The 57,197-nt window shown below is 61.3% G+C and carries 49 protein-coding genes and 1 pseudogene (2 of these 50 cut by a window edge); 24 read left to right on the forward strand and 26 right to left on the reverse strand.

Translation table 11 applies throughout. From position 1 onward, the window contains the following. Positions 1-1,708, reverse strand: partial view of a PVC-type heme-binding CxxCH protein gene (locus ACILSE_RS04055; protein ID WP_395716073.1) — the start only. It extends 1,901 nt beyond the left edge of the window; only the first 1,708 of its 3,609 coding nucleotides appear in the window; the start codon lies at positions 1,706-1,708; the stop codon falls past the left edge of the window. A 102-nt stretch (positions 1,709-1,810) separates the two neighbouring features. Between ACILSE_RS04055 and ACILSE_RS04060 the strand changes: the two genes are divergently transcribed. Next, positions 1,811-4,708 (forward strand): M28 family peptidase, encoded by a 2,898-nt coding sequence (locus tag ACILSE_RS04060; RefSeq protein WP_395716074.1) that lies wholly within the window; start codon positions 1,811-1,813, stop codon positions 4,706-4,708. Between the two features lie 33 nt (positions 4,709-4,741). Here ACILSE_RS04060 and ACILSE_RS04065 read toward each other — a convergent pair whose 3' ends face one another. Continuing rightward, entirely contained in the window at positions 4,742-6,283 is a 1,542-nt protein-coding gene (locus ACILSE_RS04065) for a DUF1549 domain-containing protein (RefSeq protein WP_395716075.1), read from the reverse strand. A 138-nt stretch (positions 6,284-6,421) separates the two neighbouring features. Here ACILSE_RS04065 and purD point away from each other — a divergent pair, with 138 nt between their 5' ends. Then, on the forward strand, positions 6,422-7,672 hold the full coding sequence (gene purD, locus ACILSE_RS04070) for a phosphoribosylamine--glycine ligase (protein WP_395716076.1): 1,251 nt from the start codon (positions 6,422-6,424) through the stop codon (positions 7,670-7,672). A 262-nt stretch (positions 7,673-7,934) separates the two neighbouring features. Here purD and ACILSE_RS04075 read toward each other — a convergent pair whose 3' ends face one another. Continuing rightward, the gene (locus tag ACILSE_RS04075; RefSeq protein WP_395716077.1) at positions 7,935-9,347 is read right to left on the reverse strand and encodes a DUF362 domain-containing protein; all 1,413 of its coding nucleotides are present in this window, start codon (positions 9,345-9,347) and stop codon (positions 7,935-7,937) included. 68 nt (positions 9,348-9,415) lie between these two features. On the opposite strand from ACILSE_RS04075, the gene ACILSE_RS04080 reads away from it, so the two are divergent. The 3 genes and pseudogenes from ACILSE_RS04080 (at position 9,416) to ACILSE_RS04090 (ending at position 12,546) form a co-directional block, all read left to right on the forward strand. Next, positions 9,416-10,114, forward strand: coding sequence for a M23 family metallopeptidase (locus tag ACILSE_RS04080; RefSeq protein WP_395716078.1), 699 nt, complete (start codon positions 9,416-9,418; stop codon positions 10,112-10,114). A 52-nt stretch (positions 10,115-10,166) separates the two neighbouring features. Further along, a complete protein-coding gene (locus tag ACILSE_RS04085; protein WP_395716079.1) occupies positions 10,167-10,688 on the forward strand; it encodes a hypothetical protein in 522 nt (173 codons plus the stop codon). Positions 10,689-10,811: 123 nt separating this feature from the next. After that, positions 10,812-12,546, forward strand: a pseudogene (locus tag ACILSE_RS04090) (MBL fold metallo-hydrolase). On the opposite strand, the gene ACILSE_RS04095 reads toward ACILSE_RS04090, so the two are convergent. Together ACILSE_RS04095 and ACILSE_RS04100 are read right to left on the reverse strand one after the other, a co-directional pair. After that, positions 12,547-14,058 (reverse strand): hypothetical protein, encoded by a 1,512-nt coding sequence (locus ACILSE_RS04095; RefSeq protein ID WP_395716080.1) that lies wholly within the window; start codon positions 14,056-14,058, stop codon positions 12,547-12,549. Positions 14,059-14,078: 20 nt separating this feature from the next. After that, the gene (locus tag ACILSE_RS04100; protein WP_395716081.1) at positions 14,079-15,638 is read right to left on the reverse strand and encodes a PA14 domain-containing protein; all 1,560 of its coding nucleotides are present in this window, start codon (positions 15,636-15,638) and stop codon (positions 14,079-14,081) included. A gap of 116 nt (positions 15,639-15,754) precedes the next feature. Here ACILSE_RS04100 and ACILSE_RS04105 point away from each other — a divergent pair, with 116 nt between their 5' ends. Continuing rightward, positions 15,755-16,306 (forward strand): hypothetical protein, encoded by a 552-nt coding sequence (locus tag ACILSE_RS04105; RefSeq protein ID WP_395716082.1) that lies wholly within the window; start codon positions 15,755-15,757, stop codon positions 16,304-16,306. Between the two features lie 15 nt (positions 16,307-16,321). Here ACILSE_RS04105 and ACILSE_RS04110 read toward each other — a convergent pair whose 3' ends face one another. Continuing rightward, positions 16,322-16,579, reverse strand: a complete 258-nt coding sequence (locus tag ACILSE_RS04110; protein WP_395716083.1) for a hypothetical protein — start codon at positions 16,577-16,579, stop codon at positions 16,322-16,324. Positions 16,580-16,715: 136 nt separating this feature from the next. Here ACILSE_RS04110 and ACILSE_RS04115 point away from each other — a divergent pair, with 136 nt between their 5' ends. After that, positions 16,716-17,087, forward strand: coding sequence for an ATP-dependent Clp protease adaptor ClpS (locus tag ACILSE_RS04115; RefSeq protein WP_395716084.1), 372 nt, complete (start codon positions 16,716-16,718; stop codon positions 17,085-17,087). Positions 17,088-17,096: 9 nt separating this feature from the next. On the opposite strand, the gene ACILSE_RS04120 is transcribed toward ACILSE_RS04115, so the two are convergent. Then, positions 17,097-18,365: an MFS transporter gene (locus ACILSE_RS04120; RefSeq protein WP_395716085.1), complete on the reverse strand. Its 1,269-nt coding sequence runs from the start codon at positions 18,363-18,365 to the stop codon at positions 17,097-17,099. Between the two features lie 157 nt (positions 18,366-18,522). Between ACILSE_RS04120 and ACILSE_RS04125 the strand changes: the two genes are divergently transcribed. Further along, on the forward strand, positions 18,523-19,053 hold the full coding sequence (locus ACILSE_RS04125; protein ID WP_395716086.1) for a ferritin: 531 nt from the start codon (positions 18,523-18,525) through the stop codon (positions 19,051-19,053). A 1-nt stretch (position 19,054) separates the two neighbouring features. Here ACILSE_RS04125 and ACILSE_RS04130 read toward each other — a convergent pair whose 3' ends face one another. The 6 genes from ACILSE_RS04130 to ACILSE_RS04155 all read right to left on the reverse strand — a co-directional run bounded on the left by ACILSE_RS04130 (position 19,055) and on the right by ACILSE_RS04155 (position 27,264). Further along, positions 19,055-21,634: a BatD family protein gene (locus tag ACILSE_RS04130; protein WP_395716087.1), complete on the reverse strand. Its 2,580-nt coding sequence runs from the start codon at positions 21,632-21,634 to the stop codon at positions 19,055-19,057. 92 nt (positions 21,635-21,726) lie between these two features. Continuing rightward, a complete protein-coding gene (locus tag ACILSE_RS04135; protein ID WP_395716088.1) occupies positions 21,727-23,742 on the reverse strand; it encodes a VWA domain-containing protein in 2,016 nt (671 codons plus the stop codon). Positions 23,743-23,746: 4 nt separating this feature from the next. Further along, entirely contained in the window at positions 23,747-24,775 is a 1,029-nt protein-coding gene (locus tag ACILSE_RS04140) for a VWA domain-containing protein (RefSeq protein ID WP_395716089.1), read from the reverse strand. Continuing rightward, a complete protein-coding gene (locus ACILSE_RS04145) occupies positions 24,772-25,332 on the reverse strand; it encodes a DUF4381 family protein (protein WP_395716090.1) in 561 nt (186 codons plus the stop codon). Before ACILSE_RS04145 ends, ACILSE_RS04140 begins: the two co-directional genes overlap by 4 nt. Further along, on the reverse strand, positions 25,329-26,249 hold the full coding sequence (locus ACILSE_RS04150; protein WP_395716091.1) for a DUF58 domain-containing protein: 921 nt from the start codon (positions 26,247-26,249) through the stop codon (positions 25,329-25,331). Before ACILSE_RS04150 ends, ACILSE_RS04145 begins: the two co-directional genes overlap by 4 nt. 13 nt (positions 26,250-26,262) lie before the next feature. Beyond that, positions 26,263-27,264, reverse strand: coding sequence for an AAA family ATPase (locus ACILSE_RS04155; RefSeq protein ID WP_395716092.1), 1,002 nt, complete (start codon positions 27,262-27,264; stop codon positions 26,263-26,265). A 127-nt stretch (positions 27,265-27,391) separates the two neighbouring features. Here ACILSE_RS04155 and araD point away from each other — a divergent pair, with 127 nt between their 5' ends. Continuing rightward, the gene (araD, locus tag ACILSE_RS04160) at positions 27,392-28,090 is read left to right on the forward strand and encodes an L-ribulose-5-phosphate 4-epimerase AraD (protein ID WP_395716093.1); all 699 of its coding nucleotides are present in this window, start codon (positions 27,392-27,394) and stop codon (positions 28,088-28,090) included. A 2-nt stretch (positions 28,091-28,092) separates the two neighbouring features. After that, positions 28,093-28,320: a hypothetical protein gene (locus tag ACILSE_RS04165; protein ID WP_395716094.1), complete on the forward strand. Its 228-nt coding sequence runs from the start codon at positions 28,093-28,095 to the stop codon at positions 28,318-28,320. A gap of 18 nt (positions 28,321-28,338) precedes the next feature. Here ACILSE_RS04165 and ACILSE_RS04170 read toward each other — a convergent pair whose 3' ends face one another. Further along, positions 28,339-29,133, reverse strand: coding sequence for a ThuA domain-containing protein (locus ACILSE_RS04170; protein ID WP_395716095.1), 795 nt, complete (start codon positions 29,131-29,133; stop codon positions 28,339-28,341). A gap of 76 nt (positions 29,134-29,209) precedes the next feature. Between ACILSE_RS04170 and ACILSE_RS04175 the strand changes: the two genes are divergently transcribed. Continuing rightward, positions 29,210-30,166, forward strand: coding sequence for a D-2-hydroxyacid dehydrogenase (locus ACILSE_RS04175; RefSeq protein ID WP_395716096.1), 957 nt, complete (start codon positions 29,210-29,212; stop codon positions 30,164-30,166). A 6-nt stretch (positions 30,167-30,172) separates the two neighbouring features. On the opposite strand, the gene ACILSE_RS04180 is transcribed toward ACILSE_RS04175, so the two are convergent. Both ACILSE_RS04180 and leuB read right to left on the reverse strand, forming a co-directional pair. Next, a complete protein-coding gene (locus ACILSE_RS04180) occupies positions 30,173-30,814 on the reverse strand; it encodes a hypothetical protein (RefSeq protein ID WP_395716097.1) in 642 nt (213 codons plus the stop codon). A gap of 353 nt (positions 30,815-31,167) precedes the next feature. After that, a complete protein-coding gene (gene leuB, locus ACILSE_RS04185; protein ID WP_395716098.1) occupies positions 31,168-32,274 on the reverse strand; it encodes a 3-isopropylmalate dehydrogenase in 1,107 nt (368 codons plus the stop codon). Between the two features lie 191 nt (positions 32,275-32,465). On the opposite strand from leuB, the gene rpsO reads away from it, so the two are divergent. The 4 genes from rpsO to ACILSE_RS04205 all read left to right on the forward strand — a co-directional run bounded on the left by rpsO (position 32,466) and on the right by ACILSE_RS04205 (position 37,098). After that, complete coding sequence (rpsO, locus tag ACILSE_RS04190; RefSeq protein WP_395716099.1) at positions 32,466-32,726, forward strand: 30S ribosomal protein S15; 261 nt, start codon at positions 32,466-32,468, stop codon at positions 32,724-32,726. 259 nt (positions 32,727-32,985) lie between these two features. Continuing rightward, positions 32,986-35,124, forward strand: a complete 2,139-nt coding sequence (locus tag ACILSE_RS04195; RefSeq protein ID WP_395716100.1) for a polyribonucleotide nucleotidyltransferase — start codon at positions 32,986-32,988, stop codon at positions 35,122-35,124. Positions 35,125-35,263: 139 nt separating this feature from the next. Beyond that, complete coding sequence (locus ACILSE_RS04200; RefSeq protein WP_395716101.1) at positions 35,264-36,697, forward strand: Gfo/Idh/MocA family protein; 1,434 nt, start codon at positions 35,264-35,266, stop codon at positions 36,695-36,697. Positions 36,698-36,723: 26 nt separating this feature from the next. Beyond that, positions 36,724-37,098: a YkvA family protein gene (locus ACILSE_RS04205; RefSeq protein ID WP_395716102.1), complete on the forward strand. Its 375-nt coding sequence runs from the start codon at positions 36,724-36,726 to the stop codon at positions 37,096-37,098. Positions 37,099-37,219: 121 nt separating this feature from the next. Here the strand turns inward: ACILSE_RS04205 and ACILSE_RS04210 are convergent, their stop codons facing one another. From ACILSE_RS04210 to ACILSE_RS04220, 3 genes are read right to left on the reverse strand one after another with little or no spacing between them, the layout of a single operon-like run. After that, entirely contained in the window at positions 37,220-37,945 is a 726-nt protein-coding gene (locus ACILSE_RS04210) for a discoidin domain-containing protein (RefSeq protein ID WP_395716103.1), read from the reverse strand. A gap of 39 nt (positions 37,946-37,984) precedes the next feature. Then, complete coding sequence (locus ACILSE_RS04215) at positions 37,985-39,445, reverse strand: Gfo/Idh/MocA family protein (RefSeq protein ID WP_395716104.1); 1,461 nt, start codon at positions 39,443-39,445, stop codon at positions 37,985-37,987. 52 nt (positions 39,446-39,497) lie between these two features. Beyond that, on the reverse strand, positions 39,498-39,989 hold the full coding sequence (locus tag ACILSE_RS04220; RefSeq protein ID WP_395716105.1) for a hypothetical protein: 492 nt from the start codon (positions 39,987-39,989) through the stop codon (positions 39,498-39,500). A gap of 238 nt (positions 39,990-40,227) precedes the next feature. On the opposite strand from ACILSE_RS04220, the gene ACILSE_RS04225 reads away from it, so the two are divergent. The 3 genes from ACILSE_RS04225 to ACILSE_RS04235 all read left to right on the forward strand — a co-directional run bounded on the left by ACILSE_RS04225 (position 40,228) and on the right by ACILSE_RS04235 (position 42,646). Then, positions 40,228-40,683, forward strand: a complete 456-nt coding sequence (locus ACILSE_RS04225; RefSeq protein WP_395716106.1) for a Crp/Fnr family transcriptional regulator — start codon at positions 40,228-40,230, stop codon at positions 40,681-40,683. A 75-nt stretch (positions 40,684-40,758) separates the two neighbouring features. Continuing rightward, positions 40,759-41,142, forward strand: coding sequence for a DUF3307 domain-containing protein (locus ACILSE_RS04230; RefSeq protein WP_395716107.1), 384 nt, complete (start codon positions 40,759-40,761; stop codon positions 41,140-41,142). 103 nt (positions 41,143-41,245) lie between these two features. Continuing rightward, the gene (locus ACILSE_RS04235; protein WP_395716108.1) at positions 41,246-42,646 is read left to right on the forward strand and encodes an alkaline phosphatase family protein; all 1,401 of its coding nucleotides are present in this window, start codon (positions 41,246-41,248) and stop codon (positions 42,644-42,646) included. 25 nt (positions 42,647-42,671) lie between these two features. Here ACILSE_RS04235 and ACILSE_RS04240 read toward each other — a convergent pair whose 3' ends face one another. From ACILSE_RS04240 to ACILSE_RS04265, 6 genes are all read right to left on the reverse strand, one after another. Beyond that, positions 42,672-43,025, reverse strand: a complete 354-nt coding sequence (locus tag ACILSE_RS04240; RefSeq protein ID WP_395716109.1) for a hypothetical protein — start codon at positions 43,023-43,025, stop codon at positions 42,672-42,674. Positions 43,026-43,126: 101 nt separating this feature from the next. Continuing rightward, positions 43,127-43,564, reverse strand: a complete 438-nt coding sequence (locus ACILSE_RS04245; RefSeq protein WP_395716110.1) for a hypothetical protein — start codon at positions 43,562-43,564, stop codon at positions 43,127-43,129. Positions 43,565-43,692: 128 nt separating this feature from the next. Continuing rightward, the gene (gene thiS, locus ACILSE_RS04250; RefSeq protein WP_294390653.1) at positions 43,693-43,893 is read right to left on the reverse strand and encodes a sulfur carrier protein ThiS; all 201 of its coding nucleotides are present in this window, start codon (positions 43,891-43,893) and stop codon (positions 43,693-43,695) included. 79 nt (positions 43,894-43,972) lie between these two features. After that, entirely contained in the window at positions 43,973-45,112 is a 1,140-nt protein-coding gene (gene thiH, locus ACILSE_RS04255) for a 2-iminoacetate synthase ThiH (RefSeq protein WP_395716111.1), read from the reverse strand. Between the two features lie 59 nt (positions 45,113-45,171). Continuing rightward, a complete protein-coding gene (locus tag ACILSE_RS04260; protein WP_395716112.1) occupies positions 45,172-45,609 on the reverse strand; it encodes a type II toxin-antitoxin system VapC family toxin in 438 nt (145 codons plus the stop codon). 197 nt (positions 45,610-45,806) lie between these two features. Further along, the gene (locus ACILSE_RS04265) at positions 45,807-46,154 is read right to left on the reverse strand and encodes a VOC family protein (RefSeq protein ID WP_395716113.1); all 348 of its coding nucleotides are present in this window, start codon (positions 46,152-46,154) and stop codon (positions 45,807-45,809) included. Positions 46,155-46,232: 78 nt separating this feature from the next. Here ACILSE_RS04265 and dacB point away from each other — a divergent pair, with 78 nt between their 5' ends. The 6 genes from dacB to ACILSE_RS04295 all read left to right on the forward strand — a co-directional run bounded on the left by dacB (position 46,233) and on the right by ACILSE_RS04295 (position 53,495). Further along, positions 46,233-47,648, forward strand: a complete 1,416-nt coding sequence (gene dacB / locus ACILSE_RS04270) for a D-alanyl-D-alanine carboxypeptidase/D-alanyl-D-alanine-endopeptidase (RefSeq protein WP_395716114.1) — start codon at positions 46,233-46,235, stop codon at positions 47,646-47,648. 54 nt (positions 47,649-47,702) lie between these two features. After that, positions 47,703-50,399, forward strand: coding sequence for a PQQ-dependent sugar dehydrogenase (locus ACILSE_RS04275; RefSeq protein ID WP_395716115.1), 2,697 nt, complete (start codon positions 47,703-47,705; stop codon positions 50,397-50,399). Positions 50,400-50,409: 10 nt separating this feature from the next. Continuing rightward, the gene (locus ACILSE_RS04280; RefSeq protein WP_395716116.1) at positions 50,410-50,610 is read left to right on the forward strand and encodes a CPXCG motif-containing cysteine-rich protein; all 201 of its coding nucleotides are present in this window, start codon (positions 50,410-50,412) and stop codon (positions 50,608-50,610) included. 338 nt (positions 50,611-50,948) lie between these two features. After that, complete coding sequence (locus ACILSE_RS04285) at positions 50,949-51,104, forward strand: hypothetical protein (RefSeq protein WP_395716117.1); 156 nt, start codon at positions 50,949-50,951, stop codon at positions 51,102-51,104. A 123-nt stretch (positions 51,105-51,227) separates the two neighbouring features. Continuing rightward, complete coding sequence (gene tsaD, locus ACILSE_RS04290) at positions 51,228-52,268, forward strand: tRNA (adenosine(37)-N6)-threonylcarbamoyltransferase complex transferase subunit TsaD (protein WP_395716118.1); 1,041 nt, start codon at positions 51,228-51,230, stop codon at positions 52,266-52,268. Positions 52,269-52,280: 12 nt separating this feature from the next. Beyond that, positions 52,281-53,495, forward strand: coding sequence for a PQQ-binding-like beta-propeller repeat protein (locus ACILSE_RS04295; protein ID WP_395716119.1), 1,215 nt, complete (start codon positions 52,281-52,283; stop codon positions 53,493-53,495). Between the two features lie 8 nt (positions 53,496-53,503). On the opposite strand, the gene ACILSE_RS04300 is transcribed toward ACILSE_RS04295, so the two are convergent. After that, on the reverse strand, positions 53,504-57,197 hold the 3' portion of the coding sequence (locus ACILSE_RS04300; protein ID WP_395716120.1) for a protein kinase domain-containing protein. It continues 272 nt past the right edge of the window; 3,694 of the gene's 3,966 nt are visible here — the last part of the coding sequence; the start codon falls outside the window, past its right edge — the gene reads right to left on this strand; its stop codon occupies positions 53,504-53,506.

Consider the following 57,197-nt stretch of genomic DNA (forward strand, 5'->3'; position numbering starts at 1 on the left):
CGCGCTCGTCCCATGAGAACTGCGTCGGCTTCGCCACGCCTTCCGTTTCGGACGCGAAGAGATTCATCTCGTAGCCTTCCGCCACGGTGAAACCCGCCATCTGCTGCTCCGGCGTGAGCACGGTCTCGGTGACGACTTTGGGCTCCGGTTTTGGCAGATCTTCCACCTTCTCACCTTTCGCCAGCGCGTGAATGCGTGCGTCCATGGCCGCGATCATCGGTTTGCGCGCCTCGAAGCTCTCCCGCAAGGAAGGCGCATCCTGCGCCGGCTTGCCAAACATCTGCGTAACGCGGTCGCCATACACGAAGGACCAGTTCGCCGGACGCCAGCAGTCAAACCACAGACGGTTTTTCTCCACGATCATATTTCGCAGCGCCGACAGGTCATCCGCGTCGCTGCATGAGGCTCCGAGCTGCTGGGCGATCTCGCGTGCCACCACGCGCAGGCCTTCGGCGTTCAAGTGCAGGCCATCATCGGTGAGACGCGGCTGGTTGGCACCGCGAGCGGAGAGCGGCGTGAACAGATCGACAAAGATCGCGCCGCGCTGCTGCGCCACTTCGCGCACAGCTTCGGCGTATTTCTTCACATCCGAGTTCCTCAGCCGCAATTCGGGTGCATGGGAGGCCAGCGGCTTCTCGAACGGCATCGGTGATACGAGCACCAGCCGCTGTGTCTGTGCCGCGAATTGATCGAGCAGCCGATGATAGGCCGATTTGAACTCCGCGAGGCGCTTCACACCGTCAAAGGCCTCCACCTGGCCGAATTGAGCGATCACGATGCCTGCGCCCGCCGCGTCGAGCTGCGCCTTCCAGTCGCCGAAGTTCAAATCGCGCCACTGCTCATACACCGTGTCGCCTTCCCAAGCCATGGAACGAAATCGCGGCTGCTGCGCGGCAAATGCGGTGCCCAGCACGGACTCCAGCTCACCTGCTTTTTGATCGCGCACGAGATTCTCCTGCCCCGCAAAAACGATCACCTCGTCTTTTTCGAGGGCGAACTTGCCATCCTTGAACGACTCGCGCTTCACCACGTTCGCGCCCGGATTGCCGAAGCGGTTCAGCACGTCCTTCTCCTCCGGCACCATCGCGTCCGGCAGCGTTTCGATGGTGATGTTGCGGAAAGAGATCTGCGCTTTGCACTTGCCGTGAATTTGCAGGGCGATGAGGCCTTTCAGGTCGATGCCCGGCTCGCGCTCGGTGTAGTCCACGGTGCGGACGCCGTTCACGAAGAGCTGGATGCGCTGCTCCTCGGCGCGGATCATGTATTGGTTCCATGCGCCTGGCTTCTCCGCCTTCTCGACCAGTTCCTTCGCCGGCTGGGCGAGCATCTTCTTCCGCCGCGACTCGTCATAAAGGCAGCCGGAATAGCCCGCGCCGATGTCGGCCTGAAAGCCGCTCATTTCATTCGGCGGCTGCGGGATGCGCACGCTGCGGAACTGCACGCCGCCGTTCACAAAGCCCTCGGTGCCTTCCAGCTTGTATTCGAGCTTCAGGATGAAGTTTCGATACACCTTCTTCGAGGTCAGGAACTCGTTCTGCGGGTTGCCTTCCAGCGAACCGCCGACGATCACGCCATCCTGCACCCGCCAGACCTTCGTCTTCTCGCCGTCCCAGCCGTTGAGCGTCTTGCCGTCAAACAACGGCACAGGCTCCGCAGCGGCGGTGGACAGGAAAGGCATGACGGCGAGAAAAAAGAACAGGCGCTTCATGAGGATGGGGTTTGGGGGTGGGATCAAACGCGGGTCAGGCGGCTGTGCATGCTCAAAGTTTCTGCAAACATCCCCGACAGACGTATGTTCTTTCCCCAAACCATGCGCTCCTTGCTTTTCGTCCTTTTTGCCTCCGCCGCCTTCGCCCAGACCGAGGCCGATTTCATCACAAACCCGCGCCAGCTCACCTTTGAAGGCCGCCGGGCCGGTGAGGGCTACTTCAATGCCGATGGCACGAAGATGATCTTCCAATCCGAGCGCGAGGAAGGGAATCCGTTTTATCAGATCTACCTGATGGACCTCGAAACGGGTGACCAGGAGCGCATCTCCCCCGGCATGGGCAAGACGACCTGCGCGTGGATTCATCCAGACGGCAAACGCGTCCTCTTTGCCAGCACGCACACCGACGCGAACTCGAAGAAGCTCCAAGAGGCCGAGTATGAAGAGCGCAAGAACGCCAAGGTGCGCAAATACTCCTGGGACTACGACGAACACTACGAGATCTGGGAATACACCCTCGCCGACAAGAAGCTCAAGAACCTCACCAACACCCGTGGTTACGATGCTGAGGGCGGTTGGTCGCCCGATGGGAAGAAGATGGTCTTCGCCTCGAACCGCCAGGCTTACGAAACGAAGCTCAGCAAGGAGGACGAGGAGCGTCTGAAGATCGACAAGCAATACTTCATGGAGATCTACACCGCGGATGCCGACGGCTCGAACGTGAAACGCCTCACCAACGTGCCCGGCTACGACGGCGGGCCGTTTTTCAGCGCCGATGGGAAGCGCATCTGCTGGCGTCGCTTCACCCCGAAAGGCGATGTGGCCGAGGTGTGGAGCATGAACGCCGATGGCAGCGATCAGAAGCCGCTCACGAAGCTCGGCGCGATGAGCTGGGCGCCCTATTTTCATCCCAGCGGCGAGTATTTGATCTTTACCACGAACCTCAACGGCTTCGCCAACTTCGAGCTCTACATCGTCGATGCCGCCGGCAAGCATGCGCCCGTCCGCGTGACGAGCACGGATGGCTTCGATGGCCTGCCGGTCTTTTCGCCCGACGGTAAAAAGCTCTCCTGGACCAGCGGACGCGCCAGCGGCGGCCAAAGCCAGATTTTCATCGCGGATTGGGATCACGATCATGCGCTGAGTGTCCTCGGGCTGAAACCGGACCCACAAGCACCGATCCCGACCCCGCAGGCACCCGACTTTGCGCTGACCACAGGCGATATCAGGGAAGCCGACTTGAGGCAGCATGTGACCTACCTGGCGAGCGATGCCCTGGGCGGCCGCCTGACCGGCACAGACGGAGAAAAACTAGCCACCCAGTATTTCGCTGATGCCGCCAAGCAAATCGGCCTCGCGCCCTTCGGTGATGACAACACCTACTTCGACAACTTTGACTTCACCGCGGGCGTCGCACTTGGTGAGGGCAACAAGCTGGCCCTAAGCGGCTCGGAACTGAAAGTGGAGCAGGACTGGAAGCCCCTCTCCTTCTCCCAAAACGGCGAAGTCAAAGCCGCCAAGATCGTTTTCGCCGGTTACGGCATCGAAACGCCCGAATCCGCCTCCATCGAGACCTATTCGAGCTACGCGCATCTCGACGTGAAGGACAAATGGGTGCTCGTGTTCCGCTACTTGCCGGAAGGCATCACGCAGGAGCGGCGCAATGAATTGAGCCGCTACTCCAGCCTGCGCTACAAGGCGCTCACAGCCCGTCAAAAAGGCGCACGCGGCCTCATCGTGGTCAGTGGGCCGAACTCGAAAGTGGTGCAGCAGCTCGCGCCGATGACGTTTGATGCCTCGCTGGCCTCCAGTGGCATCGCGGCCATCAGCGTGACCGATGCGGTGGGCGATAAACTGCTCGCAGGCACCGGCAAGACGCTCAAGGAGCTTCAAGACAAGCTCGACACTGGCGATCTCATGGGCGGCATTGACTGCAAAGGCACGCTCGCGGCCAACATCGTCATCCAGCAGGAGAAGAAAAAGGGCCGCAACGTGCTCGCCGTGCTGCCTTACGGTCAGCAGCCCGATCCACACGTCGCGCCGCTCATCGTCGGGGCGCACATTGATCATCTCGGCAGCAGTGGTGGCTCCAACTCGCGTGCGAAGGGCGATGAGGTGAACAAGATCCATCACGGAGCCGATGACAATGCCAGCGGCGTCGGCGGCGTACTCGAAATCGCCCAGTGGCTGGCCGATTTGAAGAAGCAGGGCAAACTCACGCTGAAACGCGACATCATCTTCGCCGCGTGGAGCGGTGAGGAGCTTGGATTGCTCGGCAGCAATCACTTTGTCGAGGCCTACGCGGAGATGATCAAGGGCGACGCCAACGCGAAGCTCACCGGCATGTTCGCCGCATGCCTGAACATGGACATGATCGGCCGTTTCCAGAAGTCGCTCGTGCTCCAGGGCCTCGGAAGCAGTTCGCTGTGGGCGAAGGAGATCGAAAAGCGCAATGCGCCCATCGGTTTGCCGATCACGACGCAAAACGACGCCCATCTGCCGACCGACAGCACGGCGTTCTATTTGAAAGGCATCCCCACGCTGAACGCCTTCACCGGATCGCACGCCGATTATCACATGCCGAGCGACACCGCCGACAAGATCGACTACCCGAACGCCGCGAAGATCACCAAGCTCATGGGCCTCATCGCCCGGGGCATCGCCACCGCCGATGCCGCGCCCGATTACATCGCCATGGAAGCGCCGAAGAACTCCGGCGTGCGCACCGGCCTCCGCGCATACCTCGGCACCATCCCCGACTACGCCCAAGGCGATACCAAAGGCGTGAAACTCAGCGGCGTGTCTCCCATCGGACCTGCGGCCAAAGCTGGCGTGAAAGCCGGTGACATCATCATCAAGCTCGGCGGCAAGGACATCGCGAACATCTATGACTACACCTACGTCATGGGCGATCTCAAAATCGGCAAAGAGACGACGATCACCGTGCAGCGTGATGGGAAGAGCGTGGATTTTAAGATCACGCCGGGATCACGGGATTGATCGGGAGAGGCGACGACTCGTCGCCTCTCCATATCACGGCCTGAACATGAACTCCCGCGTGTTCAGCAGGGCCCAGGCGACATCTTCGTCCGAAGCAGCCCCGCGTGAGATCACCGCGGACTCATCGTGAGTCGGATTGCGTCCGAGGAACTCCAGAAACATGTCTTCGGCACTTCTGGCCTTCGCGGTTGCTTGAGCGACAAGCTCGTCATTCATCATGAAGCGAACGAGTTCGTGTGAGATGGGCGTGAGGCTTTCATCCGTCCATTCACGCGTGCCGCATCCGAGCATGCGCAGCGGATGGCCAGGCTTTGGCACTTGCGGGATTTGCAGGTCAAACTCACCGGAAACCACCTTCCAGATGACTTCGGAGGGCAGGCGGCGTATTTGCGGAGCTGGAGCGAGGTAGCAGCCATTCCAATCGGTGTTGTAGTCGATGCCGGAGCGCTGATAGGCTTCGGTGCGAGCGAGAATGCGCTGAAGTTCACCCAGACGGCCACCGCAGCGGAGAAACTCCTCAATCAGAACCTTCGTGCCTTGGGTGAAATCGGCGGGCGAGTTGATCTCGAGTCCGACCCAGGTGGATTGACCGCGTGGTGTGGCGCTGAAGCAGTCGTTGCTGACGTTGTTCAGGATGGGTTTGCGGTGAATGCCATGCCACGGCGGCGCGTCATCCACGCCGCCAATGGTTTTGTCCACCATCTGTCCGGGCATGCCAAAAAGACTGCTCCAGACCCGCAGCGAAGCCACCAGGGCAAAGCGACGGCTTTCCTCCTGCTCGACCATCCAGCGAGTGACTTGCGTGCGTTTGTCCTCGTTGTCGTTGAGCATAGGACGCCATGCCCGGCTGATCCGAGGCAAGCTGGCTTGCACGATGCCGCCGGGTTCTCCATCACGGTAGAGATAGTCTGAGGGAAGCCTCATCTCGTTCTTGCCTGCGAAACAGGCCGCAAATTCGTAGCATTCACGCTCGGTGTGGTCGTTGAACGGATGATCGTGGCACATGGCGCAGTAAAGGTCCTCGCCGAGCACGGTGTAAGCCGTCTCGACGGCCGAGCGGATGGCGTCGCCCTGATCCCGCTGAAGCATGCGACCACCGCCGATCATGTGGGTAACGATTTCTGCATAGGGCCGGTCCTGCGCTGTCGCCGTGCGCAGCCAGCCGATGGTGGGATCGCCATCCTTCACGCGAAAAGCCTCTGCCAACATGCGGAAGCGAACTTCGGCGGCTCCTGGCTCGCGCACCAGCGCGTCAGTGAGCTTGGCGCGTTTGTGTGGTGATGGGTCTGCTAGAAAGGCACGCGCCTCATCCGCTCGCGGCAGTCTTCCGGCCAGATCAATGCAGGCACGGCGCAGGAAGGCGGAGTCATCTGCGATCTCCGGCAGGCACGGAAGCGCGGGGGTGTTCTTCCACTTCTGGCGCTGTTCTTTGATCAGTTCGTAGTCGTGCATGAGCGCACGGTCCAGGTTTGCCGCCGCCAACTGGACACTGTCGGGAGGCGTGGTGATGTTCGACGTTTCCGCTTCAGGAGTGCAGGCGGAGAGGAGGACGCAAAGTCCGAGGACGCGTTTCATGCCGCCTTCAACGGGCGAAGCGCCTCGCTGGTTAGAGTTGCCTTGTTGCGTTTCGACAAGAGCCGTCCTGTTTCGCAGGAACAGGACAACCTTCAGGAGGCTTGCACCCGGGTTTCGGCACGCTAAGGAACGCGTCCCATGAAAATCCTCGTCACAGGCAAAGGCGGGCGCGAGCACGCGCTCATCACGGCTCTCAGCGCATCGCCGGAGAAGCACCAGCTTTTCGCATATCCCGGCAGCGATGCGATCGCGACGCTGGCGACCTGTGTGAGTGTGGCTGGACTGCCTGAGCTGATCACCTGGATGAAACAGAATCAGATCGATCTGTGCATGGCGGGCGAGGAGGCGCTGCTGGTGAAGGATCGCGGTCTGGCAAACCTGTGCGCCGAGGCGGGCATTCCGTGCTGGGGTCCGCTGAAGGAAATCGCGCAACTGGAGGCCTCGAAAGGCTTTGCGAAGAAGTTTTTGAAGCGCCATGGCATTCCGACAGCGGATTTCACGATCTGCGCGAACGCCGCCGAGGCGAAAGCCGCGCTGACTGAGACACCGATCGTGTTGAAGTTCGACGGACTGGCCGCTGGCAAGGGCGTGGCCGTTTGCACGTCGAAAGCGGAAGCGGAGCAGTTTGTCGATGACGTGATGGAGAAGCGTTGCTTCGGCGCAGGCGATCTGCTGGTCGAAAAATGCCTCACCGGGCCGGAGATCTCGGTGTTCGCGTCGGTTTGCGATGATTCGTATCAGATCCTCATGCCTGCGCGTGACTACAAGCGCATCCGCGACAACGACCAGGGGCCGAACACGGGCGGCATGGGCGCTGTGGCGTCGCTGGAACTCGCTGAACCGGCGCTTATGCAGCGCATCGAGCGCGATATCGTGAAGCCCACCGTCGAAGGCATTCGCAAAGACGGCCTGCGCTACCGTGGCTTCCTGTATTTCGGACTCATGCTCACGCCGACGGGGCCGCAGGTGATCGAATACAACTGCCGCTTCGGCGATCCCGAGGCCGAGGCCGTGTTGCCGATGGTACGTGGTGATTTCGCCACCTATGTGTTCGAGGCGGCGAAGGGCAATCTGCAGCCGGAGCTGATTCAGTTCGCACCCGGCTGGAGCATCTGCCTGATCTCGGCCAGCGCCGGTTATCCGGCCTCATCGCACAGCGGCGATGTGATTTCCGGCCTGGAGAATGTCAGCGGAGCGCGCGTGTATCACTGCGGCACGAAAAAGAATGCGGCAGGCCAGTTTGAAACGAACGGCGGCCGTGTGCTCGCCGTCGTGGCTCAAGGTGCGACGCGTGTTGAGGCGCGTGAGAAAGCGTATGCCGAAAGCGTGAAGGTCACGTTCGACGGGCTGCAACGGCGCTCGGACATCGGGAAGATGCACTTTGAGTGATTGAACGATCCTGAAGGGATCGGAGAAATTAGCCAGGGGTCGCAGACCCCTGGAATGATGCAAAGTCACCTTCAGTTCAAGGTCGCATGCCGGAGGTATGCGAGAAGGGTGCGAGGAGTCATTGAACGCCTCTTGCATCCCTGCCGGGATGCGAACTTGGGAAGAGATTGACCCTTGTTGTCCGGGGGTGGCGTTCGCTTCGCGAACTTACCCCTGGCTAATTTCTTTGATCCCTCCGGGATCGGATTTCGCGGCTCATTGCTCAGGCTGACTGGATCTTCGCCAGTCGCTCATCACTTTCCAGATGCCCAGCCCAGCCGAAGTGGCAGCGGAACTCGTAACAGTTCTTCATTTGCTCGAAGGGGCCGGTCCATTCGGGTTTGTTGGATGACACGGTGATGTCGGACGGTGCGAAGCCGGTGATGGGAAGGCGATTGAGCGTAAAGGCGTCGTTAAGGAGGCGGGTTTTCTTCCAATTGAAGCCCATGAGCTGGGCGGCGACGCAATCGACGGCCACGGGATGCGTTCCAGCCATGATGACACCGCTTTCGACGGGATCGCAGGACATGGGGCCATCGCCATCGCCGCCGATGATGCCATCGACGATGGTGAGGTAGCGGAGAGGCTTCTCACGACGGCGGCCGCAGCCGTCGAAGTAGAAGAAGCACTTGTGCAGGTCGATGATCATGCGCCAGGCAGTGTTGTTGCCGTGCCAGTTGCCGGAACGGACGACTTCCTTGGTGTCGCCAAACACGACGCGGCCGAGCTTCTTCAGCGGGACGAAGAGCTTTGAGAGAAAGTGGCGGCCAAAGAGGATCTTTTTGGCGGCGCGCATGAGCGTGCCTTCAAGAGCACGTTTGGCGGTGGATTCGGCGAATTGGTCGCCACCTTCCGCCGGTGTGCCTTCGGTGTGTCGTGGGAGCCAGTTCGTGCGCGGCGTGGTGCCGACGAGATTCTTCAGCGCGACGGTGAGGCCCACTTTTTTGTGCGTCTTGAGCTTCGGCACATTGATGAGCACGTCTGCATTCATCGGTGTACGGCAGATGCGATACTCGTGATGCGGATCGGTGTGCTGGCGGTTCGTGGTGGCGAAGTCGTAGCTGGCTCCGTAGAGCTTGCCGAGGCCTGGGTGGCCGATGAACTCGCTGTCGGCATCGAGATGGATGTCCACCGCGCCGGAGGGATCGCTGGAGAGCTGGCGTTTGGCGATGGTGACACCGTCATCGATCGTCCACTCCTCGCAGCGCATGTCGAAAAGCAGAAACGCGACGCCGGGGAACTCCAGCGTCAGATCCGTGATCATCTGATCGAGCTGATGGAGGCGGCGGATGGTGTCGAAGGACGAATCACTCTGCGGTGCATCACACAGCGTCACAGAGCCGCGTCCTTGCAGCTTTTTCGCCGCCCAGCGGGCGACTTCACGCACAACGAGCGGATGGGTGATGATGGTGAGCCAGCCGTTTTCGTCCTCGGGTTTGCTGGCGTTGTGCTCCTTGACCCAGTTTGGTTTGATCACGACACGCTCGCCCGGCTGGATGAAATCATCGGGCAGGTTCAAGGCGTCGATGGCATCTTCGATCTGCCGCCGCACGGCAGAGGCATCGTCGTACGAGGCTTTGCCGTGCATGACGGCGACTTGGGGAGAACCAAACTGGGAGGGGGCAAGCGTGTTCACGTGAGAAAGGCTATTTACCGGCCGAAGGTTCACTTTGCAATGCCGCGTGCGCCGTCAAACGTCCGCCCATGAAGAAAGCCGTGCGGACCATGAGCCTGATTCTGACCTTCGCACTCGCGGCGGCGGTCATCTGGGTGATATGGCAGCGGATCGGGCCACGGCTGGAGGATCTGCCGGCCTCGGCGGTGACGCCCAAGCCGCTCGATCCGGCATTTGTCCGCCTGAAGCCGCGAGAAACGGCCACGCTGCCGCTGGCGACTAGATTCGACATGCCGCTGGGCTCGGAACATGGCGCGCTGACCTACAACGCACGCGGTTTTCGCATCGAAAGGCATCTTGGCGACGATTTAAACGGCATCGGCGGTGAGAACTCGGACCTGGGCGATCCCGTTTATGCGGCCGGAGCCGGACGCGTGATCTATGCGGGTGTGCCTAGCGCGGACTGGGGAAAAATGATCCTCATCGCGCATCGTCTGCCGGAAGGTGACGAGCTAGGGCCGGTGGTGCAGACGATGTATGCGCATCTGGAATCCATCCAGGTGCGCACGGGGAAGAATGTGCGGCGCGGCGAAGTGATCGGCACGGTGGGGACGGCGCCGAGCGCGAATTTCGCTCATCTGCATTTCGAGGTTCGCGTCGGCCCGCAGGTGAATCCCGGTCAGGGGTATGCCGACACGGCACTGAACCGGGTTTCACCAGAAAAGTTCATCGAGGCACGACGTGGGGCGCAGGCGGCGGTTTTGAATCCCGCGCCGCAAAAAGATTGAGAAAACAAAAGACCGTTTGAAGGAACGTAATTCGCAGCCGTCATTTCCACCAATGCGCCAGCCCTGCCTGCTCTGCCTCATCCTCCTGCTTGTCCCGCAGGTGTGGGCGCAGCCGTCTTCCAAGTCAAAAAAGCCGGCGATCAACTGCGAAACAATCTGCGCGGAGCTGTTTGCCGCGATCCGGGCGAATCCTGACAATCTCTCGATGCGCCTGGAGGAGGCGCTGATCATCAAGGAATCCTGCGCCGCCGAGCTGGTGACCACAGCGATCACGGCGGTGAATGCTGAACCCGCGATGGTGCGGAAAATCCAGGAGACCGCCCTGGAGATCGCCCCCGGACGCCAGGCGGTGATCGCGGCAGCGGTGCGCAATTACAAGGCTCCGGTCGTGGCCGCCGCGACGCCGGTGGTGGTCGAGGAAGTCCGCCGCGCGGTGCTGCCGGAAGTCGTGACAGCCAAGGCCGGTCCCGGCGAGGAAATCCGCCGAGCCCAACTGCCGGACACAATGGTGGCGCAGCAGGCCGTTCCTGCTCTGGATTTGATGAACGTGCCGAAGGCAAGGCCGCTGAAGTAAACTCCAGGCCTTGCAGCCGTTGACGGCGCATGACGCAGCGGGCAGAATCTACCCATCATGACACAGCCCGTGCGAGTGCAGTTCTGGGGAACACGCGGTTCCATTGCGCGACCGAAGCAGGAGATGCTGCGCTACGGCGGAAACACGTCCTGCGTGCAGGTGACATCACCAAGCGGCACGCAGGTGATCATCGACTGCGGCACAGGCGCGCATGATCTCGGGCAGCATCTGCTGGCGCATACACAAGGCGCGCCGCGCGGTCACATCCTCATCAGCCACACCCACTGGGACCACATCCAGGGTTTTCCGTTTTTCGCGCCTTTGTTCGTGCGCGGCGGGCACTGGGACATCTACGGGCCGGCGGGGCTCGGCCAGTCGTTGCGCGAGACGCTCGCCGGACAGATGCAGTACAACTATTTCCCCGTCACGCTGGACGAGCTGGACGCGAACATCCGGTTTCACGACCTGGCCGAGGGTGAGCTGCAGATCGACGACATCCGCATTCGCACGCATTATCTGAATCATCCAGCGCTGACGCTCGGCTACCGGCTGGAGATGGGCGATGTGAGCGTGGTTTACGCCTGCGACCACGAGCCCTACTCACATGTGCCGGGGGCGAATCCCGCGCTGCACGAGGACGACCGCCTTCACGCCGAGTTTCTGACCGGCGCGGACCTGGTGATCCATGACGCGCAGTTCACGGCGGCCGAATATCCTGCCAAAAAAGGCTGGGGCCACAGCCCGGTGGAGTTTGTGACCGAGATCGGGCGCATGTCTGGCGTGAAACGGCTCGCTTTCACGCATCATGACCCCCGGCGCACGGACGATGCGATTGACGAGATCGTTGAATCCGTGCGCGCCGACTTGAAACAGCGCGGATCGACCATGGAGGTGTTTGGCGCGGCTGACGGGCAGATCGTCGAGCTGCAGAGTGCCGAGATCAGACATGCAGGAAACGGCTCTTCCTCCAAATCGGCCGACGCGCCCGCGATCAAGGAGTCGCTCGTCATTCTCGGTGTCGCTGACGCGGGCCTCGCGGTGACGCTCGCCGAGGCGGCCTCCTCCGAGGGCGTGCGTGTCGCGCATGTCAGCGATGGCGCGAGCACGTTGAAGCTGGCGCGTTCGTCTCCACCGTCGTTGCTGCTCGTCGAGGACGAGCTTCCGGACATCGACGGGTTAAGCGTATGCCGCAGCCTGCGCATGGACGGCGACCGCCGTCTTTCAGACGTGCCCGTGGTGATCGTCGGAAGCCAGGAGGAGACCCGCGAAGGCATGAGCGCCGGCGTCACCGGGTGGCTGACGAAACCGTTTTCCACCCAGTATGCGCGCGCGCAAATCCAGGCATGGCTCATGCGTTCCGCGTGCCGTTGGATGCGAGCGCCGCTGCCCTCGGACGAGAAGGACCGCCTCGCCGCGTTACACAGCCTTGCCTTCCTCGACACGCCGCCGGATGAGCGCTTCGACCGCATCACCCGCATCGCCGCCGCGCTGGCCGACGTGCCGATTGCCACCGTGTCGCTCATCGACGCGGAGCGGCAGTGGTTCAAATCATGCATCGGCCTCGATGCGCGAGAAACCTCGCGCGAGGTGGCCTTCTGCGCGCATGTGGTCGTCAACCGCAAGCCCGTGATCGTGCCCGACACGCTGCTGGACGATCGTTTCGCCGGCAGCCCGATCGTCACCGGTGATCCGCGCATCCGTTTCTATGCCGGTTTTCCCGTTTTCCATCAAAAACGGCAGCTGCATGGGAACGCTATGCCTCATCGACACGCGTCCGCGCCAGTTTTCCGACGTGGCGATCCAACGCTTTGCCGATCTGGCGAGCATGGTGGAGCAGGAACTGAACGCCGGGGAGTGATTACTTCCCCGGAATCTCGTTGAGCGTGTAATAACCGACCGTGTGAAGCAGCGGCAGCTTTTCAGCGCTGCGGACGCCATCGAGATGCAGTTCGTGGATGTGGCCCTTGGTGAGCGGCGAGATGGAAAGGCGCACGGATTTGCCGTCTTCGGCGACTTTCGCGGCGGTGATCTTCGGAATGATCTCGTCGATCTCATCGCCGCCGTATTGCTCGCGATACGCGTAGGTGAATTCGCGCATGGAGTAGCTTTTCACGTCGCCGGCGGCCGCCGGATCGACGGGCTGGGTGAAGGTGAGCTCGAAGCCATCCGGCTTCGCGCGCATCTCATGCACCTCGAAGGGCGTTTTGCCGGTCCACTCGCATTTTTCAAAGCAGAAGGGCTTCCCGCCACGCGCGCCCCAGCCGCGATCACTGCCGCCGACGAAGACACGGCCTTCCTCGTCCATGCGTCCGCCAATGAGGCCGCTTTTGAAGCCGCCGCGGAAGGGAAACACCACGCCCTGTTTGATGCCGTTGACCGTTTCGAGGAAGACACGGCTCAGATTGCTGTGGGACTGGTCGGCGATGAAGAGCTGCTTCGAGAACGGTCCGAATTTCCCGCCGCTGAGGTCGCAGATGATGGCGCTGGCGCTGTTGCCGATCTTTCCATGCACAAGATAGACGGCCGGCGGGAGGAGCTGCTTGATGCGCTCACGTTCCTTGACCATGCGGCCGGGGTCGCCGCCGGGACGATCTTCCTTGCGGCCACGATTGCCTTGGAAGGCCTCGGGGACTGGATCAATCGGCCTGGGACCCATGTTTGGCGCGAGATCATACCAGATGTTCCCACCAGGATGACCTTGGAAGGAGCCGGGGACGAGATGCTGCAAGGTGCAAGAGCCATGCCACGGCCCCTGGTTGTCGCAATAGTACGCCTCGCCATCCCCGTCGAAGCCGATGCCGCCGGGACTGCGCACACCGGAGCAGGTGGGAACCATGGTGCCATCCGGCTTGATGCGCAGCGCCCAGCCGCGAAAAGGCACCTGGCTGCTGAAGGAGCCGGTGAGGCAGAGCGTGACCCAAAGGTCACCCGCTTTGTCAAAACGCGAGCCGATGGCATACTCGTGGTAGTCGCCGGAGACGCCCCAACTGTCGTTCACGCTCTCGAAAACGTTCGCGCGGCCGTCGTTGTCGGTGTCTTTGAGACGGGTGATCTCGTAGCGCGTGGTGGCGTAGAGATTTTTGTCCTTCGGATTGTAGGCGATGCCGAGCACCTCGTGCAAACCAGAGGCGAAGAGCTTGTAGCTTACATTTGACGGATCGCTACTGCCCGCGCCGCTGACGATCCAGATTTCACCGCGACGAGTGCCGAGCGCGAGCCTGCCATCCGGCATGAGATCGATCGAGCCGACCTCGAGTGCGGTCTCCTTCGGCGTTTCAAAGGTGGTGATCTTGTAGAAGTCAGCTTCGGCAGGATCAGCAGCCCAAAGCGAAGGACTGACGGCGAGGAGCAGGGAGAAGAGGCGTTTCATGGAGTCGTCGCGGTGAAAGTTTACTGCGCCCACTGGTAGGTGATGGTGAGCGTGCCGGCTTTGGCGGGAATCACGAGGTTCATGCCGGCGATCCGGGCATCCGCGGCGGTGATGCGGTATTTTTGCGGGCCTTTGAAGGTGAAGACGCCGTCCTTGGCATCAAACGGACCGCTGGCGATGCGATACCAGGCGTTCGCGGGCAGTTTGCCGGTGATTTTGACGGTGCGCGTGAGCTTCGCGTTGCCGTCAGGCTTGTTGCCATTCCCTTCAACGGTGAACGCTTCTTCGACCTCGGCCTCGTGCCAGGTGTAGCGGAAGGTGGGGAAGCGTTTCGTGTCGAGCGAGTAGCCTTTCCACGCAAAGCCTTCGTAGCGCTTCGTCTTGTCCCACTTCGGCCACTCGGCATCGGGTTTTTCGGTGATGAAGAAGGCGGGCGTAACCTCTCCGGTGGGCTGGAAGACATCATAGCCGAGCGGCTTCTCATGACCGCCGCCGCGTGAGTTCCAATGACGCGCGGCGTCCATGAACGCGCCGCGCCAGATCAGCGCGAGGTTCATGCTCTCGGCGCTCCAGGCGATATTGATGCCGCCAGGATAACCGACGCCGATGCCGCGATTCCCCGCGCCCTGGATGAAGTTGCGGTAGATGACGGCCTCATCCTTCACGACGAGCGGGATGGGCTCGAACTCCTTCTGCTTCTTCGCGCCGCCCTTCCAGTTCGGGTGCAGCCACTTTGACAGCGGCGTGGTCTGGAAGTCGCTGCCTTTCCACGCGGCGTACAGCTCGATGTTGCCTGCGGCCTGAAAGTACTCGAGGCGGAACTCGTGCTCGCCCTGATCGAGCGTGACGCCCTTCTCCTTGATGTCGCCGGCGGGATGGATGCCATCGTAAGCCACGACCTCCTTGCCGTCGATGAGGATGCGCGCACCGTCGTCACTGGAGAGGAAGAAGCGGTAGGAGCCCTTCTTCGACGCGGTGAGTTTGCCGGTGAAGACGACGCCAAACTCGTTTTTGTAGTCGTCGAGCTTCACGGCGATGAGGTTGTCATCGACCTTGCCCTCACGGTGAGGTTTGAGCTTCGAGAAATCAGGGAGCTGCTTCCAGTCGCCGAGGTAGAGGGCGAACTGGAGGTCTTTGAGTCCCTCGCCGGGTTTCATCACCTTCATTTCGCCACGCATGGTGAGTGCGTGACCGGGGAAGGTGCAGACATAGGGATAGGTGCCGGGCTTTTCGGGCGCGGTGAAGCTGAGTTCCTGCTTTTCATGCGGATTGAGCATCTTGGAGTGCGCCCAGATGCGCGGGTCGTCCGGCAACCAGTTGCGCTTCAGCGCCTCGTCGGGCTTTTCCATCTGCTTGAGCGCCATGGCGGCGATGTCGGTGCCTGGCTGGCAGAAGACGAGGTTGTGCGGAAGGTCGTCGCCGTTCTCGAAGAGGATTTTCACCGGCTGACCGGGTTGGACGAGCAACTCGGCGGTGTCGTATTTCATCTGCGCCGTCATCGTTTTGATGGTGAAGGCGGCGGGGTCGGCGGCACGGACGCACGTCAGGGCGAGGCAGAGGGCAAGCAGGGGGCGGATCATCGGGGGGGCGCGATTTACGAGGGCTTTTCAGCCGGTCTTGCGGGGAAAGAGCCGTGAACGGACGATCTGTCCACTTTGGGCTTGGCGGCGGCGGCGGAATTTGGTTAGCTGGACGCATGAGCGACCGCACCTGGCACCTCCTCAAAGCCTCTGACAAAGATATTTTCGGCCCCACGGACCTCGAGACGCTGCGCGGCTGGGCCGCTGACGCGAAAATCTCACCGCTCGACAAAATCTCCAGCGACGACCGCCTGAGCTGGCAGCGCGCGCCGATGATCCCGGAGCTGCAGATGGACCTGCTGGTGCAGATGCCGGACAATTATCTCTACGGCCCGACAAACGTGGCGACGATCCAGGAATTCCTCGCCACCGGCGAGATCGACGAGAACGTCACGATCATCAACTGCCTGGACAACACCGAGTCCCGCCTCTCCGAGCTGGGCTGGTTCAAGGCCAGCCCGCACCAGGTGCGCAGCGCGTCCACGACGCTGCTGGGCACCCAGCGGACGGATGACAAGAAGCTGCCCGGAGACGCGCAGCAGCAGTCGCGCATCGGCACGCTGGAGCGGCAGGTGATGGACCTGCAGCGCGTGGTGGACGAGTGGCAGCAGGCTTACAACAGCCTGCGGCAGCAATTCATCGAAGCCACGGGGCGCGACCCCGTTTGAGACGCGGACCGCGGCTCACGCGGCCTCATTTTTGTCGTCATCCTTCAGTCCGGGGAGTTCTCTGGCCTTGTCCGCATAGCGGTCGAAGCGGTTGGAGAGAATGAGCAGCGTCGGCGCCCACAGGCCGACGAAGATGCCGAAGCGCTCCGCGTGCGCCTGTTCCTCGGGAGCGTCACCGTTGAGGAACCACCAGATCCAAATGGAGAGCAGGATGGAGAGGATGCCTCCTTGGAAGCAGATCGTGCTGAGCGTGCGGCAGATGGACGGATTCATGGGACGAAATTTTCATGAATGGATGCTTTGAGGCAAGACTTCTGTTCGCAGAGCACAAGGAATGCGGACCGAATCGCATCGGCGGGCGGATTTTCAGGCGCTTGAGAGAAACTGGCGAGGAGGCATAGTGCGGCTGATGTTTCCGCCTGTCGAAATCCGCAACGCGCCTGCCGCACCGCCCCGCCCCCGCGTGGCGCCGCACAAGCCCGCGGCTCTCCCGCAGAAGGCACCACCGCCGCTGGAGCCGCCGTGGCATGTGATCCTGCTCGATGACGACGTTCACACCCACGAATATGTGATCGAGATGCTGGCGGCGATTTTCGGCCATTCCGCGCAACTGGCGTTGAAGATGGCGCGGGAGGTCCACGCCTCCGGCCGTGTCATCGTCGCCACGGTCCACAAGGAGCTGGCGGAACTGCGCCAGCAGCAGATCGAGGATTACGGACCGGACAAACGGGTGCCGGAGTGCAAGACCTCCATGCGCGCGATCATCGAATGCGCGGAGTGATCCTGCGCGTCAGCGCCGCATCCTCGGCTCCGGCAGGCCCTTCAAAATCAGGATGGAAACCAGCGAGAGCAGCGCCGCGGCGGACGCGACGAGGTAAAACGAGCCGCTGAACGAGTAAATCAGCCCGCCGAGGCTCGTCGCGAGCATGAGCGACCACACATTGCAGAATCCCAGCACCGCCTGGAGCGTGGAGCGGCGCTCCGGAGGGCAAAGCTCGGCCGTGAGCGTCAGATCGCCCACGCGGTCGAGGAAAAGGCCAAAACCGAGCACGAAATAAGCGGCGGTGAAGCCGCTGAAGGAATGCGTCAGGCAGGTCCAGGCACACAGCACCACGCAGACGATGCGGGAAAGGATGATGAGCACCTTCCCGCCGCTGTGATATCCCAGCCAGGCCGCGAGCATGCTGCCGAGGATGGTGCCGATGTTTTGAAACGACACAAAATGCCCCTCGTCCGCCTCCGGCCTGCCCGTGGTGTGCAGCGCGTGCAGCGTGAGGAAGGAAACGACCATCAAGTAGCCCATGCCTGTGAAGCGCACGGCCACCATCCGCAGCAGCAGCGGCTGCGCGCGCAACAGCGCCGGCAGGCCGCGCAAGTATGCGCCATAGCTCCCGGCAGGCGGGTGATAATGATGCGCGGCCGGCAGCTCCCGCATGAACGCCTGGGAAAGCCACGATAGCAGCAGAAAACCGAACGCGATCAGATGCAGAATGGCATAACCACGCTGCCCCGGCGCGTGTGTGAGCACTTGATGGATCACCGCCCCCGCCCCCATGCCGATGCATGCCTGCATGATGTAGCGCGCCGCCCAACCAGCCGCGCGGACACGCTCCGGCACCATGCGCGTGACCATCTCCATCCACGCCACCACGCCCACACCACCCACCAGACCGGAGGCGAGCGGCGTCAGCACCACCAGGGGCAGCAGCCAGGAGCGCGCGTCCTGCACATGCCAGAGCAGCAGCCCGGTGATGAGATAGGGCAGGCGTTGCAGCAGGCCAAAGAACATCACCCATGGTTTGAAGCGCGTGAGCCGCTCCACCACCGGCGAGACAAACAAACCCGCCGCCGCGAACGCCGCAGGCAGCAGCGCCGGCATGATCGCGATGATGGCCGAGCGCCCGCCGAGCTGCTCCACCATCTTCGGCATCACCGTCTCCGGCTGCAGAAACGCCAGCCCGCCCATGTACAAGCCCCCCTCCAGGCAGTGGCAGAGGAAATTCCGCCGCACGACCTGCGGGTGATGTTGATGATGCGTGGCTGCGCTGTCGGTGGGCATCGCGGAGAAGGTTCATCGTGGCGCGGACCGCACCAAAGGAAAGCGAATCATCCCTCACCGCCCTCATTCCCGTCCTCCCTGGCAAAAAACCATCCGCGAGTCCTTGCGCGGCGTTCACGATGCTGGTTGAATCGACCAACCTCACCCGCCACGCGTCATGACACTCAATCCCAAGCTCACCAAGCTGCTCAACGAGCAGATCAACAACGAACTGTCCTCCAGCTACGTCTACCTGGCCATGGCCGCGTGGTTCGAGCAGACGCCGTACTCCGGCTTTGCGCAATGGATGTTCACGCAGAGCCGGGAGGAGAACATGCACGCGCTGAAGTTCTACCAGTACGTCGTCGATCGTGACGCGAAGGTGGAACTGCAGCCCATCGCGAAGCCGAAGGCCGACTTCAAGACCCCGCTCGACGTCTTCGAGCACAGCCTGAAGCAGGAGCAGAAGGTGACGCAGCAGATCAACGATCTCTTCGAGGTCGCCGAGCAGGTGAAGGATCACGCGTCAAAGAACCTGCTGCTCTGGTTCCTCAACGAGCAGATGGAGGAGGAGAAGACGGTGCGCGACATGCTCGACCGCCTCAAGCTCGCCGGCAACGACCCTGCCAGCCTCCTCGTGCTCGACCGCGAGGCCGGCAGCCGCAAGAGCGTGGGTGGTGGCGGAGCTGATGAAGGCGCCGCGGCGTGATTCAAGGCACCAAGGACGTGTCCCAAGGCCAGAGCGGGGTGTAAACGGCGGACTCGACCCAGCCGCGAACAGGCTCGTCCGCGCTGGGAATCTCGACGTAGCTCCACGCGCCGCGCTTTTCAAGCAGCCTCACCTGGCTGCCGGGCGGCAGGTCGATGACGCTGCCAGAAGTGAGTGTGGCGGCGGTGTAGGCGCTGACCTCCTTGGCGGTGACGACCATCATGTCCTTCACACGCTGGGCGGAATCTGGACGGATGGCCGCAAAGGCGGCGGACGGGAGGAAAATCACCACGCCGATGATGCTCAGCGAGAGCGCAAAGGCTCCGCCGCTGGCTTTGCGGGAGGAGGCGAGGATGCAGCGCATGACGGCCAGCAAAATGAGCCACACACCTGCGGAGGCGATGATGATCCATGTGTTTTTGCCCACGATCAGGCTCCATTCCGCCAGAGGTGAATCTTCCTGGAATCTGAAAAAGCGGAGTTTCTCGTCGAGGTGGCGCAGATTCTGACGCACCTCGGGATTCGCGGGTTCGAGCAATTGCGCGCGCTGATACCACAAGGCCGCGCGGCCGAAGTCCTCCTGCCGGTAACGCGCATGACCGATGAGCGCGAAGACGGCGGCGCTCAACGCGGGCGGATTCCGCTTGGTGAGCGACTCGCCGAGGTATTGCGCCTGCGTGAACTTGCCATTCTCCAGCGCCTCGCGTGCCTGGCGGTAGGTTTCGTCCGGTGATTCGTCAGCGGCAAAGGAACTGGCGCCCAGAAGCATGAAAGCGGCGACAAGCATGGCGGCGGACTTCAACAGCGGAGAGAGCGCGCCCAGAATGCGTCCGCGCTCGCCGGAATCGAGTTTTTGCCCCTGCGCCGGCGCGGCGGTGAAGCTCTGTGTCTCGTAGCGATGCAAAATGCGTCTCAGTTCCTCGTCCTTCACTCCGTCCGGGTTGCCGCGATGAATGAAATGCGCGGCACGCTGCAGGAACTCGCGGTCGTCGAGGTTGGGCTGCTCCAGGCCGCGCCACAACTGCTGCAGTTCGCCACGCAGGCCGTTTTTGCCTTCTTCACGATGGCGGCGGAACCACGCGAGCAGCATCGCGCAGATCACCAGCAGCGCCGGGATGGACTGCACGGCCCAGAAACGCGCGCTGGTGGTGAGCGGCGCGCCGGTGGCCGTCGTCCCTGCGGCGAGCCATTCTGCTTTCGCAGGCAGCGTCATGAGAATGTCGCTGATGTTCGGCTTGGGCTGCTGCACGGCCGGTGGTTTGGGCGTGGAACCGGTGCCGCCCTCCACGCCACTGACGGCCGTGGCCGCGGCGGCACCAGGCTTGATGCGGAGCGGGATGGCAGGCGTGCGCGCGGCGACGTATTTTTTCTCCGTGGGGCTGAAAAAGCTCAGCTCAAACGGCGGCAGTTCCGCGTGCACTTTCTCAGGCACAAAGACCATCGAGTAGCCGATGCGGCGCTGCGCGGTGGGCGTGAGATTCGGATCGACGGGGCCATCGACATTGTAGCGGCGCGGAGGGTAGGCCTTCCAGCCGTCCGGAGGCATCAAGGAGGGAGGATTGAGGGCGTCGAAATTTCCCACGCCGTCGATGGTGATGTCCACGGCCAGCGGATCTCCCACGGAGAGCTCGTTCGGCGTGGCGGTGGCGCTGAGGGTAAAATCTCCCACCGCGCCGGTGAAATGAGCAGGCTTGCCTTCGGGAAGCGGCAGCACCTTGACCTTCACCTCCTGGCTTTTGACGACTTGCTTGCGCGTCTCCGCGTCGCGCATCATCAGGCCGAAGGGCAGGCCGCGGCGCATCTGGCGCTGCTCGTCCTCGTTGTAAACCTCGTACAAAAGCTCGCAGGTGGCGGGGCCGACCTTCAAATCACCCGCGTGCAGCGCGGAGAGCGTGCTGCGGTAGGTGACGGCGATGTAATCGATGCCGTTGATCGAGGTCTGCGTCTGATCCGCCTGCTGCGGGAAGCGTGCGATGGCGAAGTCGCTTTTGTTCACGTCGATGAGACCCACGCGGCGGAGCATGACGCTGCGCGGCACGAAGAGCGTCGCGCTGATGGGCACGACCTCGCCTTGATAAACTTCCGTTTTACCGACTTCGATCTGGAACAGCGGCATGTTGGCATCATCTGCCGCTCCCGGAGGCGTGTCCGGTGTGGGCGCCTCGGTGACGGTGAGCCGGACCTCGTTCGTTTTCAGCACCTCCCCGTTCACAAGCACTTCCTGCGGCGGAATGACGAACTCACCCGGCTCCATGCCCGCCACACCCCAGGCGAGCTGGGTGGAGAACACGCGCTGGCTGCCTCGAATCTCGACGTTCTGGGAGGTGGAGACGCCGGAGTTCATGCCGACCTGCGCCGGGAGCCGCAACTGCGGCAGGCTCTGCACGGTGCCGTTCTGCACGGTGATGACATAAGTAACCACCTGGCCGGTGTGCGCGCGATCCGGCTGGAGGTAGGCGCGCACTGTGGCGGCGGAGGCCGTGACGCCCGTAAGCCACAGGAAGAAGAGGCAGAAATGACGAAACCAGAATGACGAATGACGAATGCCCGAAAATTTGCCACGGACGGGAGGTCTGGGCATTTCAGCGTGCTGGTGCGGGCTTTGAGTCATTCGGGCTTGGGATTTCATTCGTCATTCTGGCTTCTTCATTCGTCATTGCCGCGCAGCGGCCCTCACCAGTCTTTTTTGTTCACCGGAGGCGTGTGGTAGCGGTTGGTGAGGGGCGCGGTGATCTCGTCCATGTATTGACGGATGATGCCCTCGGCCTCGCCGGAGGTGTAGCCGGTGCGCGGATTGCGCTGGTCGGTCGGGATGGTGCCTTTGCCGGTTTGTTTCTTCTCCTCGCCTTCGCCGCCGCCGGGCTTCTGGCCGGGCTTGCCCTGCTGGCCTTCTTTTTCGCCTTCCTTGTCACCGCCGGCGGCCTGGATGCGGCCTTCGGGGAGTTCCTTGGCGTCCTTGCCGCCGATGCCGTCATCGGCTTCTTTTTTTTCTCCTTTGCCGTCCTGCTCTTTTTTCTGCTCGCCACCGGGTTCGCTGCCTTCCTTGCCAGCACCTTCCTGGTCGCCCTCCTCGCCTTCCTGGCCCTCGCCGGGCTGGCCTTTTTGACCTTTCTGGCCCTTCTGGCCTTTGTTTCCCTGATTCCCCTGCTGCTGCTTTTCCATCTCCTCCATGACCTTGCGCAGCTCGTCGAGCATCTTGGCGACATGATCGCGGTTTTCGCGCAGTTCCTTGTTTTCAGGATCCAGCTCGACCGCGGCGTCGAGGTGACGAAGCGCGTCGGTCCAACGCTGGATGGTGATCTTCGGCTGTTGCTGCAGGCCGCGGGCACCCTGGTCGTAAAGCGTGTGCCCGATGCCGCGATGAGCGCGTGCGCGCAATGACTCATCCCGTGTGTGAAGCACCTCGCTGAAATTCTTCACGCTGCCGTCGTAGTTGGTGAGCGCGTGCTCGGCGCTAGCCAGGCCGTAGAGCATCTCCTCGCGGGCGGCAGAGCTGTAACCTTTCTCCTCCAGCAGCTTTTCATAAAGGTCGCGGGCGCGCTTGTAGTCCTGCCCTTCGAGGGCTTCGCGAGCGTTTTCTGGCGTCGGTCCTTTGGGCTGAAAAATGGAGGCCAGCATCTCATGATAACCCGCGGCCTGCGCCGAGGGAGCAGGCGCGAACGCTGCGGCCACAAGCGCGAGCACAACAGGACGGGCGGAGGGGCGCGGCAGGGCGCTGATGATCCAGGCGAGCATGAGGAAGACTATACCCAGACCCAGCGGCCAGGCAAAGCGCTCAATCGGCCGCGATGTCTGCCGGTTCGCGGACTGCTGCTCGGTCAGACGGTCAAGCACGGGCTGGATGGTGGAGCGGTTGAGCGGCTGCGCGCCGAGTTTCAAAAAACGCCCGCCCGTGGCCGTGGCGAGCTGCTGCAGCACGCCGCTCTCCAGGCGCGAACGCACCACGTTGCCCGCCTCGTCGCGGATGTAATCGCCGTCGATCTCGGGATTCGGGATGAGCGTGCCCCCTTCCGTGCCGACGCCGACGGTGACGACGATGACGCCCGCCGCGGTGAGGCGCTGGATGTAGGGCACGAGATTCTGATCCGCGTCACCGCCATCGCTGAAAATGACGAGCGCGTAGTTGCTCTTCGGCAGGTTTTTGATCGCCCGCAGCATCACATCGAGCAGATCGCCCATGTTGCTGCCACCCCACTCGATGATCGTATGGTCGAAGGACAGCAGCGACTCGATGATGGCATCATGATCGGTCGTCAGTGGCGCTTGCAGATAAGCGCGGCCCGCGAAGGCGAGCAGGCCAACGCGTTCGCCGCCGAGTTCGACGACAAGGTCATGCGCGGCCAGACGCGCGCGGGTGAGACGGTCCGGCTGAACATCGCGGGCGAGCATCGAGCGCGAGGTGTCGATGGCGATGAAGACATTGCGGCCCTTGTCGGGAATCTCGAGCTTCTCCTCCCCCCAGCGCGGTTGCGCGACGGCGAGGATGATGCAGGCCATGGCGAGCGCGTAGAGCGCGTAAACCAGCCACGAGCGCCACAGCGAGCGGCCGATGACGAGCGCGGGCCGCAGGCGGGCCGCGGTGAACATTTTTTCCGCCTGCGAACCATGCGCGTCCACCCACAGCTTCAATCCCACAAGCGCGGGGATGATGAGCAGGAACCAGAGCAGATGTTCGTGGGCAAAGGTCATGAAATCAGGTGGCGGCCGGCTCGGGGGCCGAGTGCAGGACGGTCAGCGAGAGCAGAAGGGCCAGGAAAAGGGCGAGCGCCGAGACGGCGAGCGGCCAGGGGAACAACTCTTCGGTCTCGGTGATCTTGCGCCGCTCGATCTTCGTTTTTTCGAGGCGGTTGATCTCCCCGAAGACGTCCGCGAGGGAATTGAGGCTCTGCGCCATGTAGAACTGCCCGCTGCCAATGCGGGCGACCTCCTGCAGCGTTTTTTCATCGAACAACTGCTGCCCCACGGGTGTGAAGGTGCCGCGTTTCGGGTCTGGAATGCTGTGAATGCCCGGTGTGCCGAAGGCGATGGCATAGATCTTGATGCCAAGCGTCGCGGCGAGCTTGGCCGCGTCGGTCGGGCTGAGACGGCCGGAGTTGTTCGCACCGTCGGTGAGCAGCACGATGACCTTGCTGGCGGTTTTTTCCCTGCGCAGGCGGTTGGCCGCCGAAGCGATGCCGGAACCGATGGCGGTGCCGTCGCCGACACGCTGGGTCTGCACGCGGTCGAGGTTGTTGACGAGCCAGTCGCGGTCCAGCGTGAGCGGGCACGGCAGGTAGGTCTCCCCCGCGAAGGCCACGATGCCGACCTTGTCGTTTTTTCGCTCCTTGATGAAGTCCGCGACCACACGCTTCGCGGCGGTGAGGCGGTTCACCGGCTGGCCGCCGATGTACATGTCCTCGATCAACATCGACAGCGACACGTCGAAGGTCAGCATGATGGAGATGCCCTCCGCCTTCTCCTCGTCATACGAGAGCACCTTCTGCGGACGTGAGAGCGCCGCGATGCCGAAGGCAAGGCTGGTCAGCACCAGGCCGAAGACGAACCCGCCCGCGCCGCTGCGTGCCGGACGGCCCAGATCACGCAGCAGGGACGTCGTGGGAAATTTGATCGCGGGCCGTTTTCCACGCGAACCGCGCAGGATGGCCAGCAGCGGCACCAGCGGAAGCAGCAGGAGCCACAAGGGGTGCAGAATTTGAAAATTGGGGATGCCGGGGATGGTCATGGCTTCTCCTCCTGCAAACGTGCCAGGGCCTGGTCGATCAACGCCGCCGACTCCTCGTGTGTGTGTGGCGCGGGCATGAAGGAGATGTCGTCGCACAAACGGGCCACCGGCTCAAAACGCTCGCGCCACAGCCCATGGGCACGCGGAATGGGGACGCCAGGCAGGCGCTCCTGGGTGCCGTCGAAGATTTCATGCGTGGTGCGCGCAGGCGCGGGCACGGCGTAGCGTTCCAGCAAGTAGCGCCGCAGCACCTGCGAGACGCGATGGCTCATTTCCTGCGGCGGGATGGCCGCGATGCGCGTCTTCAGGTCGCTCAAGGCACGGCAGGCCGAACTCCACGGCTGGCGTGGCGGCGTCACAGGAAGCGCTTTTGGCCGCGTCAGCAGCCAGACGATCAAACCGATCAAAAGCAGCAGCGCCAGCCCGACGGCCCATGGAATCCACCACGGCGGAGGGACATCCACTTTGTCCGGCGGCGGAAGCTCCGGGTGCGGCAGCGGCGGCGCGCCGGGAAACTGCGCCAGCAACACGCCGGTGATCAGCAGCGCCGTTTTCATCCGCGCCTCCTTCTTTTGCGTGAACGAAAATAGGCCTTCAAGGCGGGCACATAATCCTCGTCCGTGCGCACGGCGATGCGCTCCACGCCGCTGCGGCGCAGCAGATGCACCAGCGCGTTCTGACGCTGCGTCACACGGCGCTCATACTCCTCGCGCACGGCGGGGTTGGAGGTGTTGACGAGAAACTGCTCGCCTGTCTCCGGATCTTCGAGACAGACGCGTCCCGCGTCCGGCAGCACCAGTTCGCGCGGATCCATGATTTGCGCCGCGACGACGTCATGCTTCGCCGCGACGGCGCGCAGGCTTTTCTCCCACGCGCTGTCCGGCGTGATGAAGTCCGAGACCAGGATCACCAACGCTCGGTGGGCGATGCGTTGGAGGGCGAGATCGAGCGCTGACTTGATGTCCGTGCCGTGCTGACGCGGCTCGTTGTTCAAAATATCGCGCAGGATGCGCAGGGCATGCGGCGCGCCTTTGCGTGCGGGCAGGTACTGCTCGATGCCGTTTGAAAACAGCGTGAGGCCCACCTTGTCCTGGTTTTGCACGGCGCTGAAGGCGAAAACGGCCGCAATCTCCGCCGCGCGCTCGCGTTTCGAGTCCTCATGGCTGCCGTAGTCGCCGGAGCCGCTCACATCGACGCAAAGCATGACCGTCAGCTCGCGCTCCTCGACGTATTTGCGTACAAAGGGGTCGTTCATGCGCGCGGTGACGTTCCAGTCGATGAAACGCACGTCATCGCCGGGCTGGTACTCGCGGAAATCGTCGAATTCGATCCCCTGCCCTTTAAAACGCGAGTGATACTGACCGCCGAGCATCTCCTTCACCATGCCGCGTGTCAGCAGTTCGATGCGCCGGACGCGCTTCAGGATGCGCGTGAGGCGTGCGTCGTTGTCGTTTTGCGCGGTGTCCCGGTTCACGATGGGTGGCGGTTTAAGGAACCGGCAGCTTGTCCAGCAGCGCCTTGACCACGTCCTCGCTGGTCACTCCCTCGGCCTCCGCCTCGTAGGAAAGCAGAATGCGGTGGCGCAGGATGTCGGGAGCAAGGTCCTTGATGTCCTGCGGCACGACGTAGTTGCGGCCGCTGAGGAAGGCCAGCGCCTTGGAGGCGAGCGCGAGATTGATCGTTCCGCGGGGAGACGCGCCGCAGCGGATAAGCAGCTTCAAATGCGGCGCCAGCGTCTCGGGATGGCGCGTGGCGTTGATGATGGCGACGATGTAGTCGCGAATCTTCTCGTCCATGAACAGGTCGTTCACCACCACGCGGCTGGCGCTGATGGTGGCCACGTCGGTGATCTGGTTCACATCAAGCTTCGGCGCGGAGGTGGCCATCGCGTCGAGCACCTTGCGCTCCTCGTCGGGAGTGGGGTAGGTGACGCGGACCTTGAGCAGGAAGCGGTCGAGCTGCGCCTCCGGCAGCGTGTAGGTGCCCTCCTGGTCGATCGGATTCTGCGTGGCGAGCACCATGAAGGGATCCGGCAGTTTGTGCGTGGCTTCGCCGATGGTGACCTGCCTTTCCTGCATGGCCTCAAGCAGCGCGCTCTGCACTTTGGCCGGAGCGCGGTTGATTTCGTCGGCCAGGACGAGATTCGCGAACACCGGACCGAGACGCGGCGTGAAGGTGCCGTCCTTCGGATGGTAAACCATCGTGCCGATCACGTCCGCAGGCAGCAGGTCCGGCGTGAACTGAATGCGCTGAAACTTCGCGCGCAAGGTGCCCGCCAGCGTTCGCACCGCGAGCGTCTTCGCGATGCCGGGCACGCCTTCAAGCAGGACGTGTCCGTTCGTGAGCAGGGCGACGAGCAGTCTGTCCACCAGTGCCGTCTGACCCACAAGAACACGGGAGATTTCGGTTCGGAGGGGAGCCACCCATGCGGAGGCTTTGACAATGGCTTCCTGATCAGGAACGGCGGGGAGGGTGGCTGAGGCGGGCATGTGAAAGGGTAGGTACTGGTCAACGGGAGGGATTCTCCCGTCAACTCTCAAGGCTCCAAGGTTAAACGCCGCGCGGCCTTCGTTATGTTGCTGGATTTGCCGCCGAATCCGTCTTTTGTCGCAAAAAATGACTCTCCAAGACCTCCGCGAACAAGTCTGCGCCGCCAACCGTGCCCTCGAACCCAGCGGCCTCGTACGCCTGACCTGGGGCAACGTGAGCGGCATCGACCGCGAGTCCGGCCTGTGGGCCATCAAGCCAAGCGGTGTCGATTATTCCGGGCTCCAGCCGTCAGACATCGTGGTGCTCGATCTCGAAGGAAAGGTCGTGGAGGGCAAGCTGCGGCCCTCGTCAGACACGAAGACGCATCTGGTGCTCTACCGCGAGTTCCCGAACATCGGCGGCATCACCCACACGCACAGCCTGCATGCCACAATGTTCTCGCAGGCCGGTCGTGAGCTGCCATGCTTCGGCACGACGCACGCGGATCATTTTCACGGCACCGTGCCCATCGTCCGCGCCCTCACGCCGGAGGAGGTGGCGCAGGACTACGAGCACTTCACCGGCGTCGCCATCGTGGAGCGCCTGCGGGAACTGAAACTCGATCCGCTCGAAATGCCCGCCGTGCTGCAACTGCACCACGCGCCCTTCACCTTCGGCAAAAACGCGATGGACTCGCTCAACAACAGCATCGCCCTCGAAATGTGCGCGCAGATGGCGCTCGGCTCCTTTTCGCTCAATCCGGCCATGCAGCCGATTCCGGCGCACATTTTGGAAAAACACCACCTCCGCAAACACGGTCCTGGCGCGTATTACGGACAAAAATGACAATGACCGACGGACACCCACACAGGCGGCTGCTATTCATCCCGCTCATCACGGTTTTGGCTCTCGCGGCCTGCAGCGTCGAAAGCCGGCACAGGCTGTGGCAGAAACTGGATCCCGCTGGCTACAAGCATGCGCACAGCGAGGTCTTCAATCCCCAGAAATACCGCCGCGAAATGCCGCAAGACCCCGGCGAAGAAATCGAGCTCTCCGAGCTGCCGCCGCTGCAGTGAGCGGACAGGAAGGACACTTCACTTCTTCGCCTCGTAGCCCGGCAGTGGTTTGCCATTCTCATCCAACTTGCCACAGGCCCAGAGCAGGCCGCGGGTGACGAGATCGAGGTAAACCGGGTCCTGCATCGTGCTGTTGTTGTGACCCAGCGTCGTGCCGAAGACGCGGCCTGCGCCATACTGGTTCGTCCAGATGACGTGGTGATCCTTCTTCGTGTCCTCGCCGTAGGCGGTGGCCAGCGGTTTGAAGTTCTCCCACAGCTTCTCGTTCTTGTAGAGCTCGTCCTTCGGGTTGAGCCACTCTTCAGGGAAGCCCTTCATGATCGGATGCTCCTCGGCCACGTTGCGCACCTTCAAATCGCGATTCTTCTCGTGACTCATCGAGGTCTGTCCCAGGCATTTGCGCCATTCGTCGGTCTTCGCGGCACGGTAGCTATGAGTGGAGCAGTGCAGCATCACGGCGGGCACGCCCTCGAAGTGCGGTTTGGCGATGCCTTCAACGAACGCAACATCTGTCACCGCGCCAAAGCACTCGTTGTGCAGCACCACATCGTAGCCCTTGGCCCAACCGGGCTGCTTGTAGATGCTGACCTGATGCGTGCGGTCATCCTTCACGCGTGATTCCTCATGCACGATGGTGAACTCGACGTTCGCCCGGGCGCTGATGCCCTCGCTGAGGATCAGCTTCTGGTTTTCGTAATCATGGCAGCAGCCACCGCAGACCATCAGGACTTTGAGGGGTTTCACGTCCTCAGCGATCACGCTGGAGGCAAACAGTGCGGCAAGAGAGAGAAGAAAAAGCAGGGGGGAACGCATGGCGGCAGCATTATCGTGATCAGGCGAGTTTTTCTCACAAAATTCTGTTTTTTCGGCTAAGCATGCCGCCCTTCTCATGAAAATCGTTCTTCTCGACGCCCACACTGCGAACCCTGGTGATCTTTCCTGGCAGCCGCTCGAAGCCATCGCGCCCTGCGAGGTTCATCCACGCACCCCGCTGGCCGAAACGGTGGCCCGTTGCGCTGGAGCGGAGGTGGTGATCACCAACAAAGCGCCGCTGACGCGTGAAATCATCGCCGCGCTGCCAGATTTGAAATACATCGGCGTCACAGCGACGGGCTTCAACATTGTGGATGTCGTGGGGGCGAAGGAACGCGGCATCGTGGTGACGAATGTGCCCGGCTACAGCACTCCGGCCGTCGCGCAGCATGTGATCGCGCTGATGCTGGAGCTGACGAACCACGTCGGCCATGCGGCGAAGAGCGTGGAGCAGGGCGGATGGACGAAATGCCCTGATTTCGCCTACTGGGACTATCCGATCATCGAACTGGCCGGCCGCACGCTCGGAATCATCGGTTACGGCGAGATCGGCAGCGCCGTGGCGAAGATTGGCGTGGCTTTCGGCATGAAGGTGCTCGCCTCGAAGCGCACCTGGAAAGAGCCGCCGCCCGTCGGTGTCGCAGCGGCGGAAATCGACGACATCTTCCGTCAGTCCGATGTCATCAGCCTGCACTGCCCGCTGACGGATGCCACCAAGCACCTCATCGGCGAACGCACGCTAGGATTGATGAAGCGCGAGGCCTTTCTCATCAACACGGGCCGCGGACCACTCGTGGATGAGGCCGCGCTCGCCAAAGCCCTCAACGAAGGCCGCATCGCCGGTGCCGGACTCGATGTGCTGTCCGTTGAACCACCGAAAGACGGCAATCCGCTCATCGGTGCCAAGAACTGCCTCATCACCCCGCACATCGCCTGGGCCAGCCGCGAATCACGCTCCCGCCTCATCGACATCACCGCCGCGAACGTGAAGGCGTTCTTGGCGGGGAAACCGGTGAATGTGGTGAATCCGTGAGATTGCTCACAAGTCATCGTCGTTCACATCTTCGAATGACTTTCGCTTTGGAAGCTCGCCAGTCTCGCGCCAGATGCGGGCATCCGTGACAGCCTCTGCGAGTATCCGATTGGAGGAAATCAGTTTAGGGGGCAGCGGTGCCATAAGAGCGTCGATGATGCATGGCATGCCGCTGGCGTCCTTCATGATGTTGCCGGGATGCAGATCGCTCATGGCCCAGGCGCGATCGTCACACCACACGATCCACACAGGCCGTTTGAATCCGGCACGGCATGGAACTGCGAGCATGCGCTCAGCGGCTTGGGGGCGCATGCTGTCGATTTGAGCCAGTGTGATGTCCCTCAGGTTGTCGAGGTCTCCATACGCTTCTGCGAGCGGCTGCTTGGCGATCAGATAGTCGCCTTGATCATCCAGGCCCACGAGTTCTGTCGGGTGTGCTCCCGCATCGTGCATCACCATGAGTTTCTCGATCGTCTCGCTCAGCACCGCATCGCGGACGTCCATGATGATGCCTGTCTGCTCGGCGTCAGCTATGATTTCAAAGGTTTTGCCCAGGCCGCCGTTGATGTGGAGCGGGAAGAGCTTGTAAACGACGCCTGTGGCCAGATCGGCAAATGGACAGGCTTCGGCCCCAGTCTTGAGTGGCACCAGGAAGCTGGACGTTAACATGTCGTCCGCATCCCGGGCCAGCCCAAGCCCGCTCAGATTGACGAGCGGGACGTTCCAGCTGCTTGCCCTTGCGGCAACAGTGGCTGCCCAAACATCAGGCGAAAGCGATTCCCGGGATGGAGTTGATTTAGCTGCCTCCTGGAGGCCCTGCGCTCGCCGTCGGTTAAGGGCAGAGCAAGCTGCGCGTTCTCCTCCGCCGAAGGCTGCGCCGGTGAGAGCGGTTTCGCGGCCTGTGCGGAAGTCGATGTGGAATTGAACTGACGCGATTCCATTCACTGAGAAGTATGCATTTTTGCCGATGATTCAACCAAGGGCCCAAAGGGCTGTGAAAATCAAAGAGCCGCGATGATCGCGTCGCCTATCTCTTTGGTGTTCACCTTCCGGGTGCCGGGGGCACCGCTGAAGATGTCACCGGTGCGGAGGCCTTGGTCGATGACCTTTTTGACGGCGGCTTCGATCTGGCAGGCTTCGGCTTCGAGGCCGAGGGAGAAGCGCAGCAGCAGCGCGGTGGAGAGAATCTGCGCGATGGGGTTGGCGATGCCCATGCCGGCGATGTCGGGGGCGGTGCCGCCGGAAGGCTCGAAGAGGCCGAAGTAGAGGCCGTCGCCTTTCGGTTTGCCTAGGCTGGCGCTGGCGAGCATGCCGAGGGAACCGGCGATCATGGCCATTTCATCGCTGAGGATGTCACCAAAGAGGTTTTCGGTGACGAGCACGTCGAAGCTGCGCGGGGCTTTGATGAGCTGCATGGCGGCGTTATCGACGTAAAGATGCGCAAGGGTCACGTCCTGGTATTCCTTGGCGACTTCGACCATCGTTTCGCGCCAGAGGACGGAGTTGGTGAGCACGTTGGCCTTGTCCACGCTGGTGACGTGCTTGCGGCGGAGCTGCGCGGCCTTGAAGGCGACGTGGGCGATGCGCACGATCTCGCTCTTTTTGTAAACCATGGTGTCGATGACCTCGATGTCGCCATCGGGCAGCGTGGTGCGGCTCTTCGGCTGGCCGAAGTACATGCCGCCGGTGAGTTCGCGGACGCAGAGTACGTCGAAACCACCCTCGACGAGGTCGGGACGGATCGGCGAGGAGCTGGTGAGCGCGGGATAGCAGATGCCGGGGCGCAGATTGGCGAAGAGGCCGAAATGCTTGCGAAGCGGCAGCAAAGCGCCGCGTTCGGGCTGTTCATTGGGCGGGAGCTTTTCCCACTTCGGGCCGCCGACGCTGCCAAAGAGGATGGCATCGGCCTGCTCGCAGGTTTTCACGGTTTTTTCCGGCAGCGCCTTGCCCACGGCGTCGATGGCGGCACCGCCGACGAGTTCGTGGTGGTAGTTGAAGCTGAGGCCGGAACGGCTGGCGACGGTGTCGAGGACGCGAAGGGCCTCGGCCATGACTTCAGGGCCGATGCCGTCGCCGGGGAGGACTGCGAGGTTGAACGAGCGGGACATAAAAGGGCGGGTTTATGGATGCGAATGGCCTGCGAGGCAAGCGCCGGGATGGCCGGGGCAGCGCGGCAAGATTTCCTGACAAAGTCCGCAAACTTCCCCTTGCCAAAAAGGCCTTCTATGGTTCCTTCGCTGCCCTCAATCCCAACAGACACCACTCGGCCTGACAAGTTGTCCGGCATCCCCCAAATACCATGAGCGAAGCAACCACCATCGATTCCACCTCCTTCAAGCTCCACGACAAGGACACCGGCAGCGCCGACGTCCAGGTGGCCCTCTTGACGAAGCGAATCAATTCCCTCACGCAGCACCTCTCCGCGCATGAGAAGGATCACTCCACCCGTCGCGGTCTCCTTCAGATGGTCGCCCGCCGCCGCAAGCTGCTCGATTACCTCAAGCTTACGGCCAACGAGCGCTATCAGGCTCTTCTGAAGAACCTCGGTCTCCGCCGCTAACCGTCAAATTTACCGAAGGGTGATGCCACACGCATCGCCCTTCGTGTTTCAAGGCGAGAGCCGGATTCCGATAGTGTAGAGTGCCCTCAGGACGCATGATCGTCCTCAAATCCCGGCGCACACGCGGACATCCTGCGCATCCAGCCACTGGAGATCTTTTACCGGCCCTTCGTGCCCTCACACAGTCGTCATTCGGGCGCTCGTCATTGACATCCCGACCCCGCTTTTCCCCAAACACAAACCAAAACACACTGCCACCATGGCTATCCACACACAAAACATCCAGCTCGGTGCTGGAACCCTCCAGATCGAAACCGGCAAATTTGCCAAACTCGCCGACGGCGCCGTCACGGTGCGTCTCGGTGACACCATCGTCCTCGTCACCGCTGTCTCCGCCACGAAAGTGAAGGACGGCCAGGACTTCTTCCCCCTCTCCGTCGAGTACAAGGAGAAAGCTTCCGCCGCAGGCCGCTTCCCCGGCGGTTACTTCAAGCGCGAAGGTCGCCCCACGGAAAAGGAAATCCTCACCTGCCGCATGACGGACCGCCCGCTGCGTCCGCTCTTCCCGAAAGGCTACTACTACGACACCCAGGTCGTCGCCATCCTCCTCAGCGCCGACGGCGAGAACGACCCGGACATCTGCGCCATGAACGGTGCCTCCGCCGCTCTTTGCGTCTCCGACATCCCGTTCGCCGGCCCTGTCGGTGCCGTGCGCATCGGCCGCATCAATGGTGAGTTCATCATCAATCCCACGCAGTCCCAGCGTCTCGATAGCGACCTCGACCTCGTTTACGTCGGCAACAAGACCGACGTCATCATGATCGAAGGTGCCGCCAACGAACTGCCCGAAGCTGAATTCGTCAAAGCCCTGCACTTTGCCCAGGGCGAAGTCACCAAGATCGTCGCCGCTCAGGAAGAACTCACCAAGCTCGCCGGCAAGCCGAAGCGTGAAGTCCCCCTAATGCTCGTGAAGGATGAACTCCTCGAAATCGCCTACGCAGTCGCTGGCGACCGCATCGAAGGCGCTCTCTACACGCCGTCCAAAGTCGCTCGCGGCAAAGCCGTCGGCGCTTTGAAGGACGAAGTCGCCGAGGCCATCAAGGCCAAGTTCCCGGAAGCCACGCCTTTCGAGATCAGCCAGGCCTTCGACTACCTCCAGAAGAAAGCCTTCCGCATCTCCATCCTCGACAAGCAGAGCCGCTGCGACGGCCGCGGCATCGACCAGCTCCGCCCGCTCTCCGGTGAAGCCTCCGTGCTTCCTCGCACGCACGGTTCCGCCAGCTTCACCCGCGGCGAAACGATGGCCCTTTCCATCGCCACGCTCGCTCCGGCTGACGAAGCCCAGGAAATGGACACCTACGCTGGTGGCCCTGATTCGAAGCGCTTCATCCTGCACTACAACTTCCCTCCGTTCTCCGTCGGTGAAACTGGCCGCTTCGGTGGTCAGAACCGTCGTGAAATCGGTCACGGTGCCCTCGCCGAGCGCTCCATCGAGCCTGTCATCCCTGACAAGGCCACCTTCCCCTACGCCATCCGCGTGAGCAGCGAAGTGATGGAGTCGAATGGCTCCACCTCCATGGCCTCCGTTTGCTCGGGCGTCATGGCCCTCCTCGACGCCGGTGTGCCCATCAAGCGCCCTGTCGGTGGCATCAGCGTCGGCCTCGTGACCGAGTTCGAAGGCGACAACATGAAGCGCTACCTCACGATGCTCGACATCATCGGCAGCGAAGACCACTTCGGCGACATGGACTTCAAACTCTGCGGCACGACCGAAGGCGTCACCGGTTACCAGCTTGACCTCAAGCTCCCCGGCATCCCGCTCAGCATCCTTGAGGAAGCCATCGTGAAGGCCAAAGCCGGCCGCACCCAGGTCCTGAGCGCCATGGCCTCCGCCATCGCTGAAGTGAAGCCCCTCAGCCCCTACGCCCCGCGCATCGAGATCATCAAGATCAACCCCGACAAGATCGGCGAGCTCATCGGCCCTGGCGGCAAGAACATCAAAGCCATCCAGGCCGAATCCGGCGCGGAAATCAGCATTGAGGACGACGGCACCGTCTTCATCTATGCCTCCCGCAAGGAAAGCCTCGAGCGCGCGGTCGAAATGGTCAGCGGCCAGTTCCAGGAGATCGAAGTCGGCAAGCTCTACACCGGCCGCGTCGTCAGCACGACGAACTTCGGTGCCTTCATGAACCTCGGCGGCAAGAAAGACGGCCTCATCCACATCAGCGAACTCGCTGACTTCCGCGTCAACAAGACCGAAGACGTGGTGAAGACCGGCGACATCGTCACCGCCAAGTGCATCGGCATCGACGAAAAAGGCCGCATCAAAATGAGCCGCAAAGCCGCCATGAAGGAGAAGGACGCCGCCGCGCAAGCAGAAGGCTCCTCCGAAGGCTGATCTCGATCGCACAACATCACTCCAAACCACGAAGAGGCCGCGATGAGCGGCCTCTTTTTTGTTTTTTGTGATGATTGAGGAAGATGTTGCGTTCAAGGCTTCAATTTGGCAAAACCATGCCATCCAAACCGCATCTACCATGACCTCACGCCGCGCCTTCATCACCCAATCCGCCCTCGCTTTCACCGCCTTGTCCGCCAGCCGCGTTCTGGGGGCGAATGAGAAGATCCGCGTCGCCTCGATCGGCCTCGGGGGACAGGGAAATGGCAACGCGGGCCGCATGGCGAAGGTTCCCGGCGTGGAAATCGTGTATCTCTGCGACCCGGACACGAAGGCGCTGGATCGTGCGAAGAAGGCGTTTCCAAACGCGAAGACCACGCAGGATCTGCGCAAGGTGATGGAGGACAAGGATGTGGACGCCGTCGTGGTCTCGACATGCAATCACTGGCATGTACTTGCGTCGATCTGGGCGATTCAGGCCGGGAAGGACGTTTATGTCGAAAAACCCATCTCCCATAACATCTGGGAAGGCCGCAAACTGGTCGAAGCCGCGCGGAAGTACAACCGCATCGTGCAGGGCGGCACTCAACAGCGCAGCGATCCCCTGCAGGACGAAATCAAGGCCTTCCTGGACTCGGGGGCGATCGGCAAGATCAAGTATGTGCGCTGCAACCACTACAGCCTGCGCAACACCATTGGCAAAGTACCGCAACCGATCACACCGCCGGAAACATTGAACTACGACCTCTGGCTCGGCCCGGCGAAGGATGAGCCGATCTACCGCGAGAAACTGCACTACGACTGGCATTGGAACTGGAACACCGGGAACGGCGAGATGGGAAACTGGGGCCCTCACATCCTCGATGACCTGCGCAACGTCGTGTTCCGCGACAAGGTACCGCTGCCGAAGCGCGTGATCGCCGGCGGCGGACGCTTCGCGTGGAATGACGCAGGCGAGACGCCGAACACTCACTTCGCCTACATGGACACAGGAGACATCCCGGTGATCGTCGATTTCCACAACCTGCCTCGTCAAAAGGGCGTCAAGGCGCCGGATGTGTATCTGCGTCGTCGCACGGGTGCTTTCCTCATCATCGAGTGCGAAGGTGGTTACTACACCGGTAGCCGTGGCGGCGGCACGGCCTATGACGCTGAAGGCAAGAAGCTGCACACCTTCAAAGGCGATGGCGGCAAGACGCATGCGGCCAATTTCATCAGCGCCATGCGCAGCCGTAAACCTTCCGACCTAAAAGGCGAAATCGAGGCGATTCACTACTCAAGCGCGTGGTGCCACCTTGCGAACACAAGCTTCCGTCTCGGCCAGAAGTATGTGCGTGAGCAGGCAGAGGCTGCGGTGAAGGGTTTCCAGCCTTGGAACGATGTGATCGCCGATTTCCACGAACATCTTGTCAAAAACGAGCTCGACGCCTCCACACTCGACATCAAAATCGGTCCCATGCTGGAGCTGGATGTCGCGAAGGAGACTTTCATCGGCGACACGGCCACGCCCGAGGCTCTGGCGCTGCTCACACGCGAGTATCGCAAAGGCTACGAGATGCCGAAGGAAGTCTGATCGAAGCCGGTCATCACCATTTCATCATGAGCACCTCCTCCAACGGCGAGCATGATCTGACGATCGAACGCGTGACGCAGCGGGCCCAGGACATCGAGGGCAAGTTGCCGAAACTCAAGACGCTCTTCGAGCAGGCAAAGGTCATGCTGGCGATGGTGAAGGACTACTGGAGCGGCAGCTACCGCGAGGTGCCCTACTGGGCCATCAGCGCGGTGGCGCTGGCACTGCTCTATGTGCTGAATCCGGTCGATGTGCTGCCGGATGTGCTGCTGGGCGTGGGTTATCTCGATGACGCCACAGTCGTGGCTTTTTGTTTGAAACTCGTGCAGCGCGAGATCGAGCGCTACCAGGAGTGGACCGCGGTGAAAACGAAAGGCGGCGGCAAGGTGGTGGACGTCTGAAGTTCGCGGTTTTTCTGTTCTCTGTTCGCGGTTTGAAACGGAGAACGATGAGCATGAACCAAACAAAACCGCCGTGCAGGGGCGCTGCACGGCGGTGAATCGGAAACGATGTGGAAACGGCTTACTTGGTGCCGAAGACCTGAACCTCGCAGTAGTGGTTCATGTCATTGCTGGTGTTGCCGTTGCTCCAAAGGCGGACGTAACGGGCCTTGACGCCCTTGGCATCAATGAGACGGCCATGGTTGGTTTCGACGTAGGCAGGATCGCCGCCCTTGCCCATCTGAGAGGATTCATCGTGATCGGAGTTCCACAGGGTGGTGACGCCGGCCTTGAATTCCGGATCGTCGGAAACCTGGACGACAACATCAATGTAAGCCTGGGCCTGCTTGTGGTAGTGCCAGACGGCGATCTTGGAAAGCGTGCTGGGAGCCTCGAGGTCGATCTGCACCCACTGCTTGCCGGGCATGAGCTCGACGAAGGAACCGTCGGCGCCATCAGGATCACCGTCGGTGACGAGGGTGAGGTCGCCGATGATCGGGGCGGAGTCGGAGGAGGTGACTTTCTTGCCTTTGGCCAGATTCACGGTGCCCTTGGGAGCCTGGAAGCTGGGGGATGGCTTGTAGGAGCCGGGCTTTTCGAGGTTCGGCAGCTCGGCGGGCACCGGAGTGCCGATGAACATCGGCTTCGGGTAAGCGATGGTCACTTCTTCAAGGTCACCGGCAGGTGCGGCGGCGGCAGGAGCAGCAGCGGCGGGGGCGCCTTCGGCTTTCTTTTCTTCCGTCTTGCCGCAGGAGGCAAGGGTGACGACGAGCGCAAGGCCCGCGAGGGTGTGGATGGTGTTTTTCATGGGGGAGTGGCTTGATGAAAGTTTCTTGATCTGGATGAATCAGGCTTGGAAGTCCTCGGGGGTGAAGACGTATTTGCTACCGGTCTTGATGGATTCGTAAGCCTTGAGCACGGTGACGCAGGACTTGAAGGCCATGTCCACCGGGCAGGTGAGGTGCTCGGGCTTTTTCATCTGCACGGCCTCGATGAAATTCTGCACATGCGGCGAGTGGGGCTTGCGGCTGAGCTTCACGCCGAGTTCCCATTGGGAGAGCGCCTTGCTCTCGCGGACGTCGGCCATGCTGACGGCACCATACGACGGCGGTTTGGGCTTTTCCCAGTCGCGGGGATGCTCCCAGAACTTGTTCTTGGCCTTGTCGGCGGCCTTCATGATCGGCGGGTTGTCCCCGGCGGCGAACTCGTCCCAGGCCTGCCCGGGCTCTGCGTAGAGCTGGTTGCCGTTGGTGTCGAGCTCGGAGATGATGGCGGTGCCGCCGATGCCCATGTGCTTCTCATAAGCGCCCTGCGAACCGGTGGTGGTGAGCACCTGGTAGTAGGCGCGCAGCACACCGGCGGGTGTTTTGAACTCGTAGATGCACATCATGTTGTCCGGCAGCTCGAATTTTGGACGTCCGTCGTTGCCGTCGAAATAATCAACCCCGCCGGATGCGATGACGGAGACAGGAGTGGCCTCGTACATCCAGTTGAACATGTCGATCTGGTGCGCGCCGAGGTCGGAGAGCGGGCCGCCGCCGTATTTGGAGAAGAAGCGCCAGTTGCGGAACTCCTCGATGCTGCCGTAGCCGTTCTTGGTCAGCACGTCCTGCGGGATGTCGTAGCCTTTCACCGCACCCTGGGGTGCGCTGCCGGAGACGCCGCGATTCCACTGAGCATAGGCGTGGGTGATGCGACCGAGCATTTTGCCGGGCTTGATGATGTTCTCACGCAGGTTGATGTAGCGCGGGTTCGAGTGGCGCTGGTGGCCGATCTGGAAGAGACCGTTGCTGGCCTTGCCGGCGCGGACCATGTCGCGCGCGCCTTCGAGCGTGTTGCTCATCATCTTCTCGCAATACACCGCCTTGCCCCTTTCGAGACAGAGGCGTGAGTAGGGCGCGTGCAGGAAGTCGGGCGTGGCGATGAAGACGGCCTCGATGGACGGCTCCTTGTCGAGCATCTCGTTGATGTCCTCGTAGATTTTGATCTCACCATCGACCTGATGCTTGTTTTCGCTGAGGAAACCTCCGCGCGCCTGGGCGATGGAGTACTTCCAGATGTCGCACATGGCGACCCACTGCACGCCGGGCACGTCCTTGGAGGCGACGCGGAGTGCTTTGTTGCCCTGGGCACCGCAGCCGACGAGGGCGCACTTGATGGTGCGTCCCAGAGTGGTCTGCTGGGCGACGGCGGTCTTGCTGGTGACGAGATACAGGCCGCTGCTGGTGAGGGCGCTGGTGCGGAGGAAGCCGCGGCGGTCCATGAAGCGGGACAGCGGCGCTGGAGAGGAGGAAGGCTGGGAATTCATGGTGCGATCAGGCGCGAGGTTTTTTCTCACTGGCCATTACGTCTGCGGGCCGTTATTCAGCCTTCTTCTTGAGGGCAAGAAAACCGTCGAGGGAGAAGGTCTTCGCCTTCGAGGTCACGAGGGCAGCCGCCACGATGAGGACGGAGAGGCCGATGTTGGTGACGACTTCGGTGTCATCCGGCAACGCGGCAAGACCAAAGCCGAGCATCAAAAAGACCAACCCTGCGGCCAGAAGGCCGAACTCGGTGCAAATGCCCAGCGCCACCCAGATGCCGACCGGGATGAGAATGTAGCCGATCATACCGGCGAAGCCCTTGCACGCGGCCTCGGGCAGGAAGCTGTTGTCGGACATCAGCTTGGCGAGGGGCTCGGTTTTCTTCGAGTAATTCTCCAAGCTGAAGGTGGTCGTCGAGCCGTTGCCCCAGCGGAACTTGTCAATACCGGCCATGAACAGACGCATGCCGACCCAAAGGCGCAGCAGGAGGTGGGCGAAGGCATAGCTCTGGCTGCCGCAGCACTTGGAGGAAGAAGAGGAGTCGGACATGATTGGTCGGGTTGCTTGATTGGGTGAGAGGGGGCCGATTCTGAACCTTTGGACCTTGGAAATCCAGCAGAATTTAGAACCTGCATACTTCGCAAATGTAAACGAACGCAGCAGGTGAAAATGCTGGAGAAAAATCGCGCCGTATTGTGACGATTCATCGTCCGCCGCTCACCGCGCTTGCCATTCCCAGCGATACCGCTTAAAAAAGACCGCTTAATTCATCCACACACTCTCTCCCATGAGCTCCCTCGCCACACCCAAGCTTCCAGCCCAAGGCATCCTCGAACCCCTCGGCGACGAGGACCGTGACATCCTCAGCGGGTATGGCGAATTCCTCCCCGTGCAGCCCGGCCAGCATTTGATCGAAGAAGGCCAGCAGCAGAACAGCCTTTTCTTTGTCGTCTCCGGCAAATTCCACGCCACCGCCATGCGCGGCGGGCACAAGGTGCTCCTCGGCTCCATCCAGCGCGGCGAGACCATCGGTGAGATCAACCTGCTCGACCCCAACGTCGCCAGCGCCAGCGTCACCGCCGTTGAATTCTCCCAGGTCTGGCGCATCGACGGCGAGAGCCTCGAAGGCTACATCAACGAATACCCGCGTGCCGCCGCATGGCTCCTCATCGGGGTCGGTCGCACCATCTCTCATCGTCTCCGTGCGGTGAATGAGAAGATCGCTGCCTTCTACAGCGCATAATTCCAGAAAAGTAAGACTTGGGCCTGCATGTGAAATCCTCACATGGCAGGCCCATTGCTTGTCCAGACCCATCTCATGCACGGACTGTTGCCCTTTCCCCCGCACACTACCTTGGAGGTCATCCAGGTCCTGTTTCTGCTCTTTGCGGGTCATGCGCTCATGGATTACCCGCTGCAGGGCGAGTTCCTCTCCACCTGCAAAAACCGCCACCTGCTCTACAAGCTCCAGGATCCCTCCCGCCCGCGTGAAATCTGGCCGTGGTGCATGAGCGCGCACTGCCTCATCCATGCGGTCACGGTCTGGGCCATCACCGGCTGCTTTATCCTCTGCGTCGTCGAATTCGTCCTGCACTGGATCATCGACTTCGCCAAATGCGAGAACTGGACCTCCTTCACCCAGGACCAGGCGCTCCACTACCTATGCAAGATCGCCTACGTGATCGTGGCGATGCTGCTCTGAAGTTCCAAGTTTGAAGTTTCAGGTTTCAAGTTCGTCCCGGTGAGACGACTCATGCCCGGCGAGAAACTTGAAACTTTAAACCTGTAACCTGAAACTCTGATCCATGCAGCGGACAGCGATCCTCAACGTCGTCGGCCTCACCACGAGGCTCATTGGCGAACACACCCCGGCGATCCGTGCCTTCGTGGAGCGCAACCGCTCAACGCTCATCGAGCCGGTGCTCCCTGCCGTCACCTGCACCGCCCAGGCCACCTACTTGACCGGTCGTCTGCCGCGTGATCATGGTGCCGTCGCCAACGGCTGGTATGATCGCGAATACGCCGAGCACCGCTTCTGGAAGCAGCCTGAGCAGCTCATGCAGGGCGAGAAGCTCTGGGAGGCGCTGCACCGCGTCGATCCGCAGTTCACCTGCGCGAAGCTCTTCTGGTGGTACAACATGTACTCCACCGCAGACATCGCCATCACCCCGCGCCCGCTTTATCCCGCCGATGGCCGCAAGGTGTTCGACATCCACACGCAGCCCATGCCGCTGCGGGAACGCATCAAAAAAGACCTCGGGCTCTTTCCCTTCCGCAGCTTCTGGGGCCCCGGTTCCGACATCAAATCGTCCATCTGGATCGCCGAAAGTGCCAAATGGATCGAGGAAAAGCACTGGCCCGGCCTCTCGCTCGTTTACCTGCCGCATCTCGACTACAACCTCCAGCGCGTCGGCCTCGACATGGAGAAAATTCGTTTCGACCTCCGCCAGATCGACAACGTCGTTGGTGATCTCATCCGCTTCTACGAGACGCGGAACATCAAGGTCGTCCTCCTCTCCGAATACGGCATCACCAACGTCGAGCAGCCCGTCCACCTGAACCGCGTCTTCCGCGAACGCGGCTGGCTCAGCATCAAAGACGAGTTGGGCCGCGAAACCCTCGATCTCGGCGGCTCCAAGGCCTTCGCCATCGCCGATCATCAGATCGCCCACGTCTATGTGAACGATCAGAGCCTCCTCAACAATGTACGCGGCGCTCTGGAGGCCACGCCCGGCGTCGCCCAGGTGCTCGGCAAGATGGAAAAACATCTCCACGGCCTCAATCACGAGCGCAGCGGCGATCTCATCGCCATCGCCGACGCCAAGAGCTGGTTCACCTACTACTACTGGCAGGACGACCGCAAAGCCCCCGACTTCGCTCGCTGTGTCGATATCCACCGCAAATGCGGTTACGACCCCGCCGAACTCTTCCTCGATCCGCAGCTCAAGTGGCCCAAGCTCAAGATCGCCGGCAAGCTCGCGAAGAAGGCCCTCGGCCAGCGCATGCTCATGGACGTTATCCCGCTCGACGCCTCACTCGTCAAAGGCTCCCACGGCCGCATCCCCGAAGACCGCAGCGACTGGCCTGTCCTGATCGGCGACTTCGACCAGCTCCCCCGCACCGGCATCCTCACCGCCCACGAAGTCTGCAACCACCTCTTCCGCCTCTGCACCAGCGGGCATGGGTATGGGAATGTGGGGCTGTGAGGCATTGTGTTGGCAAAGGTCCGACTTACTCCGGCAAAGCGATCACCGGCGTCCACTCCGCTTGTACGTTCTTTTTCAGGCACCACTGCCGAAATCGCTGGGAGACGACGAGCGTTTCACGCCGGTCACGGGACTTTGGATATCCCCATTTCTCCGCCGTGAGGGCAAAGTCGGTACCGTTCATCGCGGCGAGATCAGCAGCCTTGTATTTCCGAATGGTCTGATAGACGATGATCTCGTCCGGCATGCAACCGGTGGAGTAATCTTCTTTTACCGGTTTGCCGTCCAAGTCACACAACGGCATGGTGACTTTTGGCATGGTGCGGTTTGCCCAGATGCGCCAGAAGACTCCATCAGGATAGCGCGGGTCGTTATTCACGGTGATGGGAAGGAAGTCCAACCCTAGAAAGCCTTCGTGTTCCAGTTCCGCGCGCACGGCATCCGTGCAAATCCGCCCCGCCACATCCTCCATATAGCCTATTAGCGGAAGAGGTTTCCTCGGGGGCTTCTCAAACTCATAACGCCAAGCTGCAAGACCGAGTTTGCGATCCCTTTTGAACTCCGCCAAAGATGATATATAAAAAAGGCTGCATTTTCGATGTCCTGCTCATCGAATTCGTAACGGGTATCGACTGTGAAATGACGGAGGTCGTTGGCCGGAACCTGTTTCCGTTGAGTTCTGGATAAGATCGGTGTGAGTCCAAATTCCTCTTTCACAAAGTCAAAGACCTCGGCGAGCTTGTGATGCCCTTCAGGCAGGTTGATGCCAAAATGGGATACCTTGTGATCTGAGGCAGGAACCACGAATTCAGGAAAAGCTTTGATCAGCTTTTCATAGTCATCGCCCCAAAACACAGAGGGATCCGACATGTCACCGGGCCGACGATTTCTAAATGTGAATTGGAGCAGCTTGGTCATAACGACGATGAGCTTTTGACGTTAACACACGAATCCAATCCGAGGCGATGGATTGTTCTCAACTCTGGCGTGTGTGCCCACATGCCATGATGGGCACTGTCGCGATCACATCGTTGCCTCTCCACCGGCTACCCACCCGCCGTGATCTGCACGATCTCGATCACATCGCCATCACTCACCGTGGCCGTTTCAATCTCACGAGGCAGCAGCGCGGCTTGATTCTGCTCCACCACCACCGGCTTTCCGGCCAGACCGACGGCCGCTAGCAGCGACTTCACCGTCTGCGGCGCTTCAAACTCACGCTTCTCTCCGTTCAAAGTGATCTTCATGGGATTAGAAATTCGTTCATCCTTCGCAGTATGCTACGGAGAATGGATCATTCCTTATTCTGATTTCGTCATTGAGCTCTCAGGCCACCATCGTCGCGAGGATCGACGCATCCCAGTCCTTCCAGACGGGATCCAGTCCGCTCCGGCGCAGCATCTCGGCCACGCTTTGCGCCGAACGCTGATCCGCGATGCCGAACTGGCCTTCCGCACGATTCGTCTCGGCCTTCGTCTCCACTTCGACGCGTTTGCCGCGCACGGTGAGATGCAAATCATCGTTCCCCGCGCCTGTATAGCCTCCCGGCTCGGTGTGACTGCCAGCGCTCATCACCGTGATGCCCAGCGGTGCCAGCGCATCGCGCAGCGGCGCGGACTCACGCGTGCTCAAAATGATGCCCACTTCCGGGAACGTGAGGCGAAACGCGCAGATCGTCTGCACCAGCGCCCAATCCGGAAAATCCGTCATCGGCGTGAATCCACCCGCCGCAGGCCGCAAACGCGGAAACGCCACGGTGAAGGTCGATTTCCAGCAGTGTTTATAAAGATGCTCCAAATGCGCCGCCAATCGCAACGCTTCGAGCCGCCAGTCGCTCAGGCCAAACAACGCGCCGATGCCGATGCGGCGAAATCCGCCTGCGTAACCGCGTTCCGGGCACGCCAGCCTCCAGTCGCAGTCTTTCTTCGGCCCCGCCGTGTGCATCTGCTCATACACGACGCGATCATACGTCTCCTGATACACCACGAGACCTTCCGCGCCCGCCTTGACCATGCGCTCATACTCCGGTGCCTCCATCGGCCCGACCTCGATGCCAATCGTCGGCACCAAATCACGCAGCGCCCGGATGCACTCCTCCAGATAACCTTCGCTCACAAAACGCGGATGTTCCCCCGCCACGAGCAGGATGTTCCGAAAGCCCTGCGCCACGAGATGCTTCGCCTCGGCCACGACTTGATCCACTGTCAGCGTCACACGCAGGATCGCGTTGTTGTCCCGCGAGAATCCGCAGTAACTGCAGTTGTTCACGCACTCATTGGAAACATACAACGGCGCAAACAGCCGCATCGTCCGCCCAAAGTTCCGCCGCGTGATGATCTGCGATTCCTTCGCCATCGCCTCGATCTGCGCCGGCCCCTTCGGCTCCAGCAACGCCGCAAACCGCTCCATCAGCGGCGATTTGCGCGCCGGGAGGGCATCAAGCGTGGGGATGAAGGTGGTGGGCATCTTGGCTGCTTTGGATAATCCGCAATCCGGCATCTGCAATGTGCAATACAGCAGGCAGATCAGAGAACAGTTAGCCCAGCCTGATCCGCGAGAGCATTTTGGTCTGCATCAAAGCTCAAGAACCCGTCCACGTCGGTCTCGATGGCAGTCGCCACATGGAACAGGTCCATGCCACGAATGAGCATGTTCAGGCCGTGATTGGCGCTCAGTTCGCAGGCTGTTCGGACGGCGTCACGCCAGTCGAATTCGACATGCGTCCAGTAGCCGAGGCGAACTTCCTGTTCCAGCAAGCGAATCATCCGGCGGGCATCTCCCGCATTCACCAAACCCGCCCGTTCCGCCTGACGCAGTGTGTTGAAGACCTCTACGCGATGCCAGGGAGTCCAGATAAACTCCGAGTCTTCCAACCGGTCGAAAATCCGCACCGCTTTCAAGTGGTGGCGGTCACATCGGCACTTGTAGGCGAGCCACCATGAAGTGTCCGCATAGACCCTCATTTTTTCAGACTTTGGATGAACTTCACACCGTCAAATTTCGGCAAACGACTGTCACCCACCGCACGCTGCTCCGCGAGTGCTCGCGTCATTCGAGGACGCGTGACGACTGCGGGCGGCTTCTTGGTTCTGGCAGGCGCATTCTTCGCTTTCATGGACACAAACTATGTATTCCTGCATGGTAAGCAAGCCTGCAGACTTCACCCGACATACTGCGTGATGAACACCTCGTTCCCCTCCGCATCGCGGAAGACGCCGAGCAAAATCGGCTCACCTTCCCGCTGTTGAGGCGATTGCAGGATTTTCGCACCCGCCTTCGCAATCGTGTCCGCCATCACCAGCACATCCTCGTATTGAAAGCTGAGTCCCGTCGGATTGCGCGAGCCATCGTGACCGCCATGCAATGCGATGATCGCATCGCCGTGACGCAACTCGGTCCAGAACTCGCTCACAAACACTGCTTCGAGGCCGATCACATCGCGGTAAAAAGCCACGGCGCGTTTCATATCGACCGCCATGAGCATGAACTTCACTTTTTCGGGCTTCATGGCGGTGAAGCTGGCCGTATGCGGCAAAACCGCAAGCGCCTCGCTTGGCGGCAGACTGTTTCACGCTACCATCGGCCCATGCTGAAAAACATCCTCATCCTGCTCCTCGCCTCAGCGTTGACGGCGCTGCTTCTTTCGCGCCGGGAGCAGCCACAGCCACCTCCTGTTATCGCACCGCAGGTCATCACGCCTCCCGTCGTCACGCCGACGCCGCCACGCTTTCCGACGATCAATGCACTGCTGAACGAGGCCCGCACCAATCCAGCGCTCGCCGGAGCCGCCATCGGCTTCTGCCTCATCGACTCGAAGGGCGAGGTCGTGATGGAAGACCATGCGCAAACGTCCTTCATCCCCGCCTCCAGCCTCAAAACACTCACCACCGCCACCGCGCTCGAAGTTCTCGGTCCCGACTTCCACTTCACCACCGCGCTCAAATCCACCGCGCCCATCGAGGCAGGTGTCATCCGCGGCGATCTCATCATTGTCGGCGGAGGCGATCCGATGCTGGCGATGGCCGATTTGCAGGCTTGGGCCGATGAATTAAAAAAACGCGGCCTGCGCATGGTCACGGGCCACATCCGTGGCGATGCGCGTCTTTTCCCAGGAAGCCTTTATGGCGACTTCTGGAACTGGGGCGACATCGGCAACGGCTACGGCAGCGGCGTGAGCGGTCTGAACCTCAACCACAACCGCTACACGCTCGCCTTTCGTGCCGGGGAGACGGTAGGCGCGCCAGCCGTGCTGCTCGGCATCAGCACGGAGCTTCCGGGTGTGGCATGGAAGAACGAAGTCATCACCGGTCCTGAAGATTCTGGCGATGGCGTGGTCATTCACGGGGGTGAGAGCACCACGGCGATTCATCTGCGAGGCACTGTGCCGCTCAAAGCCGAAAAATTCCGTGTGAACGGAGCCGTGCCTGATCCAGAGCGGTTCATCACGCATCATTTCACCCAGTTGCTCAGGGCGCAGGGCATTCAAATCGGCGGCGGCAGTCCCAACACCGCTGAACCGAAGCACGAGCTGCTGAAACACGAGTCACCACCCCTGCTTGCCATCATCAAGAGCATCCACGCCTCCTCCGACAATCACGAGACCGAATGCGTCTTCCGCATGCTGGGCGTGAAGGCTGGCAAAGCGCCCGATGCTGTCATCCGCGAACATTGGAAAGCACGCGGCCTCGAATTCATCGGACTCAGGATGGAAGACGGCTGCGGACTGGCCCGTGCGGATTTCATCCGCCCGCTCGATCTCGCGCGACTGCAATTTCTCGCTGGTTCCGGGCCGCAGGGCGCGAACTACAAGGACTCGCTGCTCTCCAAGGACGGCCTGCGCTGGAAAGGCGGCGCGATGTCCGGCGTGCGGACTTACACCGGCTTTGCCAAGACCAAATCCGGTGAGGAGTTCTGCTACGCACTCATGGTGAATCACTACACCGACGGAAAAGTCGTTTCCGAACTCAGCCAGCGCCTGACGGACGCGATGCTGGGCCTTTGAGCCAACCGCCATTTCAGACTTGCCAGGGCGCGAGCCTCCGCCGCATCATGCCGCATGCTTCGTGTTTTCCTTTTTCTCACGCTCTGCGCCGCCACGCATGCCCAGTGGACCACTTCCCGCATCCATGGTTCCCCGGAGCCACCGAAGCCCTTTGTGCCGGAGCATGTCTTCACTCAGATCGCGCTCAATGACGCACTGGAGATGATCGCCATGCCCGGAGCGGGGCGTTTCGCGGCCGTGGAGAAAAATGGCAAAATCTGGACCTTCAAAGACTCGCCGGATGCCGCCTCGAAAGACCTGCTCATCGACCTGAAGCCGGATCATCCCGCCCTGAACTATGCCTATGGCATCGCCTTTCATCCGAAGTGGCGTGAGAACGGGCTCGTGTTTATCACTTACGTCTATGGCGACAAAGTGCCCGATGGCAGCAAGCTCTCGCGTTTCAAGCTCACACAGCAGGAGCCGCCGATGCTTGATCCGAAATCGGAAACCGTGCTGCTCACCTGGCAAAGCGGCGGACATAACGGCGCTTCGATTCAGTTCGGCCCCGACGGCATGCTCTATTGCTCCACCGGCGACGCCACCGCGCCTTCGCCGCCGGATTCGCTGAAGACCGGGCAGGACTTGAGCGACTTTTTATCCTCCATCCTGCGCATCGACGTGGATCACGAGGAAAACGGCAAGGCGTATGCCATCCCGAAGGACAATCCGTTTCTCACGACGCCGGATGCCCGCCCGGAGATCTACGCCTTCGGCTTCCGCAACCCGTGGAAGATCAGCTTCGACCAGAAAGGCCGCCTCTGGTGCGGTGATGTCGGCTGGGAACTCTGGGAGATGATTCATCTCGTGCCGAAGGGTGGCAATCACGGCTGGAGCGCGATGGAAGCCAGCCAGCCCATCATGCCGGAGACGAAAGGCCCGGGCCACATCATCCCGCCCGTGGCCGCCCATCCCCACACCGAGGCCGCCAGCATCACCGGCGGCTATGTTTATCATGGCAGCCGCTTTCCCGAGCTGCGTGACGCCTACATCTACGGCGACTACGAAACCGGCAAAATCTGGGCGCTTTGGCATGATGGGCAAAAAGTCACGCGCCGCGAAGAAATCGCCGACACACCACACAAGATCGTCACCTTCGGTCAAAGCGAGGACGGTGAGCTGTATTGGATGAACTGGGAGAAAGACACGCGCATCTATCGCCTGTCGAAAAATCCCGCCGTCGGCAAACCGAGCCAGTTCCCGCGCAAGCTGAGTGAAACAGGCCTCTTCACCGACACCGCCGCCCAAACTCCCGCCGCCGGCGTTTTGCCCTTCGAGATCGCTGAGCCGATGTGGCAGGACGGAGCGAAGGCGACGCGATTTGTGGCTTTGCCCGGAGGGAAAAGCATCAAGACAACCACCAGCGGCAATCCGGACAAACCGAACTACAAAGTCGAATGGCCCGCCGAGTCTGTCCTGGCACGCACGATCACATTGGAGAAGAAGATCGAGACTCAGGTGCTCCACTTCGATGGCGAGACATGGAACGGCTATTCCTATCGCTGGAACGACGCGGGCACGGATGCGCAGCTTGTCGCCCCTGACGGCGAGGAGTTCACCATCGACAAACAACCCTGGCGTATCCACGGCCGCGCCGAGTGTGCTCGCTGCCACACGAACTGGGGAGGCTTCACGCTGGGCTTTCAGCCGGATCAACTGGTGAACATCGGCGGCAAGAAAGCATCCGAGGCCGCCGGGCTCTTCGACGGCCCCTTCTTCGAACGTTTGAAGAACCGCCTCGTCTCCAGTCATGATGACAAGGCCGATCTCGAAGCCAAAGCCCGCTCCTGGCTTCACGCCAACTGCGCGCACTGCCACCGCCGCCACGGTGGCGGCAGCGTGCAGCTCATGGTGAACGCGGACCTGCCCACCGCAGAGACGATGATGCTCGATGAAAAGCCGGTGCGCGGTGACCTGGCGCTGGCTGACGCCCGCGTCATCTCTCCCGGCCATCCAGAACAAAGCGTGCTGCTGGCCCGCATCGCCCGCAGTGGAAACGGCCACATGCCGATGATCGGCGCGCGCGAGGTAGATCCTCACGGCTTTCGCGTGTTGTGGGACTGGATCTTGGGAGAGGCGACGACTCGTCGCCCATCCAAAGTCGAATCGCCTTCCGACGCCCTGCTTCTCGCCAATTCAATCGCGAAAAACCAAGCCAAATTTGACCCCGCGCTCGCCAAACACGCGAATCCCGAAATCGCCTGCTACTTCGAGCGCTTCCTGCCGCACGACCAGCGTGTGAAGACCCTCGGCATGAATTTCGACGCCCAAAAACTCCTCGCGGCGAATGGCGATGCGAAGCGCGGCTCCGAACTCGTCAGCATGACCGGCAAAATGGCCGCGTGCCTCGCCTGCCACATCATCAATGGCATCGGCCGTGATTTCGGCCCGGATTTGAGCAAAGTCGGCGCACGGCTCACCCGCGAGCAGATTCTCGAAAGTCTCCACCAGCCCTCGAAAGCCATCGCGAAGGGCTACGAGACGTGGATCGTCACCTTAAAGGATGGCAGCGTGCAAACCGGCTTCGTTGTGAATCCCGGCAACGAGAGCGTGACACTCAAAGTGCCCACCGGGCAGCCGCAGATCTTTGAACGCGCTCAAATCCGCAGTCAGAAAGTCGAGCCCATGTCCCTGATGCCTGAGGGCCTGCTGCAAAGCATGACCGCGCAGGAGGCGGCGGATGTGATCGCGTTTCTGGCAGGTTTGAAATGATCCGCATTTCATGATGCACACCACACCCGTCACCTGCCCGAGCTGTTTCCAGGAATTCGAGGTTCCCGCGCCTTCGTTTGATGAAGCTCCATGCGATGTGGACTATGACTGCGAGGTGTGCTGCCGGCCGCTGCGGATCTTCTTCGATGAGGCGGACGGTGAGATCGTGGGAACGGCCTATGGACTGGGCGCGAGCGGCCCCTTTGGTTGATTTGGTGTCCTGAACTTCTGGCAAGCTCGAAATTGTCCTGCTTTTGAGCCTTCTTTGCGTGTTTTCGCAGAGAATGCATTTGGCTGTTTGCAAAAACAGAAGTTGTCGTTAGGCTCAGAAAATCCCACTGCCAGGAGTCTGGTGGATGGGGATTTAACAAACTGGTTAACACCCACACACACACATGAAAATCGCTATCCTCACCCTCATCGCGGCCTCCGCCGTCCTTAGCTCCTGCCAGCAGACTCCTCCTCCGCCCCCGCCGCCCCCGGTCGTCGGCAAGTAAGTGATCTGCCGCCCAAAGCGGCTGACATCCAACCTTACACCTGATCACTCACATGATCCGTATTGCCACTCTGCTTCTCGCCGCTTCCTCGATGCTTCTCGCATCCTGCGCGACCAAGAAGGCATGTGCGACGTGCGACGCCAAAGCAAAGTCCTCCTGCTGCTCGAAAGACGGCAAGGCCTGCTGCAAGGAAGGTCACAAGCACTAATCTGACAGGAAACTGAATCCACGCCGCCGTTCCCTACCCAACCGGGGGACGGCGGCTTCTTTTTTCACTCAATGCTTGATTCTGGGTCCTTGATTCTGGATGGCATCCCCATTCCGGCACCCGATGTCCAGTAACCAGCATCCAGTATCGAGCAGCCAGCCCTGCCTGCTCGCCCTCGAATCCTCATGCGATGAGACTGCCGCCGCGATCTGCACGCTGGAGGGCGATTTGATCGCAAGCCGGATCGCCTCGCAGGTTGAAATCCACCGTCAATATGGCGGCGTGGTGCCGGAGGTCGCCTCCCGGAATCACATCCTGCATGTGCGCCCGCTCGTGCAGCAGGTTCTGGCCGAAGCAGGGAAAAAGCTCGATGAGATGGCCGCGTTTGCCGCGACAAACGGCCCCGGACTTGTCAGTTCGCTACTCATCGGCACCTCGATGGCAAAAGCGCTCGCCATCGCTGAAGACAAACCCTTTCTCGCCGTGAATCACATGGAGGGGCATCTGCTTTCGCCCTTCATGAATGGAAACGGGCCGGTGCGGCCATGCGTCGCGCTCATCGTCAGCGGTGGCCACACGATGCTCGTCCACGTGCATGGCGTGGGCCGCTATGAACTGCTCGGACGCACGCGTGATGACGCGGCGGGCGAGGCGTTCGATAAAGTCGCCAAAATGATCGGCCTTCCTTACCCTGGAGGCCCCGAAATCGACAAGCTCTCGCGTCAAGGCGATCCGCAAGCCTTCGCATTCCCCCGCAGCTTTCTCGACAGCAGCAGCCTGGAGTTCAGCTTCAGCGGATTGAAGACCGCCGTGCTTTATGAGTTGCCGAAACTGGATCTGAAGAGCGAGCAAACGCTCGCCGATCTCTGCGCCAGCGTGCAGGCGGCGATTGTCGAGGTGCTCGTCGAAAAACTCGTGATCGCCGCGAAACGCAGCCGCGAGACGCTCGTGACCGTCAGCGGCGGCGTGAGCTGCAACCGCGGCCTGCGCGAAGCACTCACCACACGCTGCGCCAAACAAGGCCTGCAACTGCTGCTCGCACGGCCTGATCTTTGCACGGACAATGCCGGCATGATTGCCTTTGCCGCCGTGCAGCGTTTCAACAACGGCCACACCTCGCCGCTGGAGGCCGATGTCGATCCGAACCTCTCCCTCGTCAGCTAAACTCCTCCGCTCATGCGCCCGCTCATTTTTCTCTTTTGCGCATCCATGTCACTTCACGCCGGGGACTGGCCGCAGTTCCTCGGCCCGCAGCGCAACTGCGCCGCGCAGGACGAAGCCGCCGTCACCGCTGCCACCGAGCCGGAAATCCTCTGGAGCCGTAAACTCGGCAGCGGACACGCTGGCCCGGTCGTCACAAAAGGACGAGTGATCGTGTTCCATCGCCAGGGAGCCGACATGGTCACCGAGGCGCTTGATACGGCCGATGGAAAACCACTCTGGAAACAGTCCTACCCCGCCACCTACCGCGACAGTTTCGGCTTCGACAACGGCCCGCGAGCCGTGCCGTGCATCGCCGATGGAAAAATCATCACCCACGGTCCGGAAGGCATCGTGCAGGCGCTCGACTTTGAATCGGGAAAGTTGCTCTGGGACTACGACACCGTCGCCGAACTCGAATCGCCGCAAGGATATTTCGGCCGTGCCTGCTCTCCGCTCGTCACGGATGGCAAAGTGCTGCTCAATGTCGGCGGCAAGGGCGGTGCGGGCATCATCGCGCTCGATTTGCAGACCGGGAAACTGCTGTGGATGACATCGAATGATGAAGCCAGCTACTCATCGCCCATTCTCGTGCCCGGCAGCCCGAAAACTAGCGCGTTCTTCACCCGCTCTGGAGTAGTGCTGGTGCGAAACAACGACGGCAGGCTTCTGGCCGAAGATTTCTTCCGCGCCGAGATCGACGCGTCCGTGAACGCCGCCGCTCCCGTGCCGTGTGGCGATGGAAAACTGCTCTTTTCCGCCGCCTACGACGTCGGCGCTGGCCTCTGGCAATGGAACAAGACCGAAGGCAAGCTGACCAACCTGTGGAAGAAGCTCGACACGCTCGACTGCCACTACACCACGCCCGTTTATCAGGACGGACACGTCTATGGCCTGCATGGCCGCCAGGAGAGCGGCATGACACTACGCTGCATCGCCGTGGCCGATGGCAAAGTCGCCTGGGAAGCCTCGGATCGCATTCAGGGCGGCACCCTGCTTCTCGTCGGCGACAAACTGCTCCTGCACACCGAGTCTGGTGAGTTGTGGATCTTCAAGGCCACGCCTGAGAAATTTGATCTTCTCCGCAGTTCCCAGATCACCCGCGCCGGCCATCGCAGCCACGCCGCGTTTTCCAACGGACTGCTGTTTGCCCGCGATGCGGAGAAGATGGTCGTGGTGCGCGTGAAATGAGGCCGGCCTCATGGCGGAGCACCGCTGATCTGGTCTCGCAACTTTAGCAGCGCTGGCATCTGGTCCTTGGAGGCACGCTCCATGGCGAAAGACAGCACTTCCGCCGCCTCGGCATCGAGTTTGAATTCCTCATGCATGATTTTCGCCGCCCACCCGGCATACTCGGCCAGCGTGTCACGACTATAGAGCTTTTCATCGGCCTCACGAAGTCTCTGGAAAGTCAGTTTGGCCAGGAAAGCGACTCTTTCGGCCGGAGGCGGTGGGACCGGAGGCCCTGTGGGCCTTCGCAAAAATAACCGCGCCAATGATAGCGGCTCCAGCGGGTGCCATGGCGCTTGATCGGCACACTCACGGATGGTCGCCGAGTCCGTTTGCGCCCGCATGAGCCAGCGACCCACCGCCACACGCACCGGTTCCTGTGTCCAAGGTGATGTAGTCCGTTCCTCCGGCAACATGCATGCCCAACGCACGATCTGCTGCTGCCAGGCATGCTCTGTTGTTGGCGCGGACAGTGCAAACTGCCGCATCATCCGCCCATCTGCCTCCAGCCCGGAGGCGGAGACCGGAACCGACCGGCCGGAATCATCAAAACTCAGGCCAGCCAAGAAACGCAGCATGGCGTGCCATGCGGTACAAGGATGCCCGCCGGACGGAGTAAACCATGACCAGTCTAGAAGACGCAACACACCGTCATTGCCAGCAACTGCTACCCAGCGGCCGTCCGCGCCTAGTTGCACGGCAAGGGCCTGTTCCTTAAGCTGGCAGACAAGCAGTTCCCCCGGTGAATTCACCTCCCTTGTGCGAACGGTGCCGTCCGTGGCAGATGCCAGTAGCCAATGCCCATCCGCACTAAAGCAAGCATCACTTGGAAAACCGGGGGCGAAGCCTCTTAATGACTTCAATCCAGAGTCGAAGGCAAACATTTCACTCCGTTCTCGAACATCCAACCCGGCCATTATCACTTTGGCACCATTAGCTAATCCAATTGCCAGCCGGTCACTAATGGGATTGGCCACAAAGCAACGGCTGGCATTGATCTGGGACGATACACCCAGTTCTCGACCCGTTGCCATGTCAATATGGAAGACCTTGCCCTCTTGAAGTGCTAACAAGCTCTTTGAAGAATCTCCGACGGACAGCTTGTGAAGCGTGCCAGCAGGACGCTTCCAGATGAGCTTCTTTCGGGTGTCAACCTCTGCCAGCGTCACTTCAAGACCATCCCCTCCAATCGCGATTAACTTGCCGTCGTGCCCAAAGTCCAGGCTGCGAACGGCACCTTGGGTGATGATTTGATTCCGAGACTTCCCTGAATTCACATCCAAGATTTGCACGCCGCCATTCAAACAGCCAACTGCCACAGTTTGGCCGTCGGGACTGAGTTCCAGTGCAGTGACACCCGACGCTGGCCTGTGGTGAAGAATTTCGCGTTCCGTCTCGATATCGAGCACCCTTGCCTCCACCCCCGGTTTGTTGTTGTAGAAGCTGAACACCCCCGCCCGCTGCTTTTCGGCACTGAATGTGAACTGCGGATTGATCTCGGGCACTTCAAACCGATGTGATGCCAGCCGCGAAGCCGGCTCCAAAATGTGGATATTGCTCTCTTTATCAGTCTCCGGGGCGATGAAGTCGGCAAAGCTCAACCATCGACCATCAGGACTGAAACTTACGCTGAATGGCCAGCGCAGGGAGTGAATGGCATCAACCTCTTCCCCTGTGTCCATGTCGAACAAGCGAACCATCTTGTCACGGCTGCCAACGGCCAGCTGGCGGGCATCAGGACTAAAGCTGACCCCATCTGCCATTTCACCAAGATTGAACCGCCAGATCTCCTTTCCGGAGGCAGCATCAAATACACGCGCGGTGCGGTCCCAACTTGCAGCAGCCACCAGCCTTCCGTCAGCGGAGCAAACAATCTGGACAATCCGGTTTTCGAACTTCGCCTGCCACTCCACGATGCCACTACCGGCAGCGAAGCGGCTCAAATTTCCTTCAACCATGCCGACAAAGCATGAACGGCCGTCTGGGCTGAATTGAAATGAGGACGTAGATTGAGAGATCGGCGGACGGCAGATTTCCCTCCCGTCACGTGCGTCAAACACGCAAGTGGTCGCATGATCCCCGGCGGCTGCAAGCAGAACGCTGTCCATGCTAAATTGCAGCGCATAGACCGGGCCGCCAAAAACACCGGACCAGACCTTCTTGCCAGCCGTGGCATCCATGACATGGATTTGTCCATCTTGGGTTCCACAGGCCAGCAACTGGCCATTAGGGCTGAAAACCACGCGTGTGATCCGGTTTCCGACCATCAAATTCCACACCTCTCTGCCCGACGGCGCTTCAACAACACGCACGGCACCATCATCGCCTGCAAAAGCAAACCGACCACCATCAGGACTAAAATCGACAGTATGGACTGCTGGCTCACGCAAACCGGAGTCCCAAACCACTTCCCCTGAACCAGGCTGGATGATCAAAGCACGACCATCAGAGGTGCCGACACCAATCCAGCGGCTGTCCGGACTGAAGACATGACGCAATGGAAAACGCGTCAATGGCGTGACCGCCCGGGTGCGCCACAACTGCCCCCCCTGGCTGGTGAGCGCCTGGGTAGCGCTGAAAGCCAGCGCCAGTTTGTTTTCCGGCTTGTAGCGCAGCGCACGCTCGAGCAAGGCCACGCTCTCGGCGTGGCGCTTTTCCTTGGTGGCGCGCAGCGCGGCCTCGTGATCACCACGACTCGCTGTCCAGAGCAAAGCCTCCTGCTTGTCACGCTCCTCCCTCACGACCTTTTCCGCACGCCTCGCGCGCACCGCCTGCCAGGTGCTCACGGCGATGCCGGCCAGCAGCAGCGCGAGCATCGCGGCCGCTGATCCGACAGCCAGTCGGTTGCGCTGGACAAGTTTGCGGAAGCGATAGAGCGCACTGGGCGGGCCGGCTTCGACGGGTTCGTTGTTGAGATGGCGTTCCAGATCCTCGGCGAAGGCGGCGGCGCTGCCGTAGCGGCGTTCGCGCTCCTTCTCCAGCGCCTTCAGCGTGATCCAGTCGAGATCGCCGCGCAGCGAGCGTGTGAGCTTCGACGGTTCGGTCTGCCGTGCCGTGCAGGTCTGCGTGACAGCGTCCGTGACCCGCGTCAGGCGGCTGCTGGGGCGCTTTGGCTCCGCCTCACGCACCAGCCGCAGCACTTCATCCAATGCCGCCTTGCGCAGTGACTCGCGTGCGAGCGGCGTGTCGCCGGTGAGCAATTCAAACAGGATGACGCCGAGTGTGTAGATATCGCTGCGCGTGTCGAGATCCTGCGTGGCCCCGGCTTGCTCGGGACTCATGTATTGTGGCGTACCGATGACGACTCCGGCCTGCGTTTGCAGCAGGCTGACCTGCAAGGCCGCCTCCGGTGAAGTGCCCAGTGCTTTGGCGATGCCGAAGTCGATGACCTTGGGCACGGGCTTGCCGTCCACCTCCATGACAAGGATATTGGTGGGCTTCAGATCGCGATGCAGGATGGCCTTCTGATGCGCGTGCTGCACGGCCCGGCACACGGGAATGAACAGTTCCAGGCGCTGGCGGATGGTGAACTGGTGCGCGTCGCAGTATTCCGTGATGGGCAAGCCTTTAACCAACTCCATCACGAAAAAGGGACGCCCGCTTTCGGTGGTGCCAGCGTCGAGCACTCCGGCGATGTTCGGGTGATCCATCAAGGCGAGCGCC

This window comes from Prosthecobacter sp., assembly GCF_044236155.1.
Classification (GTDB): Bacteria; Verrucomicrobiota; Verrucomicrobiia; order Verrucomicrobiales; family Verrucomicrobiaceae; genus Prosthecobacter.

What these genes read in the sequence shown, in the direction of transcription:
- ACILSE_RS04060 (WP_395716074.1), top strand. Translation starts at nt 1,811, where the DNA reads ATGCGCTCCTTGCTTTTCGTCCTTTTTGCCTCCGCCGCCTTCGCCCAG.
- ACILSE_RS04065 (WP_395716075.1), bottom strand. Translation starts at nt 6,283, where the DNA reads ATGAAACGCGTCCTCGGACTTTGCGTCCTCCTCTCCGCCTGCACTCCT.
- purD (WP_395716076.1), top strand. Translation starts at nt 6,422, where the DNA reads ATGAAAATCCTCGTCACAGGCAAAGGCGGGCGCGAGCACGCGCTCATC.
- ACILSE_RS04080 (WP_395716078.1), top strand. Translation starts at nt 9,416, where the DNA reads ATGAAGAAAGCCGTGCGGACCATGAGCCTGATTCTGACCTTCGCACTC.
- ACILSE_RS04085 (WP_395716079.1), top strand. Translation starts at nt 10,167, where the DNA reads ATGCGCCAGCCCTGCCTGCTCTGCCTCATCCTCCTGCTTGTCCCGCAG.
- ACILSE_RS04095 (WP_395716080.1), bottom strand. Translation starts at nt 14,058, where the DNA reads ATGAAACGCCTCTTCTCCCTGCTCCTCGCCGTCAGTCCTTCGCTTTGG.
- ACILSE_RS04100 (WP_395716081.1), bottom strand. Translation starts at nt 15,638, where the DNA reads ATGATCCGCCCCCTGCTTGCCCTCTGCCTCGCCCTGACGTGCGTCCGT.
- ACILSE_RS04105 (WP_395716082.1), top strand. Translation starts at nt 15,755, where the DNA reads ATGAGCGACCGCACCTGGCACCTCCTCAAAGCCTCTGACAAAGATATT.
- ACILSE_RS04110 (WP_395716083.1), bottom strand. Translation starts at nt 16,579, where the DNA reads ATGAATCCGTCCATCTGCCGCACGCTCAGCACGATCTGCTTCCAAGGA.
- ACILSE_RS04115 (WP_395716084.1), top strand. Translation starts at nt 16,716, where the DNA reads ATGTTTCCGCCTGTCGAAATCCGCAACGCGCCTGCCGCACCGCCCCGC.
- ACILSE_RS04120 (WP_395716085.1), bottom strand. Translation starts at nt 18,365, where the DNA reads ATGCCCACCGACAGCGCAGCCACGCATCATCAACATCACCCGCAGGTC.
- ACILSE_RS04125 (WP_395716086.1), top strand. Translation starts at nt 18,523, where the DNA reads ATGACACTCAATCCCAAGCTCACCAAGCTGCTCAACGAGCAGATCAAC.
- ACILSE_RS04130 (WP_395716087.1), bottom strand. Translation starts at nt 21,634, where the DNA reads ATGCCCAGACCTCCCGTCCGTGGCAAATTTTCGGGCATTCGTCATTCG.
- ACILSE_RS04135 (WP_395716088.1), bottom strand. Translation starts at nt 23,742, where the DNA reads ATGACCTTTGCCCACGAACATCTGCTCTGGTTCCTGCTCATCATCCCC.
- ACILSE_RS04140 (WP_395716089.1), bottom strand. Translation starts at nt 24,775, where the DNA reads ATGACCATCCCCGGCATCCCCAATTTTCAAATTCTGCACCCCTTGTGG.
- ACILSE_RS04145 (WP_395716090.1), bottom strand. Translation starts at nt 25,332, where the DNA reads ATGAAAACGGCGCTGCTGATCACCGGCGTGTTGCTGGCGCAGTTTCCC.
- ACILSE_RS04155 (WP_395716092.1), bottom strand. Translation starts at nt 27,264, where the DNA reads ATGCCCGCCTCAGCCACCCTCCCCGCCGTTCCTGATCAGGAAGCCATT.
- araD (WP_395716093.1), top strand. Translation starts at nt 27,392, where the DNA reads ATGACTCTCCAAGACCTCCGCGAACAAGTCTGCGCCGCCAACCGTGCC.
- ACILSE_RS04165 (WP_395716094.1), top strand. Translation starts at nt 28,093, where the DNA reads ATGACCGACGGACACCCACACAGGCGGCTGCTATTCATCCCGCTCATC.
- ACILSE_RS04170 (WP_395716095.1), bottom strand. Translation starts at nt 29,133, where the DNA reads ATGCGTTCCCCCCTGCTTTTTCTTCTCTCTCTTGCCGCACTGTTTGCC.
- ACILSE_RS04175 (WP_395716096.1), top strand. Translation starts at nt 29,210, where the DNA reads ATGAAAATCGTTCTTCTCGACGCCCACACTGCGAACCCTGGTGATCTT.
- leuB (WP_395716098.1), bottom strand. Translation starts at nt 32,274, where the DNA reads ATGTCCCGCTCGTTCAACCTCGCAGTCCTCCCCGGCGACGGCATCGGC.
- rpsO (WP_395716099.1), top strand. Translation starts at nt 32,466, where the DNA reads ATGAGCGAAGCAACCACCATCGATTCCACCTCCTTCAAGCTCCACGAC.
- ACILSE_RS04195 (WP_395716100.1), top strand. Translation starts at nt 32,986, where the DNA reads ATGGCTATCCACACACAAAACATCCAGCTCGGTGCTGGAACCCTCCAG.
- ACILSE_RS04200 (WP_395716101.1), top strand. Translation starts at nt 35,264, where the DNA reads ATGACCTCACGCCGCGCCTTCATCACCCAATCCGCCCTCGCTTTCACC.
- ACILSE_RS04205 (WP_395716102.1), top strand. Translation starts at nt 36,724, where the DNA reads ATGAGCACCTCCTCCAACGGCGAGCATGATCTGACGATCGAACGCGTG.
- ACILSE_RS04210 (WP_395716103.1), bottom strand. Translation starts at nt 37,945, where the DNA reads ATGAAAAACACCATCCACACCCTCGCGGGCCTTGCGCTCGTCGTCACC.
- ACILSE_RS04215 (WP_395716104.1), bottom strand. Translation starts at nt 39,445, where the DNA reads ATGAATTCCCAGCCTTCCTCCTCTCCAGCGCCGCTGTCCCGCTTCATG.
- ACILSE_RS04220 (WP_395716105.1), bottom strand. Translation starts at nt 39,989, where the DNA reads ATGTCCGACTCCTCTTCTTCCTCCAAGTGCTGCGGCAGCCAGAGCTAT.
- ACILSE_RS04225 (WP_395716106.1), top strand. Translation starts at nt 40,228, where the DNA reads ATGAGCTCCCTCGCCACACCCAAGCTTCCAGCCCAAGGCATCCTCGAA.
- ACILSE_RS04230 (WP_395716107.1), top strand. Translation starts at nt 40,759, where the DNA reads ATGCACGGACTGTTGCCCTTTCCCCCGCACACTACCTTGGAGGTCATC.
- ACILSE_RS04235 (WP_395716108.1), top strand. Translation starts at nt 41,246, where the DNA reads ATGCAGCGGACAGCGATCCTCAACGTCGTCGGCCTCACCACGAGGCTC.
- ACILSE_RS04245 (WP_395716110.1), bottom strand. Translation starts at nt 43,564, where the DNA reads ATGACCAAGCTGCTCCAATTCACATTTAGAAATCGTCGGCCCGGTGAC.
- thiS (WP_294390653.1), bottom strand. Translation starts at nt 43,893, where the DNA reads ATGAAGATCACTTTGAACGGAGAGAAGCGTGAGTTTGAAGCGCCGCAG.
- thiH (WP_395716111.1), bottom strand. Translation starts at nt 45,112, where the DNA reads ATGCCCACCACCTTCATCCCCACGCTTGATGCCCTCCCGGCGCGCAAA.
- ACILSE_RS04260 (WP_395716112.1), bottom strand. Translation starts at nt 45,609, where the DNA reads ATGAGGGTCTATGCGGACACTTCATGGTGGCTCGCCTACAAGTGCCGA.
- ACILSE_RS04265 (WP_395716113.1), bottom strand. Translation starts at nt 46,154, where the DNA reads ATGAAGCCCGAAAAAGTGAAGTTCATGCTCATGGCGGTCGATATGAAA.
- dacB (WP_395716114.1), top strand. Translation starts at nt 46,233, where the DNA reads ATGCTGAAAAACATCCTCATCCTGCTCCTCGCCTCAGCGTTGACGGCG.
- ACILSE_RS04275 (WP_395716115.1), top strand. Translation starts at nt 47,703, where the DNA reads ATGCTTCGTGTTTTCCTTTTTCTCACGCTCTGCGCCGCCACGCATGCC.
- ACILSE_RS04280 (WP_395716116.1), top strand. Translation starts at nt 50,410, where the DNA reads ATGATGCACACCACACCCGTCACCTGCCCGAGCTGTTTCCAGGAATTC.
- ACILSE_RS04285 (WP_395716117.1), top strand. Translation starts at nt 50,949, where the DNA reads ATGATCCGTATTGCCACTCTGCTTCTCGCCGCTTCCTCGATGCTTCTC.
- tsaD (WP_395716118.1), top strand. Translation starts at nt 51,228, where the DNA reads ATGTCCAGTAACCAGCATCCAGTATCGAGCAGCCAGCCCTGCCTGCTC.
- ACILSE_RS04295 (WP_395716119.1), top strand. Translation starts at nt 52,281, where the DNA reads ATGCGCCCGCTCATTTTTCTCTTTTGCGCATCCATGTCACTTCACGCC.